This window comes from Alicyclobacillus tolerans (assembly GCF_900142255.1).
Taxonomy (GTDB): Bacteria; Bacillota; Bacilli; order Alicyclobacillales; family Alicyclobacillaceae; genus Alicyclobacillus_I; species Alicyclobacillus_I tolerans.
Genome location: NZ_FRAF01000015.1, coordinates 1 through 57,671, shown reverse-complemented (window position 1 = coordinate 57,671; position 57,671 = coordinate 1). Strand labels below are relative to the sequence as shown.

Here is a 57,671-nt window from a genome sequence, read left to right as displayed (position 1 = left end):
GCAAGCAAAATCGTAGATGGAAATCGATTCATTCATCAGCAGATTTAGAGGCAGTTTATGAACAAACTGTTTTAGCTGTTCATAAAACAGAAGAAGAAATGAAAAAATTACAAAAACAAATGGAATTTATTGAAGAAGGGCTCCATAAAAAAATCTCTACGCCAAGAATGGTGCGTTATAATGCGTTTGGCGATCTCGGCAATGATTTAAGCTACTCAGTTGCATTTTTAGATGATGAGCAAAACGGTGTCGTGATATCTTCTATTTATGGTCGAGAAGAATCTCATACGTATGGAAAACCTATTCAAGAGGGAGAATCTCAATATACTTTGACGCAAGAAGAAAAAATGGTCATTCAGCAAGTAGCAGCAGAATTATCGAGTGATTTGAGAAAACCTGAAACCGTCTCAAGATGAGAGAGACGGTTTCAGTATTTAAAATATATTATTATTTCATTTGACTATTAGGAAGTATGTAGGGAGCTACTCATGTTTTTTCGGATTTGAAATTTCCATAGACTATTTTTTAGGGATTGCACAACGATTTCGGACATTTTCATAACGATGCCTAATCTTGTATTTTGAAGAACAAAATACTCCATAAATCCACTAACATTAACAACACCGGTTAGAGTCATATCTCCGAATTCGGGCAAATTTTTCTTAACGCCTGCACCGGGCCGCAAAGGACCAGGCTCCAAAGTGATGTGTCCAACATGGTCAAAACGTCCTAAACAAGCATCGATAGCCAATATAAATGGTGTATGTGAATATGAATTTCTTACTTCTTCAAGAGTAGAGGATAAATTTACAGCATGAACGGGATTTTCGAGTGTGCCTTTGACTTGTACATAAGGCATGGGAGCACCTTGTGTTAGTTGTGTTCCAACTATTGGTCCAAAAGCGTCACCTGTTGATCGGTCTGTTCCAACGCATATAATGAGTATGTTTTGAATGTTTGGTGCTGAAAATACTTTATCCAATGCTTGTTCTAACAGACCTACTGCCTGTTCATCATCATAAGGAATACGCCAGCTTGGCTTACTTGTTTCTATAAAACCCACGACATCATCCAGCCCCTTTGAGCCCAGTCCTTTTGCTCATGAAGTATTCACAGTATACGTACAATGGACATGTTCTATACCTTATCTCTCATACAATTTCACTGTAACAAGTTGAAATTTTATGGGGGACAATATTGTGGATATTGGGTTATCAGCGTGTTTCTTATGGGTGTATTTGATGATGAAAAGATGGTCTCCAGAGAGGATCATCAAATTTTGGGCAGGATGGATGGCATCATTTTATGTTGGCTATGCATTTTACCACCCCATAAGCCAATACATCACTCTTCGAGATCCAGGTATTTTAGTTTGGATTAGTCAACATATTGAAGACAACCAAGGTGCTATCAGTGTGTGGGCACAATTTTTTCCTCGGAACGCTATAGCAGTGTCTTTTATCACACCTTTTCATTTATGGTCTCTATATATTTTTCGATTTAGTTTATGGATGGGTGTTGTATGGATTACATTTACTTCTTTTATGATAATTTCTAAGTTAAAGCAGGCGATTTGGGATGAAGAAGACAGAATAGCTGAAGGTCCTGTAGCTAAAATTTTCTCTCAAGTACTTGCTATGGTTACGTCACTTGCTTCAGTTATTTTGGCAGCAAGTATATTGTCGATGGTTACTTGTTTTTTACCCCAACATTTTAATAGTTTCACAGATGGAGAAATAGTCAAAGCGGCTGGAGCCATTGTACATGAATGTAGTCAATATCTTTTGGGGAGAAATTTTTGACGCAATTCTTATTTCATTCTATGATTATTGGAAATTAAAAAATGCAATAGATTTGAAAATGGAGGAATAGACTTGTGCAAAATTTTTGGCATCAACTGATTCAACAATCTTTATCGGATATACCGAGTTTAACTAAGATTGCTATAGCTTTAATCAAAATCATCATTCTGTTTTTTTTAAGTCGAATTGCTATTGCTGTACTTGAACATATTAGTCATCGATTCTTTAAATCTAAAGCTGTTCGTTCGGATGAACGCCGAAAAACAACTTTACAGTCTTTGGTCGATAATGTGATTCACTATACAGTATATTTCTTGTATTTTTTAATGGTATTGCAGTCTTTTGGTTTTCATATTGAAACATTACTGGCTGGAGCAGGTATTGCTGGGCTAGCTATAGGCTTAGGTGCGCAATCTTTGATTAAAGATGTGCTCACAGGCTTCTTTATATTATTTGAAGATCAATATGGTGTGGGAGATACGGTACAAATTAACCAATTTACAGGGACTGTCGTATCCATAGGATTAAGATTGACTCGTGTGCGTGCTTGGACTGGTGAAGTGGAGATAATTCCTAATGGACAAATTACGACAGTAACAAATTATTCACGCACTAATTCCATTGCTGTGGTGGATGTTGGTATTGCTTATGAAGCGGATATAGAAGAGGCGAAAAAAATCATTTTAGAGGAAATGAATAAAATTTGTGAGGAAAATCAAGAGATTGTAGTTGGCCCTGTCAAAATGTTAGGTGTTCAATCGCTTGGAGCATCTAGTGTGAATTTGCGAATCACGGTGGAGTGTAAACCAACACAACAATATGCTATTCAAAGGTTGGCACAACAAAGAATCAAAGAAGCCTTGACTGACGCCAATATTGATATTCCATATAATCAATTGGCAGTAAGACTTATTCAATAAAGTTCATGACAGATTGGTGATGAACAATAATGCTTTCCTATTCGCTCAATAGTATTGTTGTTATGAAAAAACCTCACGCTTGTGGTACAAACCGTTGGCAGATCATCAGGTTAGGGATGGATATACGCATGAAATGTTTGCATTGTGGTCACAGTGTGCTTATACCGAGATCTCGTTTTGAAAGATTATTAAGAAAAGTTGAGACAGATCATGAAGGTGAAACGTCATGACTGAACGCACTATTATCACAGCGTGTCCTCTCGATTGTTATGATGCCTGTAGTTTTTCAGTCACTGAGGAAAATGGTCAGATAACACAATTGGAGGGGAATAAAGATCATCCAATTACCAAAGGTGTTATTTGTGGTCGAGGCAGAAGATTAAAAGAGCGTACGTATGCTTCATATCGCATTCTACATCCATTAAAAAGAGTTCAAGATAAATGGGTTCGTTTATCTTGGGAACAGGCTATTTCTGAAATTTCTAGAAATATTCGGCAAGCAATGGATTTATATGGACATCAGTCTATCTTTCATTGTTATGACTGGGGTTCTGGTGCGTTATTAAAAAGTTTGAATCAAAGATTTTTTTATGCGCTTGGTGGATGTACAGAAACTGTAGGAAGTCTTTGTTGGAATGCTGGGTTGCAAGCGCAACAGTATGACATGGGTGAAGCAAGAAGTCACGCACCAGATGATTTACTAAATAGTTCGGCTATCGTGGTCTGGGGTAGAAACGCTGCAGTTACGAATATGCATATTCTCCCCTTTTTACGGGAAGCGCAGTCATTGGGTGCGAAATTATGGATTATCAATCCGCTTCCAACAGATTTAGACGCCAGGGCAGATAAGGTAATATCGTTAAGACCAGGAACGGACGGAGTTTTAGCGCTAGCTGTATTAAAAAGATGTATACAGTTTGGGTATTTGGACTGGGAATTTATAAACCAATACAGCATAGGTTGGGAAGAGTTTGAGTCACAGCTTTCTGCTTTTGACTATGAAGATTTAGTGCGTCAAACAGGCGTATCTGCTGAAGATATTCATCAATTGGCAGAGTTATATGGCACAAAACAGCCTGTAGCTACTTTACTGGGAATAGGTTTGCAACGTTATCAAAATGGTGGGCAAAATATACGGGCTATTGATGCGTTAGTAGCAGCCACTGGACATATTGGTGTACCAGGCGGTGGCGTACAATATGCCAGTCGAGATATGGGTCAGTATTTTGATACTAAAGTACTTACAGGTGATGTACCAGAGAATATCAGAACATTTTCGAGAGGCAAAATAGCAGAATGTATGGAGACGGCTGAACCACCAATTCAGGTTATGGTGGTTACACGGACCAATCCATTAACGCAAATCCCAAATACAAAAAAACTAGAAAGTGTCTTGAAAAAAGTCCCGTGCAAAGTAGTGATAGATACATTTATGACTCGCACAGCAGAGATGGCTGATTATATTTTACCTTGTACCACAGTTTTTGAAGAGGAAGACTTCACATATACAACGATGTGGCATGCATATGGCAATTTCATTCAGCCTGTCGTATCAGCACAGGGAGAAGCAAAGGCGGACTGGGAAATATTTAAAGAATTAGCAAATTCACTGGGTTTGCATGAGTTGTATGACGGATCGCCCAAAGAATGGATAGCTAAAGCCTTACGTCCTCTAATTCAAACCGGTGTATCTTTAGATGAGGCCAAACAACGCGGATTTATCAAAGTTCCATTATCTGATATTGCTTTTGAAGACAAAAAATTTCTAACATCAAGTGGACGTTTTGAATTTGCCTCGGATAAAGCCGAAAAAGATGGTTTGCCTAGAACTGCCGTTGATGGATGGAAGGCGCTTACTCCTTTAGATGAAGGTCAATATCATCTTATTACGGCTCATCCTAGAAAAAGTGAAAACTCACAACATGCAGAGTTCCCTAAACTGCCTTCCATGCCTATTGTCCAGATTCATTTTCGAGAGGCAGAAAAAATGGGTATTGTAGCTGGGGACATCGTTCAAATCTCCACCCAAAACGGAGTATTATTAGCTGAAGTCAGATTGCTGAAAACAGGTTATCCAAAAGCTGTTTTGCTCGAGGAAGGTTGGTGGAATGGAGAGCATACCATCAATCATTTAACTGGCAATGAAATGGCTGATATGGGGGATCAAACAGCACAATACGAATGCCTTTGTACAATTTCACCTATTCAACAAGAAGGGAATGAAGACAAATGAAATGAGCCCATAAGGGCTCGTCAAAAATGTAGGTTAGGAAGCTAATTTACAATAATGGCGTTTGTTGACGGAGTGTTGGCTGTCGAGCGTTTTTACTGCCAATGCTTTGGGCGACAGTTTAGGTACCCTTAGCTTGCGCATAAGTCGCTTCAGCACATCAATCACCTCCCTGTCAATAGTCTGCCATAATTTTTGTCAAGATTCTAGCTGTATACAGCCCGGTTTTGGCTTCTTAACAGGCATATACAAAAGTTTCTGAAAATATGCTCGTAGTTTTGTACAATAAGAAGAATTTTTGTATTGTTATTTATTGTGCGAGACACAGATGATTTTTATACTAGCAGTGTTTGTTGCTGGAGATGAGGTGCGTGTATGCCATTACAAGCAGGAATTGTAGGTTTGCCGAATGTAGGGAAATCTACATTGTTTAATGCCATAACCAAGGCTGGAGCAGAAGCCGCAAACTATCCCTTTTGTACAATTGACCCTAATGTCGGTGTTGTAGAAGTTCCGGATTTACGGTTACAGCGTTTGGCGGAGATGGTCCATCCTAAAAAAATTGTTCCAACAACTTTTGAATTTGTGGATATTGCCGGGTTAGTTGCGGGGGCCAGTCGTGGAGAGGGACTGGGCAACAAGTTTTTAGGACATATCCGGGAAGTGGATGCTATTGTACATGTCGTCCGGTGTTTTCAAAATGATGATGTAACACATGTGGCAGGTTCTGTCGATCCTATTCGGGATATTGAAACCATTGAATTAGAACTCGCTTTAGCCGATTTGGAAACCGTAGAACGTCGATTGGATAAGGCAAAGAAAAATTTAAAATCTGGGGACAAGCGTTACGTAATAGAGGTTGCAGCGCTAGAAAAGTTAAAAGGTGTTTTAGAAGAAGGACAAGCGGCTCGCAGTTTGGACTTAACAGAAGAAGAGCAGGACGTATTAAAAGATTTGCATTTATTGACAATGAAACCTGTTCTATATGTGGCCAATGTGGGTGAATCAGAGATCCATGATGAATCAACCCATAATCCATATTTTAATGCTGTAAAAGAGCGTGCAGATCAAGAAGGCGCTGAAGTAATTCGTGTTTCTGCTCAAATGGAATCAGAGATAGCTGAGTTAGATGCAGAGGACAAAGTAGCTTTTCTGGCCGATCTCGGTGTTGAAGAATCCGGACTTGATCGTCTGATCAGGGCAGCTTACCATCTTTTGGGGCTCATTACTTACTTTACAGCGGGGGAGCCAGAAGTGCGGGCTTGGACCATTCGTCAAGGAACGAAGGCGCCACAAGCTGCAGGTGTTATTCACAGTGATTTTGAACGAGGATTCATTCGAGCGGAAGTTGTTTCTTATGAAGATCTTGTGAATGCTGGCAGTATGGTGGCTGCGCGAGAAGCGGGCAAATTACGTTTAGAGGGAAAAGAATATGTTGTACAAGATGGCGATATTATGCTGTTCCGATTTAATGTCTAAGAAGAAAATGTTTTATTTTGGATTTCATCGGTTCTGACGTGTTAAGGACCTGTCTGAAAATCGAGTTCTACAAGAGTGACTGGTTGCTGTTTTATCATAAATAAGATAAAATTTTATCTTGGCATGTCGCATGCCTATCCTTGCTCCAAGCATTGACTTGGGGCCATAGTCCAAAAGGAGGTGAATAGGGATGCGCCAGTACGAAACCATGTACATTCTGAAACCTGAACTGGAATCAGAACAAATTTCTTCACTGGTGGAGAAGTATCAATCCCTTGTAACCGAGCACGGAGGCCAGATTGATGAACTTCAAGAAATCGGCAAACGACGCTTGGCTTATGAGATTGATCGCCATCGTGAAGGATTTTACGTCCTGATGAAGTACTCGTCAGACACCGATGTGACCAATGAACTCGAGCGTGTGATGCGTATTGAAGATAATGTGCTTCGATACCTCACAGTACGTCTTGGGGAATAGGACGCGTCGGAGGGGATGGTACAATGTTAAACCGAATTGTGCTGATTGGCAGATTGACTCAAGATCCTGAGCTTCGCTATACCAATAGCGGAACGGCTGTAGCAACATTCAGTCTGGCGGTAGATCGTCCAAGGCTTAATCAAGCTGGAGAACGAGAGACCGATTTTATTCAGATAGTAGTCTGGCAGAAACAAGCTGAAACCGTTGCACAGTATTTGCATAAAGGACGCTTGGCAGCGGTAGACGGAAGGTTGCAAATCCGTTCTTATGAAAATAAAGACGGTCAAAAAGTTCGTGTAGCAGAAGTTGTAGCTGAAACGGTGCGATTCCTCGACCGAGGCGAAAATTCTGCACGCGATACACACAGCAACGCAGGTATGCAGAGAAACAGCTCAGGAATGAATTCAAATCGCCGCCAAGAAGTTCCCAGACCCTCATTTGATGATGATCCATTTGCGGATGATGGACCGATGATAGATATTTCTGATGATGATTTACCTTTCTGAGATTTGTCGTTGAGAGAAGAATAGGATGAAGGGGGGAAGAATGTTATGCCGCGCAAAGGTCGTGGAGGTAAGCGCCGTAAGGTGTGTCAGTTTTGTGTGGACAAGATTGACTATGCTGACTACAAAGATATTGGTCGTTTAAATAAATTTCTTACTGAACGTGGCAAAATTTTACCACGCCGAATTTCGGGAAATTGTGCAAGACATCAACGTCAAGTGACGATTGCCATAAAGCGTGCTCGTCAAATTGCTTTGATGCCATATACTACTGAATAAATGTTGTCCCGAGATGGAAACGTCTGGAGCCGCATCGCTCATGGTGCGGCTTTTCTCTTAGCAGGAAACAGAGATTAGGTTGTGGAATAGAAGCGGCAATACAGCGCGCGGATTACTCGCGATGCAATAGGTTAGAGGCGGAGCACTGGTGCGCATTGAGGGGGAAATCGAGGTGTCGCACACGGATCCTCAGATACAAATTGCCCGGCGCTTGCGTGTATTAGAATCTTTGCGCATTGGGCTCATCACAGATGTAGCGGAAACTTTTAAAAGTATACATCTCGGAGAAGAACGGGAGCTTACGCGTTCACTTGGAGCGTTGATAGCTTCCGCATATCTGTTAGGTCGCCAGATGGGTATTGCGCCGGCAGTGATTGAACAGGAAGTTCTGGAGGCTTTATCCGTATATTCATTGGATGATGAAGCTTTGCAGGAGGATTCGGCAACTGTTCGAAGATATCTAGACCATCGGGCTTAGCTCAAAAGGAGAGTTGATGGATGAAGGTTATTTTCTTGCAGGATGTGAAAGGACAAGGTAAACAAGGCGAAATTAAAGAGGTATCAGAGGGATATGCTAGAAACTTTTTATTTCCTCGGCAGTTGGCAGTAGAAGCCAATCAGGGCACCTTACATCAATTAAAGGAAAAACAAGCGAGCAAGGAACGCAGGGCAGCACAGGAATTGGCAGACGCTAAAGCGCTAGCTCAAAAAATAGAAGGCAGAGAAATTTTGCTCAAGGTGCAGGTAGGTGAAGGTAGTCGTCTGTTTGGAGCTATTACCACCAAGCATATTGCAGATGCCTTACATCAAGCTGGCTATCCTGTTGATAAAAAGAAAATTGTTTTGCATGAACCGATTAAGTCGCTTGGATATCATGAAGTGCATGTGAAATTGCATCCAGAAGTAGGGGCAAACGTCAGAGTACACGTAATTGCCGAAGGCGAATAAAACTGTTTTGAGTTTGGAGAGGAGAAGTCAGGAGTGGAAGAAGCCGTATCTCCATCTGTGCGGCAAAGAGAAGTTGAGATGAACGGGTTACGCTTGCCTCCTCAACAAATTGAGGCAGAACAAGCGGTTCTTGGTGCTATGCTCATTTCCAATGATGCAGTCGTGGAAGCTATTGAGATTCTTGAAGCAGATGATTTTTATCGTACTCCCCACCGTATCATCTATGGAGTCATGCAACGATTGTTTCAAGAAGCAGAACCGATTGACGTGATTACTGTTACCGCTTCTTTAGCTTCAGAAGAAGCTGCTTTGGAAAGCGTAGGCGGCGTTGAATACATCGCTCAATTGGCCGCCGCCTTGCCAACAGCCTTGCATACCTATCATTATGCACGAATCATTAAGGAAAAAGCTTTAATGCGCCGCATTATCCAGGTTTCTACGAAAATTGCTGAACAAGGTTACGATACAGAAAAAACAGCTGCAGAAGTCCTTGCTGATGCAGAAAGAATGATATTAGAACTCTCGCAGTATCAAAAAACTCGCGATTTTACCCATATTTCTGATGTATTGCAATCGACCTTCGATCGTATTGAGCAGTTGTACGCAAGTGAGGGCCAGTTAACAGGTATTCCAACAGGCTACAGTGAACTGGACAGAATGACCAGCGGATTTCAAAAGTCAGATTTAATTATTGTTGCAGCTCGTCCTTCTGTGGGCAAAACAGCGTTTGCACTCAATATTGCCCAAAATGTTGCTGTGCGAGCAGGTCTACCTGTTGCGATATTTTCTTTAGAAATGTCTAAAGATCAACTTGTTCAGCGTATGCTTTGCGCTGAAGCGTATATTGACGGACACAAACTTCGCAATGGTACATTAGATGACGAGGATTGGCCAAAGCTTTCTATGGGTGTCAGCACACTATCCAACTCCCCACTCTATATTGATGACAGTCCTGGTATTACAGTGCCTGAAATGCGCAGTAAACTTCGTCGTCTCAAATTAGAAAAAGGTTTAGGTTTTGTGGTGATTGACTATTTGCAATTGATTCAGGGTCGCCGTGCTTCGGGAGAAAATAGGCAGCAGGAAATTTCCGAAATATCGAGATCGCTCAAAGGGTTGGCTCGTGAACTGGAAGTTCCTGTGGTAGCACTTGCACAGTTAAGCCGTTCTGTTGAACAGCGCCAGGACAAACGTCCAATGCTTTCCGACATTCGTGAATCCGGAAGTATTGAGCAGGATGCCGATATTGTAGCGTTTCTTTATCGGGATGATTATTACGATCCAGAGTCCGAAAAGAAAAACATCATTGAGATTATTATTGCCAAGCAGAGAAATGGGCCAACCGGAAAGGTCGAGCTTGTCTTTTTAAAGAATTACAATAAATTTGTTAATCTGGAGAGGGCGCATGCTGCACCATGATAGAGTCAGGATCGCTCGAGACGCTTGGTCGCAAAGAATATCAGCGTCAGCTTAATAAGAAAAGGCAGCGTCGACGTAAACAACGTCGAGCACGTATGCGAAGAATTCGTGCTTTGCGCGCTTTGCGTTCGCTGCGATTTTGGACACGTGCGATTACATGGCTGGCGATTGGTTTGTCAGTTGCTTTTTGGTCCCGATTCGCGTTTGTTTATAATATTCCATCCTTTGCTCAAATCGGCTCCTTACAAGGTGTCGAGTCGTATGTTACTGTGAAACCGTGGTGGTTTGGTCCTCCTGTATTTGATATCGAAAGTTATGTAGAGTCTGAAAATTTGCCAGAACAGACGAATTTATCTCCCTATCCGTTGTTGCTGATGCAATTGGGGAGATACCAAGCCGTATTGACACATCCTCACTTCGTTTGGGTAGCTTTAGATCAACATTCTTGATGTTGGATTCTCCATAAAGAGAGGAAACTCTATGCCGAAAATTTTAGTAGTAGAAGATGAGGAGCCAATTCAAAAAATATTGCGATTTGCTATGGAACGAGAAGGCTATCAAGTGATTTCTGCTGAAGATGGTGTACGTGCAGTGCAATTGGCTCGCGAAGAAAAACCGGATTTAGTATTACTGGATTTAATGATACCTGAGAAAGACGGTTTTGAAGTATGTCGAGAGTTAAGAGAATTTACAGCTGTACCCATCATCATGTTGACTGCACGGGATGCGGAAGTTGACAAAATTTTAGGTCTTGAACTGGGTGCAGATGATTATGTAACCAAGCCGTTTTCTACTCGTGAATTGTTGGCTCGTGTAAAGGCAACGTTACGACGTGTTGAACTTGAGAGGGATATGCATGAAAAAGAAGACGGTCATTTACTTTATTTACATGATATTGTCATTGATTTGGCCCACTATGAGGTGCGTAAGAATGGTACTTTAATACCTCTCACACATAGAGAATTTCAGTTGTTAGCGTATCTCGCTTCAAGGCCAGGTCTGGTCTATACCCGAGAGCAATTGCTGACTGAGGTGTGGGGTATGGACTATGTGGGGGATGAGCGTACGGTTGATGTGACCATCCGGCGTTTGCGTGAAAAATTAGAAGAGGATGCAAGTGCTCCTGAATATGTGCTGACTCGGCGCGGTGTTGGCTATTATGCGCGAAGATAGGCGTTTTTGGCGAAGTATTCGTTTTAAGTTAGTGACGGTCTCTTTATTGCTCGTACTCTTTTCTTTAGAGCTCATCGGAGCTTATTTTGTGCGTACGCTTACGACATCTCTCGTTCAGAGTGAGACACAAACTGTAGAAAATCAGGCTCATCTTATGTCCATATTGGTAGCTCCGCAACTGGAAATAAGTAATTCGTCACATAACAAACATCCACTTGATACATTGACTTCCATGTTATCGTCTCTGCCACAATTTATGGGTGGTTCGGTCTATATTCTTAATCGTGACGGATTTGTGGTAGATACTTCTGCAGGAACAGCATTGATTGGTCAGCAGCGCACAGATTCAGTTTCCACAGAGGCTCTTTTGCAGCACAAAACGGTAGCCGCCATTCGGTTTGATCCTCTTTCAAACCAGCATTTATTAACCGTTGCTGTACCTATTTTGTATAACAACCGATTTCTTGGCGTGGTGGAATATGTTGTCCCCATCCAGTCTGTATATAACACTGTCCATGAGGTTACAAAGATTTTTTATACCGGATCGGCCATAGGTTTAATGTTAGCAGCTCTGCTTGGTATTTTACTGGCGCGAACCATTACTCGTCCTATTCTAGATGCGACACGTCAAGCCCGTGTCTTGGCCAGTGGAGATTTCAGTCGTCGAGTGCATGTGGGTGGCGATGATGAATTTGGTGATTTGGCGACAGCGATTAATGATTTGACGACTAAATTGGAAGATGCTTTGCAAACAAACCAGCGGGAACAGGAACGTTTGCGAGCCATTATTACTTCGATGGGTGACGGCGTGGTTGCTTTTAATCCAGAATGGCAACCGCTTTTCTTAAACGAAGCGGCACGGCGTATGTTGCAATTGCGCACAAACGATAGCAATGCTGCGATACGGCTTGGCTTGACAGAAATGAAAGAAGATATACGGGAGAAGATTTGGGTTCGAGAAATTGGTCAGAGTATTCTTCATGTTCACGTGACAGCGCTTCAACAGCATCAAGAACGCCAAGGCTATGTCGCGGTGATTCGAGATGTGACAGAACAAGAGAAACTCATACAAGCGCAACGAGATTTTGTAGCCAACGTTTCGCACGAATTGCGAACACCGCTAACCTCGGTTAAGTCTTATATTGAAGCTCTTCGCGATTTAACACCAGATGAAGAAGATGTCCGACAAGATTTTCTACAAGTTGTCAGTGATGAAACAGATAGAATGGTCCGTTTGACGCGAGATCTATTGCTTTTATCCGGTTTATCCAAGGATTCGCAGCGTCCAAGGGCAGTTACATACATTACCATGGAACGTTTGTTTGCTTTTGCCGAGCAGCGGTTCCGTATACAGGCAAATGCGCGCGAGTTAACTTTTATAGTTGATCCCGCTCCACCCGCTACCTTGTTGGGTGACGAAGATATGTTGCATCGCGTCTTGGACAACCTTCTCTCTAATGCTTTTAAATATACCCCTGCAGGAGGAATTGTTTGCCTGTCAGCTCATATAGAAAATGCGGATGAAGTAGAAATTATAGTTTCTGATACAGGTATAGGCATTCCACCAGAAGACTTACCGCATGTTTTTGAACGTTTTTATCGAGTGGACAAAGGGCGTAGTCGTCGATCGGGTGGTACTGGTCTCGGGTTGGCGCTGGCCAGGGAAATTGTTGAGCGCCACGGTGGTACCATTGATATGGAAAGCGAAGTCAATCGAGGCACAAAGGTTCATTTGCGATTGCCGATGGTCAAAGATAAAGGGGTTGGCCAATATGAATAAAAATTGGCTCGCACACATTCGTACCCTTATTTTAGTTGTTTTAGTTGGGCTTTCACTGTTGTTAAGCTATTGGCTGTGGGTAGGAGATTTTCAAAACGCAACGGAAGTTGGTATTGGTGAACCTTTGCCATTGGCAGCAACCGAGTATCCCATCGCGAGCCAATTAGGTCGTCCGTATCGAATTATTCTCAGTCAACATTCGGCAGCAAGTTTAAGTGTCGCTTTACCGGAAACTCATAGTTACAATCAATGGCTTACATTATTGCAATCAGTGCGTGTGACTGCTTTGCAGGAAATCCCAGCTTTCCCCAAGAGAACCTTGGACGAGGTGGAATATGATTTTGGCGTGCCTCTGTCTGCAGCACTTTTACAACAATGGGTACCGAATATTGAACCGACAGGGTATGTGCAATACTCAGGGTTAATTTTATTGTATCAGACAAGCTCCAATGGGCCTGTATGGCTTGGATTAACCAGCGGCGGAGTAGACTACGAAGCGCAAACCAACTTATCGACTGTTTCACTTTACAATCAAATTACGGAAGCCGTCAGGGCACAACCGTGGTCCATTTGGACTACCGTACAAAGTAATAATGACTTGCCAGGCTCCTATACCCAATTGAGTACGAGCACTTGGACCACCAATGCGATTTCGCTTCTGCCTGTTGTTCATTCATTTTTTGTCAATCCTTTAGTCGTAACGCGAATTCAGGAAGATAATAACACTACCCTTTGGACGGATGGCAGTCGAGCCGTGCAATGGACGAAGCATCCAGATGAAATTACTTATCAAGATCCAAATGCAAGCGGCAAACGAATTGAAAATCTGGATACCTTGGAACTAGCCGCACGTTTTGTGCGCGATCACGGTGGAGGACCTAATAATCTGATTGCGACACAGGTGCAGTCCAATGCTTCAGGAGAAACCATCACTCTAGTGCCTTATGTTGATGGTTTGCCCATTTTAAACGGATCGAACGACTATCAAGTAGTCATTCGAGCGGGCAGAGTCGTGTCCTTCAGTCGTCCTTTGTACAATTTGGCCAGTGAAATAGATTCAACCCGAGGAAATGCTTTAAATGGTTGGCAGTTGTTGAATGTCTTAAAAACGATTTTAAGTGTTCAACAAATCAAACAGATACAACAAATTCAACTCGGCCTTGATGAGCAAGATGAAGGTTCAATCGTATCTTTAATTCCAGCGTATTTTGTACAATTGCCGAAAGGGCAGCAGCTTATCATTGACGCTATAGATGGTCATGTTTTAGGAGGGGATCTGCCGTGAATTGGGAGGTCGCAAAGAATTGGCTGATTGCTGCCTTTTTGATTTTAGATCTTATTCTTGGCTGGCAATTATATGAAAGTCATATTCAAACGTATGGCTATGTCGAGTCCTACAGCGATCTTCTTGCCAATACGAAAACGGTATTGGCTGATCACGGTTTTACTCTCCAAGCGCATGTTCCAGAGTCACAACCAGAGATGGTTACTTTTAAAGCCAATTGGATTACGCCCAAGTTAGATGAATTAGCCAAAGCAGTTTTTCCAAATGGAAAAATTCTCTATACGTCTACTACACAGATTCAAGATTCCGAGGGTCAAATCAAAGTGCGAGGTGAAACTTGCCAGATTCAATTTCAGCCTCCATTGCAAGGGATACAGCCTGTGGATCTGTTGAAGACAGCTTTTCATGGACAGTTGTATACATTTGATAAATATTCATCGACGCAAAATATATCCGATTATCTGGAAAACTACAATAATTTTCCGGTTTTTGATGTCCATATTCAAATTCGAACAGGTTCACATGGTGAAATTTTAGGTTATAGTCAACAGGCCATTCACCATATCCAGCCGATTGGCCGACCCAAACCTGTCATATCAGCGATTGATGCGCTCAATAGTCTGGCAGAATCGGTAGACAAGACCTACAGTGCCACAGATAATGTGATTTTAGGTATACAATTAGGATATGCCAGAAAAGTTGGAGTAGGAAAAATTTCTAGTGGACACCTGGGACAACAACTCTGGTTTCCGGTTTGGCGCATTATTACACCCAGCCAGTCTTATGACGTCAACGCTTTAACAGGTGAAGTAGATAATGCATCGAGTGCGTCAGCTTGACGCAGGATGGAGGATTCACTCTTTGTTGTCTGTTAGTGTTTTAGCGAGTGGTAGCAGTGGAAATGCAATTTACATATCTACAGAACAGACTCGTTTGTTGCTTGATGCGGGTATTAGCGGTAAACAGATTTCCCAACGATTAGCTACCGCTTGCCAAGTGGATGGTTCGCAAATAACGGCTGTACTGGTTACCCATGAGCATGTCGATCACGTTCGCGGCTTAAAACAGATACTCAAGCTCTCTCAAGCACCACTCTATACGACGGAAGGTACATATGCGGAAATTGTGTCAGGAATAAGCGGAAATCACATTCATAAGGTTGTACGCGCAGGAGAAGTTTTTAGTATTGGCGATATTCGAATTACGCCTTTTGCTGTTTCACATGACGCAGAAGAACCGGTAGCATATCGGTTTGATGCAGGAGACGAAAGTCTGGCTGTAGTCACGGATCTCGGTTTTGTCAGTGACTCGATTAAAGATGTGATTGCTGGCTGCGACACCTATGTTTTTGAAAGCAACCATGATGTAGAGATGTTGCGAGCTGGTCCGTATCCTTGGTCTATCAAACGGCGCATCCTTGGCGATAAGGGTCATCTGTCCAATACGGATGCTGCAGAGGCATTGATTGATATTATCGGTCAACAAGAAGTAAAAGTTTATTTGGCTCATTTAAGTGAAGAGAACAATCAGCCCGATTTAGCTGATTTAACAGTTTCGAGTATTTTACAGGAAGCGCGATCGACCTATCAAGAACAGGTCTCACTGTTACGGACAAGTCGCTATGAACCGACGATACTGACTCCTGTGTCCGCTAAATGCAACGCATAGGAAGTGTCGGTCTGAGACACGCTAGAGGGAGAATTCGAAGAGGCAATCATTGCCGAATTCTCCATCTGGAGGGTGTCTATGATGAGTCAGCGCCATGTTCAAAGAATGAAAAAATGCTTCTTGGCTTTAAGCAGCGTATCTACATTTCTTTGCTTGAGCCCGGTGGTTTTTCATGCAGAAGCTAGTGCCCAATCCATAGCGATTTCTGGCGGCTACACAAACAATATCACTGACGCGGTGAAACGTGTAAAACCAGCCGTAATGGGAATTGTCAATTATGCGCAAATCTCGAACAACATTACTCAGCAGACCAAAATTGAGCCCGCTGGTGTGGGAACAGGGGTACTTTTTTACAAAGACAGCGAGTACGGTTACGCCGTAACGAACAACCATGTGGTAGAAGGTTCTGTTAAAGTGAGCGCAGTCTTAGAGTCGGGAAAACATATTCAAGCGTCTGTGGTAGGTACCGATCCATATACAGATTTGGCGGTTATTCGACTCCCAGTTACAGAAGTACGAGGAATTCAGCCTGTGACTTTCTGCAATTCAAATGATCTGATTGTGGGTGAACCTGCGATTGCTATTGGAACGCCAATGGGGTTAGATTTTGCTGATTCGGTGACAGCAGGTATTGTGAGCGCTGCCAAGCGTATTATGCCAGTTTCCGAACCTGAGACGGATCAGGTGCTCGATTATCAAGCGGTGATACAGACAGATGCTGCTATCAATCCAGGTAACAGTGGAGGGCCTTTGGTCAATATTCGCGGACAGGTCATGGGTATTAACAGCAGTAAAATTGTAGCGCCTGAGTTTGAAGGAATGGGTTTTGCCATCCCCTCCAATGAGGTTGTGACCATTGCCAATCAATTGTTAAAGACAGGCCATGCTATTCATCCCGCGCTAGGCATTGAAGGATATTCGTTGGCTACTCTGCCAGAGCAGTGGTGGCCGGATGTGCCTGTTGATTATGGAGTATGGGTGAAGGCTGCTATTTCTCCTGAAGCTCGTGCTTCCGGATTGCAGGAGAATGATGTGATTGTGGCTATGGATAATCATCCGGTAAAAACCATGGCTGATTTGCGTACGCATCTTTTTCAGGAGCATCCAGGCGATGTAGCTCAACTGCGAGTATATCGGGGTAGCCGCGAACTGAATCTTAAGTTGAAAATAGGTAAAATGGATACGAAATTGACAACAGCCAGCCCCAATTCCATCATTCCAAGTTCTTCATCGGATGATGATGTCGATCCGTTTTTGCAGGGAGCCCCCGAATATGGTCCAAATTTCTGGAGCACTCGCTGATTTTAGTTTCTTTGGTATACAGGAAACATGTTGGACTGGTTTAGGCTGCTGTCATAGAAAGAGAATTTTATGAGGTGGCCTGACATGCAAATTTGTATTCTTTCTGTGGGGAAGATCAAAGAGAAATTTTATCAGGAGGCGCTTGCAGAATATGCAAAGCGCCTTAACGCTTATGTGCAATTGGAAATATTGGAAGTCGATGATGAGCCATGTCCAGAACATTATTCTGCGGCGGATAAAGAACGGGTGCTGCAATTAGAAGCAAAGCGTTTATCTCGACATCTCCGGCAAAGAGACGGCTTAGTCTTGTTGGACATCTTAGGGAAAGAGCTGACCTCTGAGAAGTGGAGTCAACAATATCAAGAACTTTGCGGGCGTGGATTTGGGCGCCTGGTCTTTATCGTGGGGGGCTCACTAGGCGTTCATTCGGAAATACGTGCGCGGTCTGATTTTCGATGGTCTTTTGGACCATTAACTTTGCCACATGCGCTGGCCCGTGTTGTACTTCTAGAGCAGCTATATCGGGGTATTCGTATTCAACGGGGTGAACCGTATCATAAGTAACGGTATACTCACTTAAGCGTTTCATCGGTGAATTCATGTCATCCTCCACAGCTTAAATGATCGATAGCTGCCGTTTTACGCTGTCACTTCTTTGGGGCGATCGCGATCGGGCAAAATCCAATGAATAATCAGTCCTGCAATGGTGGCATAGGCAATGCCGTTATTGGGCTCTCCCACGCCTATAATAGAAATGACTGCGACGATGATTAAATTTTTGGTTCTTGTTAAATCGACTTTCTCCTCAATCATATGCCGAATACCCATGGCAGCAATCATTCCATAAAGCAAAATGCCAATTCCACCCATGACAGCAGCAGGTATGGTTTCAATTAAGCCGCCAAATTTGCCAAGCAGTCCTAATATGATGGCAATTACTGCAGCGCCTTCTATTAATCGGCTGGAGAATTGGCGAGTCATGGCAAGTACACCGAGATTCTCGGCATATGTCGTTTCGGCGGGGCCTCCAATGAGCGCTGAGACAAGAGTGGCGACACCGTTTCCCAAGAGAATAGATGAAAAGCCTGGATCTTTCGTCACATCGCGTCCAATAATTTCATTTAATACAAACATATGACCAATATCTTCAATCATGGTTACTAGTGCGATGGGAGCCATGGAAAGTACCACAGTCCAAGTAAAATCTGGCATGTGAAAAGTTGGTGTTTGTATCCAGGGAGAAGCGTGGAGTTTTTGAAATGATACATATCCTCGCAATACGGCATAAAGGTAACCAACGACAATTCCTACTAATATAGGTAAAAGGCGTAATTGTCGAGTTCCTACAATTGCCGACAAGATGGCGGCTACAAGACTGACAATGGCCACATCCCAATGTGTATTGGCTTCGCTTGTAATCGCAGTTTGCGCTAAAGAGAGACCAATTATTGCAACTACTGGACCTACAACGACTGGTGGAATCGCTTTGCGGATTTTGTCAAAACCAATCGTAGCTACCAGAATCGTAAAAATAAAATAAACAATGGAGACACTGATAAGTCCGGCTGCTGCTTGATTAGGAGCATGATGTTGACTGACAAATAGCGCCAATGGAGCAATAAAAGCGAATGAAGAGCCTAGATAAGCTGGCACTTTGCCCCTTGTAATCAGATGAAATAACAGAGTTCCTACGCCACTTGCAACAAGAGTCGCTCCAGGATTTAAACCGGTAAGCAAGGGGACTAGGACTGTTGCGCCAAACATTGCAAAGACATGTTGGAATGAGAGCGGTAAGCCGCGGAAAAACGATCGCATCCTAATTACCTCCAAAGTACACAAATTGCCACAAGTATACGGTTTGGACAAGTATTCTGCAAGATGAATTAGAAAATCTTTTGTAAACCGTCCTTTGGTAAAAAACTACTGTATGCTTGTTCGTATCTTTTCGCATGATATTTCTGCTCTTCTGAATTGATTTTAGTCAGAGAGAATGATAGTATAAAAAATGCGTAGCAAACAAAAAATAAGTAGTGGAGGTAAATGAAGTATGAATACACAAACTCAGCAACCATTTGATTTCTATACGGCACTTCGTAACCGTCGTTCCATCTATGCCTTAAGCAAAAATTCTCCTGTTTCTGATGCTCGGATTCAGGAAATCATAGAAGAAGCCATTAAACATACACCTTCCGCCTTTAATTCACAAAGTACTCGCATAGTACTTTTGCTGGGTAAACAGCATGACGAATTGTGGGATTTGACGACGGACGTATTGCGTGGAGTTGTTCCTGCTGATCAATTTGCTTCTACTCAGCAAAAAATGGATAGTTTTAAATCAGCATATGGAACTGTGCTCTATTTTGAAGATTGGTCAGTAATCGAAAGTTTGCAAAAACAATTTCCCTTATATCAAGATAATTTTCCTGTCTGGGCTCAGCATACGAGCGCAATGCATCAGCTTGTGATTTGGATGGCGCTTGAGGCAGAAGGATTGGGAGCAAGTTTACAGCATTACAATCCTCTTATTGATGAGAAAGTAAAAGCAGAATGGAAGTTGCCAGAGTCTTGGCGATTGATTGCACAGATGCCATTCGGTAAGCCAGAGCAACCTGCTGGTGAAAAACAGTTCAATCCTATTTCTGAGCGAGTAAAAGTTTTTAAGTAAGTTTTATATTCAACACTGTTATGTTTTTATTGAGGATGTCACGATTGTTTCAAAGTTTGTTCTGAATTTTAATTGGAGAACAGCCTCCTTTTCACTCTTAGAGTTTCAGAGTTGATGAGGAGGCCCTTTTATCGATAATTTTTGATTGGATGTATTAGCTTGGAGTTTTTTAGATCATCCTATATGAACCAACTCAATGAATGGGTAATTCTTAATCGTGTAGAGTGCGTGAGCCCTTGGCAGTGTCTTCTTGTTCGAGATTTTGTGTTTGGTGGGGTTCAGGTTTGCGTTTTTGAACTCGAGAACTATGTCCGGCTTGAGAACTGGTACTGACGGAATTTGCTTTTGGATAATTATACGTTTTACTGTTACCCATTTATATCGTCTCCTTTGTTGATTGATCGTTGGCACACTTTCACTTTGTCTCCGTACAAGTTTTTCTATACAGACTAAACAGACTTGTTTCTACCAGTGTTGGATGGTTTCCATTCGTCTCTCATAATCGATACCAGTCATGTAATTTTGATACAATGTTGATAAGCAATCGTTTTGTTTTGAAAGCAGATGGATTTGCTTGAATAGGATTGGAGTCATTTTTGGCAATATGTTTTTTGAAGTTTGGGTCATGCGTGACCATGAGAGGGCTGCATAGGCATGATGCTCATTCATCTTCTTTATATTGTAACATTTTCCATTGATTTGGTGACTGCGGGGGTCATTATATTCCTTGAACGACGAGATGCTGCAGTAACTTGGGCATGGTTAATGGTTCTTTTGTTTGTTCCTATTGGTGGTTTTTTGTTGTACTTATTACTTGGAAAGAAATTAAATGGAGTAAAAATGTATCGGATTCGTCGTATGCAGAGAGAGTTTGTAAATGCGATTGTTGAAGCTCAAAAGACGAATCTCCGTGAAGGAAATATTGAATTTTACGATCCGTTTGTTCAGCGATACCAAGACCTTATTTATATGAATTTAGTCAGTAGTTATGCTGTTTTTACCCAAGATAATCGGGTGGAAGTGTTTTACGATGGACAGAGTAAATTTATTTCTTTATTAGATACTATTCGACAAGCGAAACATCATATTCATTTAGAATACTATATTTTTCGCCCTGATCGACTAGGTAGGCAACTTGTGTCCGCCTTGATTCAAAAAGCGAATGAGGGTGTTGAAGTCAGAGTTTTATATGATGCTGTTGGTAGTAAAGGATTGCATATGGATTTTTTTGGCGATTTGATTCAAGCAGGAGGATATGTTGCCCGCTTTTTTCCTTCTATTTTTCCTTTTTTCAATCCGCGTATGAATCATCGAAATCATCGTAAATTGGCGATTATTGATGGCAGAGTGGGTTATATTGGGGGATTTAATATTGGTGATGAATATCTTGGCCGTGATGTACGATTTGGAGCTTGGCGTGATACACATTTGAAAATTGAAGGGACGTCTGTGTTGGAAATGCAGGCTCTCTTTTTGATGGACTGGAATTTTGCCTCAAAAAAACGTCTTCGTGTAACGGATGACTATTTTCCTCTTCAACCTGATACAGGTGACGTAGGAGTTCAAATTGTTTCTAGTGGACCAAACAGTCGTTCAGAAACGATTCGAAATGCTTATGTAAAAATGATTTATTTAGCCAAACGGCAAATTTTAATTCAAAGTCCTTATTTTATTCCTGACGAAAGTTTGTTGACTGCACTAAAGACAGCGGCTCTTTCTGGTGTTGATGTAAGAATTATGCTACCTGATAAACCTGATCATTACTTGGTCTATTTTGCTTCGCGCTTTTATTTGGCGGAGCTTTTGGAGGTAGGCGTAAAGTTTTATTTGTATAAAAACGGTTTTTTACATGCCAAAACGGTTGTTATCGATAGTGAATTAGCATCCGTTGGCACTGCAAATCTTGATATTCGCAGTTTTAAATTAAACTTTGAAGTTAACGCTGTTTTGTATGACAGTCGAATCGCATGCCGGTTGGCGGAACTGTTTTATACGGATATTGAAAAAAGCTCTGAGTTGACTCGTGAGTTATATCAAAAACGTCCACATGCAGTTCGAATTGCTGAATCATGTGCCCGCTTGCTATCCCCCATTCTTTAATATGCCTTAACTAATGATTTGTACGGGTGTTCCATAATGGATGATGGAATAGACTGTCTTTGCGTTAATAATGGGTAGCTCTACGCAACCGAGACTTTGTGGGAAGCCGTAGGATGCGCGAATGAATCCATGGACAGCGTCACTATGATAGAAGTAATTGATAAAGGGTACTCCCGGATCGTCATAAGGAGTTCCGTTGGGATTGGTCCCACGCATGGTTTGTTCTTTTAATCGTAGATAGACTGGCCAGATACCGTTGGGCGTTGGACTTGCTGCTATTCCCGTATTAGCTAAACTTTTAAAAATGGGTTGACCGCTCTCCCACACTTGTAAGGTTTCAGGCTTTGTTTTTTGTACTTCAATATAAGTGTATGGTTGGCTGTTCTGTTGATGATGTAACAATGCTTGGTAGAGTGCTTGATTCACTTCTGGTCCGGCTATTCCATCCACAGCAAGTTGGTGTTGGTGTTCAAAACTCATGATTGCCCCTTGTGTAATGGCTGTCGCTTTGTAAGGATTCCAATCGTTTTGTAGGGCTTCGGGATAGTTCCCTTTCCAAGACCACTGCACTGATAGTATGGGTTCTAACTGATGATGGACGAGTTGCGTTGCAAACTGACTTTCGATCATTTCATCATTTTCTGTATCGTTTGTTGGTGTTGTGTATGTGGCCGCTGTTGTGCTTTGAAGGTCGGAAGTTTGTGGGTCGTTCCATGTCACAGGTAAATAACCTAATAAGGCTAACGCTTCGTTATACCATAGTGCTTCATTGCCAGTCATTCCTCTCGTCAGGAGGGGAATCGTTTTTGGTTTTATAACGTCTACCTTGACTTTAACATGGGTATCGATGGGTTGGGTTTTTGCGTTGCCAGATATATCGGTTGTTGTGTGTGCAGATTTTAACGTTTCCCATGTGGAGCATCCGCTTACTGCACATATCGTAAGTGTTGTCAGAAGTAATGTAATGATTTGCGCCAATTTTATTTTCATACAAGGCACCATCCTAATTTCGATGTAAATATATGTATGATGACAATGTGGAAAGTGTAACAAAGACAGGACGTCAAATACTGTCGAAATTAAGTTTGCGTAGTGTAAAATTATGCAGAATGCTTGTCTGTCTTTCTTATTTCTTTCTGTCTAGGGTTGAGGTTTATAGAGGTGGTGAATATTTGTTATTGCGTGAAAGAGATTCTCGCTGCAGATTAAGAGTGATTTGTAAAGACCAACCAGGCATTATCAAATCTATTTCTGAATTCCTGTTCCTGCATGACGCTAATATTGTGGAATCTAATCAGTACACGAGTGAAGATGACAACTTGTTTTTTATGAGGATTGAATTTGAGATACCTTCAGTTGGAAGTTTAATTTATTGTTTACGTTCTGAGTTTGCTGAGATTGCGGATAGATTTGTTATGGATTATCACTTTGAACTCTCCAATCGTCGCAAACAACTTGTTATTTTTGTTTCTCGAGAGGAACATTGTTTACGAGAATTATTATGGCAATGGGAAATAGGTCACTTGCATGCGGATATTCGCATGGTGATCAGCAATCATGATGATGCTCGTTTTTTGGTTGAATCTTTAGGGATACCTTTTCATTATTTGCCTGTTCGTCCAGACACGAAAGCAATGATTGAAGAAAAACAACTTAACCTCATTGGAAAGCAAGTTGATTTTATTGTCTTGGCTAGATATATGCAGATTCTTTCCCCACATTTTTAGCGGCTTTTCCTAACCGTATCATTAATATTCATCATTCTTTTTTGCCGGCATTTGTAGGTTGTAATCCGTATGAACAGGCTTATCATCGTGGTGTAAAGTTAATTGGTGCGACTGCCCATTATGTGACTGAAGAATTGGATGATGGACCTATTATTGAACAACAGGTTTTGCGGGTTAGCCATAGAGATTCAGTAAATGATCTGAAACGAATTGGTCAAAATGTGGAACGTTCCACATTATTTCAAGCTGTGAAGTGGCATGTGGAGGATCGGATTCTTGTGCATCGTAATAAAACTATTGTACTAGTATGATGATGATGCAGTATGTTCTTAAAAAGGGGTGTATAAAATGTCGTCTTTGCAGGATATGGTTGGTGTTTCTTCGCAACCTGTAAAAAATGAGGTTGAAAAGGGAGCTATTCGAAAATTCGCTGAAGCGATAGGAGATGACGATCCCGTTTACCGGGATGAGGAAGCGGCAAAAAAAGCAGGTTTTCCTGCCATTCCGGTTCCTCCTACTTTTTCTCGTACATTTGATTACGGAGAGATACCTGGTCTTGAGATGCCTAAAGCTGGGTTAATACATGGTGAGCAGAGATTTACATACCACAAACCTATCTATGCTGGAGATGTAGTTTTTTGCAGTCGTAAATTGTTAAAAGTGCGCGAGAGCTCAGGTCGACTAGGTAGCATGACATTTTACATGTTTGAAGCTGAAGTTAGGAACAGTGCTGGAGAACTCTTGTTGGTTGAAAATTCAACAGTTATTCGTACGGGAGGTGCTAAGTGATGAATCCTTTATTCACGATTGGGCAGGAGTTACCTCGTTTGATCAAGCCGCCCATAACGAAAACACAACTGGTTATGTATTCTGGTGCATCAGGTGATTTTAATCCCATTCATACGGTGGACGAGTTTGCAATTGAAGCGGGCCTTGGTGGAGTTATCGCGCATGGTATGCTGACCATGGCTTTTGTGGGACAAATGATTAAGGATACGGTTAAGCCTTATCAAGGCCGAATTTTACAGTTTGGGGTTCGATTTCAGGAAATGGTTCGGCCTGGGGATGTTGTTACTTGTAGTGGTAAAGTAACAAAAATAGAAGAGCAAGGTACGGAATATTACGTTGAGTGTGATATTGAAGCTCATACTCAGAATGGAGCTCGTGTTGTAGCAGGTTCGGCTACTTTTATGGTTCCTCAGCAGTAATAATTTTCTTTTTTCTAACCTTAATGAATGTTCTTCATTCATTAAGGTTTTTTATTTTGATTTCACTTTTTTTCGATAACGGGTTTAGGGGTTAATTAATATATGAATTTAGTAGTTAACTAGTATATTCATTTATTTATTAACCCATAAATTCATAAATGCATTGATGTTTGACGATAATCTAGCACAATCTCTATAATGAGTGGTAGGTAGGATAGTGATTACAGAATGACAGTTTTGCTGGACAGAGGAAAGAATGATTAAAAGGAGAGCAGCCCATGGCCAAGGAATCCAATATGAAAGAAACACAACTCGTTATCGCTGTCGACAATGGCAATAGTTTTGTTAAGGCAGCATATGAAAATATTGATCAAACTTTCATGTTTCCCAATGTAATTTTCCAATCGGATATCAAACGAAAAGTGATTCTAAACCAAGGCTCTCCCATAGAAAATTTAGATGTCGAAATTGTCTCCCCAGCGATTCCGGAAGGGGCAGGAAGAAATTATCACGTGGGTGTCTTAGCATCTCGAAATGCTCGCGCCCAATCCATTGTTGGTTATCGGGCAGCCCAGATGAAATCGCAACGAGTAGAGACGCTCATTACAACGTTAACCGCCATCGCTTATGCAGCTGCGCAAAAACATGCGCAAGATATCCAGAACGGAGTTAAAAAATTACGAGTCGATGTACAGCTTGGTATCGGATTACCTATAGCAGAAGTGGGAGAAGCAGCACTATTTGAAGAAAAACTGACAGCCGGAATTCATACCGTACAATTTAAATCAACACCCGAGTATGCTGGAGTTGTAGTTGAACTGGATATTGCGCTGCCTGATGGAGTAAATGTTGATAACGTGGCTGGTATTATTGATATTGCCAGTGAAAAAGGGAATTCACTCGCCAACAAAGCTTTTGGAGTGGCTGATCTCGGTGGAATTGACCTGGATATTGCATTTTTTCGACCAGGTTTGCAACTTGACGACTATACTTCCACAGGATTTCGAATTAATTTAAACGACATTGTCACTAAAATTCGCAAAGATTTTAATACTGCTATGGGACAAGAGTATTTAAGCAGTGATGTCAATGTAGTAGAAAGATTGGTTCATAAAGATTATGAAGTACGATGGCAGGGTTTGGTTAAAGGAAGTATTGCTGATATTGCAAATTTGCACTTAAGCGAGTTGGCCCGAGAAGTACTGGATAGAGTACTTGATGCGTGGGCAGCTGCACCAGAAGCGGAAGAATTTTTATTTATCGGTGGCGGATCGGCCATACTCAGCCCCTATATAAAAGAGTTAGACCGACAAGGACATCCACTTCGTTTTGATACACCAGAATTAGCACAAATGCGTAATTTGCGTGGAACTTTCCGCTCTTTAGCGACCGCTTTGTCGCCAGCTCAAATGGAAATAGCTTCAGCAGAGGCTGATAAAGCGTGAATGAGCGGCGAGAGCGGCGTCGCAGGGAAAAGACAGTTCGTCATGGAGATTTGATTCATATTTATATTGCGTCTGACACGCCGCAAGAAGTTGTAAATTTTATTAATCAACTAAAGAGCGAAGGCGATTTTAGCTACGAGATATTGAGAATTGTGGAGCAACATCTAAAACAATCGAGAATCATGACAAGTGATACAACGGTAGACAAAGTGAAAGAAAACATAGCCATGGAGGCTTTAGAATCGATACCCGTTAGAACAGATGAAAAGCAAACAAATGTAACTCAACCATCAGTGGAGAATAAAACGCTAAATCAAGTCACAGGGGGAGAATCCATTACAGCTTCGACAGATGAACAATCAGTTAGCCAATCGCACACGGCAGAAACTCCTGCAAGTTTACCCATGAAGGCAATAGAAGCGCTTCGTCGCCAGCGTATGGCACTCGTTCAACAGGCACCACGTCAACAAGAAAATTAATTCAGTCATCATCCCTGAGTTTCAGTATACTTTGAATAGAAGAAGAGGAAACGAGGGGAGATGACGATTGATATGAGATTTACAGAAATGTTGTATGAGAAACCGGATATACAGGAGATGGCGGGAAAGTTTTCCCTATTAATAGAAAAGTTTGAGGGTAGTACATCTGCGGAAAAACAAGATGAAGTTTTGGAAGAAATACAACGATTGAGAATGGACTACAATTCTCGGCAGTCGTTGGTCTACATAAGGCATAGTATGAACACCGAAGATGAATTTTACAAAGAACAGCAGGCATATTTTGATCAGAATGGCCCCATTATGGAGGGGATGATTAATAAATATTATCAGAAACTCATCAATACACCATTTCGTCGTGAACTAGAGCTCAAATGGGGAAAACAGCTTTTCCGAATCGCAGAAAATAGTGTAAAAACATTTGATGAATCCATCATCCCGTATTTACAAAAAGAAAATCAGCTTATAACAAGTTATCAACAATTGATGGCAGCAGCCAATATAGAGTTTCAAGGCCAAATACTCAATCTCTCGCAGCTAGGTCCCTACGTTCAGTCAACGAATCGCGAAACAAGGAAAGACGCACAAGAAAGCTTGTGGAATTATTTTTTAGAAAGAGAAGAAGATTTAGATAATATTTATGACGAATTAGTCCATGTTCGACATGAAATGGCCAGAAAACTTGGCTATCCAAGTTTTGTGGAACTCGCCTATGCAAGACTGAATCGAACAGATTATGATGCCGCAATGGTAGCCCGCTTTAGGCGTCAGGTTAAACAGGAAATAGTACCCATAGCAAGCAGACTCCGTGAGGAGCAAAGAAACAGACTGCAACTGGAGAACCTTCGATACTATGATGAGTCGTTGACTTTTGCTAATGGAAATCCCCATCCACACGGAAACGCAGATTGGATTATAGCTCAAGCAGCTCAAATGTATGAAGAACTTTCTCCTGAAACGGGGCAGTTTTTCCGCAATATGCAGGAGAACGAATTAATGGATTTGCTGGCTCAGAAGGGAAAAGCGGTAGGTGGGTACTGCACGGTAATTCCTAAATACGAAGCCCCCTTTATTTTTGCTAATTTTAATGGCACTTATCATGATGTGACTGTACTGACTCATGAAGCTGGGCATGCTTTTCAGAGTTATATGAGCCGAAAATTGCCGGTACCTGAATATTTATTTCCAACTTTAGAAGCATGTGAAATCCATTCTATGAGTATGGAATTTATCACATGGCCCTGGATGGATAACTTCTTTGCAGAAGATGCGGATAAATTTCGCTATAAACATCTATCAGAAGCGCTAACTTTTATTCCATATGGCGTGGCAGTAGATGAATTTCAACATCAAATCTATAGCGAACCCAATCTATCACCAAGGGAACGCAAAGAAATATGGTTGAACATAGAGAAAGAATATTTACCGCATCGAGATTATGAAAATAATCCATTTCTTGAGGCGGGTGGATATTGGCAGCACCAAACGCACATCTACACAAGTCCTTTTTTTTATATTTATTACACCTTGGCTCAAGTGTGTGCGTTTCAATTTTGGAAAAAAAGGCAAGAAAATCCCGAAGAAGCCTGGAAAGATTATTTGCGCATATGCAGGGTAGGGGGAAGTCGTTCCTTTCTCGATATTGTTCGAGAAGGAAGGCTGATGTCACCTTTTCAAGAAGGGGCAGTAGCATCCGTCACAGCACCTATAACTCGTTGGTTAGATAGTGTGGACGCTAGTCGATTTTAGATTGACTAAGGTTTGACAATCTGCGCGTTGGAACAAGAATACTCCTGATGTTATCCATGTTGAATAGGACTGCCCCATGGAAGAACGAGTGGGACAGTCCTATGCTGATGATAAAAGTCGTATTCGTCTTTACAGGTTTATTGGCGATGTTTTCCTACAAGCTGTTCGATTTCAGAAACCGTTTTGGGAATAGCTTGTGACAAGACTTCGTGTCCGTTTTCAGTTACCCAAATATCATCTTCAATTCTTATACCAATCTTCTCCTTGGCAATATACAATCCAGGTTCTATGGTAATCACCATACCAGGCGCCAGGGGAACATCGCGATCGCCCACATCATGTGTATCCAATCCCAACGGGTGACCGACGCTATGGTAATAATATTCGTCAATCTCATCCTTCGATTTTGCGATTCCCAAACGAACAAGAGATTCGGCTAAAGAATCTTTAGCCACTTGATTCAGCACAGACCAAGTGACGCCGGGACGCACAGCGGCAATCACTTTTTCCTCCGCTTCAAGAACCGCTTCATATATAGCCTTTTGGCGTTCAAAAAATTTACCGTTGACCGGAAAAGTCCGCGAAATATCAGCCGCATAGTATCCGCTTGAGGCTCCTAGATCGAGCAAAACGAGTTCGCCATCTTCGGCAGTTAAGTCGTTACTGACATAATGAAGGATGGTAGCGCGCTCACCAGAAGCAACAATGGGCGGGAAAGCGTGTTCTGAAACGCCGTGGCTACGAAGTGTAAAATCAAAGTAAGCCTCCAGTTGATATTCTTTCATTCCAGGTTGGCTGTGCGCCCAAAGATTTTGAATAGCCTCGTTAGTAACAGCAATGGCTTTACGAATTTCTTCAATTTCAGCAGATGATTTAATCAAGCGCATTTGACTCAATGTATAGTGTAAATTGCGAATCGTCAGTCCAGGATAGTTACGTTGTATGGTGTTTGCAAAGCGGTGTGAAAGGCTGATGGGCTCCTGTTGTAATTGGTTTTGATCAAAATCCAGGTAGCAATATTGGAGATTTTGCCAACTCAACATACGTCCGAGGATATTTTCGAATGATTCCCTAGGCTGGACATCATCGATATGACTGAGTGATTTCACGGTTTCAGGAGTCATATAGAAACCGACCCATTTTTCTAAATCAGGATTAGTTTTAGGTGTAAACAGGGTCTCAGAGATTTTTCCATTTCTTTTGCTGATCAGCAAAATCTGATTTTCTCTGTTGCAGCCCGTCAAATAATAGAAGTTGCGATTGACACTAAAAGGATAATCATGATCTTCCGATTGAGGAATACGGGTTCCAGAAAATAGCAAAGCAAAAGAATTGTCCTCCATTGCAGCAGCTACTGCTGCACGGCGTATTTTTCTGTCTTCCAAATGACCCACGAAGTTTGCCTCCTTAGTATATTCTAGAAATCAAAACGGTAGGGAAAATCGGTTCAGGTAAAGTTGGGTGGAGAGAATAAAGGCTTGTTAGAAGAACCGAGCAAATTTTGAGCAGCAGCTCGAATGAGAGCTTCTGCAGTTGCCAAGTTGGTTGCCACAGGAACATTATGTACATCACAAATGCGCAAAAGTGCAGAAATATCAGGCTCATGCGGTTGAGCAGTTAACGGATCGCGCAAAAAAATGACCATATCCATTTGATCTGTAGCAATCAATGCACCAATTTGTTGATCGCCACCAATTGGGCCGGACTGCAGTCGTTCGACCTGCAGGGATGTAGCTTCCATGATTCGTAAACCTGTTGTGCCTGTAGCGAAAAGTTGATGTTGAAGGAGAAAAGGTTCATAGGCAACTGCAAAGTTGACCATCCAGTCTTTTAGATTATCATGGGCAATCAATGCAATTTTCATCATGGCATCACCGTCCTTTTTGGTAGAATGAAAGTAACCAACTTGTCTCTTTATATGAATTCCACATGTGAGTCATTCAAACCTTTCAAACAAATCTAACGTACAGCTACTCGGGAGATTTCATCGTCTTGCCATATCTTATTGGCATTTTCAATGAGTTGTATAACCGCTTTCTCTCCAAACCGTTCTTCAATGCCTTGGTATGCAGCGACCAGTGCAGGAGGGCGGGCGTTGGTGTTATGGCTGTCAGACGCAATGACGCTGGCATATCCGGTCTCCAGCAAAGTCCATGCCAGACGATTCACAGGTCGATCCGCTTTGGCGGAAGGTATAAAACAGCTGGCAGTTAATTGGAAACTAGCGCCAGTAGCTAACAGTTGATCGACTAAGTCAAATGACTTTTGCAATTCAACAAGTCTTTCAGGATGGGCAATAATGGGGTGCAATCCTGCGGATGTAACACGTTTCACAAATTGCAGAGTAGTTTGAGCGAGTCCAAGGTTGGGAAGTTCCAGAAGAATGTAATGCGTGTCTCCGAGGCGGGGCCAATCACTATCTTTTAGCCGTTCCAATTGTTGCAGATGGACGCGCATTTCAGCACCCAGTTGAAGTGCGGGCCATGCTGATTTTTGAGGAGTGGACTGCAGAAGATCATAGGCTGAAGTCATTTGCTGAAGAGAGACTTCAAAAGAGGGAGAAAGATAGTGGGATGTGCAGAAAATTCGATCGACCCCTACTGCATGCATGGCTGTCAGTAGATGTTCGGTTTCTTCCATATTTTCTGGACCATCGTCAAGATTCGGTAAAACGTGTGTATGAATATCTGTTATCGTATAATGCTTGTACATAATTTAATTTCGTTCCTTTCTATGGATGATCTGTCCAGCAGAACGGTTCCAATCGGGGATATGTCTTTTCGACAGACCTCGACATATTTCTTGGGAAATGATTAAATTCTATCTACGCTCGTGAAACGAGGAGATAAACATGGACCAACCGATCCAACCTATTGTGGACGCACTGAGTCGGCCATTGAAAGATTTGCGGATTTCAGTCACTGACAGGTGTAATTTTCGCTGTACCTATTGTATGCCAAAAGAGATTTTCGGATCGAATTATTCTTTTCTTCCCCACGAGAAAATCTTGACATTTGAAGAAATTGAGCGGTTGGTAAGGATTTTTTCGCAGCTTGGTGTAGAAAAAATTCGCATTACCGGGGGAGAGCCCTTATTACGTAAAGATCTTGAAGAGTTAATCCATAAAATTGCGCTTGTAGATACCATTCGCGATATTGCCTTAACTACCAATGCGTCCATGCTTACGCTTCAACGCGCACAACGTTTGCGAGAAGCAGGTTTAAAACGTTTGACAGTTTCGCTGGACTCTTTGCAAGATAACATTTTTGGCAGCATGAACGGAGTAAGGTTTCCGGTTCAGCGTGTGCTACAGGGCATTCAAGCAGCAAAAGAAGCCGGTTTTACGTCAGTTAAAGTAAATATGGTTGTTCAAAAAGGGAAAAATGACAACGCAATCATAGAGATGGCTGAATATTTCCGGGGTACGGGCCATGTTTTGCGCCTTATTGAGTACATGGATGTAGGTACCACCAATGGCTGGAGTCTGCAAGATGTGGTTTCCGCAAATGAGATACTGTTGAAAATTTCTAGTCGTTGGCCACTTGAACCGATACCAGCGAGATCGCCTAATGATGTAGCCAAACGTTACCGTTATCTGGATGGGGAAGGTGAAATCGGCCTGATTACCTCAGTCACTAACCCCTTCTGTCATGGTTGTTCGCGAGCGCGACTTTCTTCAGATGGAAAAGTTTACACTTGTTTGTTTGCGGCTGATGGATTAGATATCAAAACACCCATGCGCGAAGGTGCTAGTGACAAGGAAATTAAAGAAATATTGTGTTCGCTGTGGCAACACAGGCGAGATCGATACTCAGAGATCCGTACGGACGCTACTGTCGCTTTGCCCAAGGTCGAGATGTCCCGTATCGGGGGATAATTGTTGTTCTAGCTCTTGCATCCGCGCAGTACGTTCTGACAATTCATTTTCCAGTTGGCTACATTTGCGACGCAGACGCAGTTGTGAAACGAGTCCAAAACTGCCTACAATTATGCCGCCTGCAGCAGCGGAACCGAGAATAATCAGAACAAGTGGAACATAAGCAGTAGCAAAGAGAAAGTTAATAGGTTCTTGATGGACATTGATCACCGCAAAAATAGCTACAATGACAGCAAAAAGTAGAGCTAATATCAATCGACCTTGAATTTTCATGATAGAATCACCAGCCTTTCTTCTAATTTTTTCAGAAGGAAGTCATATTTAACTTAGATGAGATATGAACTATTGTACCGAAAAGAGGCACAGACATGTGCTGAAGTTGAAAAAATATTGGCACGTCTGGAGCGGTTTTCTGCATACGGTATGGAGAGTCATACCTCAGCATGAAACGTTCAGAGGAGGAAAATCACGTGCCAAACCGAGCAGGTCGCAGTGTATCCGGGAAGAAAAACCGCACGGTGACTGCCAGAAAAAAGGGGCGGGTGCAAGAACAACCAATCCAATCCATAGAACAGCCCGCTGTTGAAGCACAAACCAGTTCCAACCGTGCCGACGGAACGCCCCTCAATACATTGAAAAATAATTTGAGTGGCAAGCGTAAGGCTATTTTTGAAATCCTTGACGATGTCAAGAAGGTTAAACCAGAACAATGGAAAGATCCTCAACAAGTTGAAAATTTAGCTAAATCTTTTGCCAACAAATTAGGATTACCTGTTCCTGAACAGCGTATTAAACAGTTCATGAATGCTTATACAGACGCTACCAAAAATGGACCAAATGCCAATGTGGATGAATTGGTGAAAAAATACGGAAAAAATGTGGATGATAAAACTTTAAAAGAGATTAAAAAATTTGTACCCAAAACAAAAGATTGAAAGCCATGTTTGATAGGAGGTGTCCTGCCAGCTGTATAACGGCTGACAGGACACCTTTTTTCCTTCAGCATATATGGGAATTTAAAATGGCCTGCCTTTCTATAGGAGAGGCAGGCCCTATGTCAAGAAAATCTATTTTACATCATTCCTGGCGGGGGAAGAGTAGGATTTCGTGCTGCCGGTTGTTGACCAGAGCCGTTTTGTCCAGATGAATTTTGATTGGTTGCAGCAGATGCGGTCGGTTCAGGTGTTGCAGGAGTTTCTTCCGAACTCGTTTCGCCACCACCTAAACCTTGGAGCATCCGTCCGCCTAAGGGTGTGTTAAGAATGGTAGCAAAGATGGTTGTAAAATCTTCTGTGGTCAGTTTGCCTTTCTTTTTGGAAGTTAGCTTCTCAAGGATCCCCGCCTCTTTTAAAGAAGTCGTTGTTCCATAGATGCTATCCAGCCAAACATCTGCCTGTTGGAGATAGGAAAGCCAATTTTTGACCGTCGAGCGCAGATTGTCTACTGCTTTAAAAGAATTCTGTATATTTTTGGGTGTCAACAGTTGAGATAATGTTTGCGACTGCTTTTTTTTGTTTGTTGACGAACCGTTACTTTGGTTTGGATTTGGAAGTGAAGTGGTAGACTTTGGTGTTGCGGCCTTTCCAGCCGTCTTACGTCTTTTGGTTGCGCTTGGCAATGCTTTTTTTGGAACAGGAGTTTTTGTAGCCACGCTTGTCACCTCCTCGCTTCATGGGCGCAAATACGACAAGCAACCTAGATTTGCGCCCATTGTTTGGCGAGACCGAACGGTCTTTGAGGGACCGAACTATTTTCGCATTCCACTCCTATCGTATTGAATTTGGCCATGGAGTGTGCACATTGCGAGGAGATGAAATAAGTTAGCAATTTAATTCAGCATGTTATGAAAAGCAGCTATACGTCTGACAGCTTCCTCCACGTCTTGCATTGAGACCGCATAAGAAAGGCGGATATTATTCGGGGCTCCAAAGGCTTCCCCTGGAACAGCTGCAACCAACTGTTTTTCCAGCAACAGTTCAGCATAGTCAACCGCTGTTTCAATGATCCGGTTTTCATACCGTTTGCCAAAAACTGCAGAGACGTTTGGGAAAACGTAAAATGCACCCTCCGGATTAAGGCAACTGAGTCCAGAGATCTGATTGAGCCCCTTTACTAAACAGTCACGGCGAGCATGGAACGCTTGAATCATAGTTGTGTCTAAGGATTGAAGTGCAGCGACTCCAGCCGCCTGAGACATGGTGGAGGGCGATCCAGTTCCATGGCTTTGCAGTGATGCAACAGCTTTAGCGAGATCGGGCGGGGCAGCTAAATATCCCAGCCTCCATCCAGTCATAGCGAAAGCTTTGGAAAAACCATTGACAAGCAGGGTACGATCGATGAGTTGTGGACAAGCTTCGGCAAAAGAAGTGAAAGCTACGTTGTAAACTAATTTTTCGTAAATTTCGTCTGAAACTATCCATGCAGTGTGGTTCTCCAAAATTTCTCCAAGCAACGCTAATTCATTGCGGCTGTATACAGATCCAGTTGGATTGCAGGGAGAATTTAGCAAAACAGCTTTTGTTTTTTCGTTAAGCGCTGCCTGCAATTGCTGGGGTGTCATCTTAAAACCGCTCGATTCGTCTGTTTTTACAAAGACTGGGATACCACCAGCTAAGCGAATTTGCTCAGGATAAGAAACCCAGTAGGGAGTCGGAACTATCACTTCATCACCAGGATTGAGAATGGCCAAGAAGATGTTAAATAACGTATGTTTGGCGCCATTGGAAACAACAATTTGTTCGGGCGTATAGGTGAGATGGTTTTCTGTCTGTAATTTTTTGGCGATTGCTTGGCGTAATTCCGGCGTTCCAGCAGCAGCCGTATAGCGTGTTTTGCCATTAGCAATGGCACGAATGCCAGCTAAGGAAGCCGCGGTGGGTGTGTCAAAATCAGGTTCACCGACGCTCATATTGATAACAGGTTGGCCGGCTTGCAGCAAAGATTTTGTTTTAGCGTCGACACTCATGGTGGCGGATGGGGTTAATTGGCTAACGCGAAGGGATAGTCTATTCACCTCGGGCGGACTCCTCTCTATGAATTAGCGACATTTTAGCATAGAGAGGCGTCCTCGGGGTGAAAAGTGGTGGCTTGTATCTGAAAAGTAGAGAAAGTTCAGCCGCCGAACCAATGGCGCAGCCAGGGCAGCAGTCCTCTGGTTAGTTTTTGCACAGGTGTTTGCGGATGAGGATGCAATGGGCAAGATTCAACAGGCTCTGTGCCAGGCTGGAAATAATCCGTTTCTGTGCGACCACATTTATCCGTAGCTAATTTCCCCGAGAGGGGATCAATTTGGCGTGTAATAAGACCACTCGGCGGTGAGTACCAGGAGTAGGGCATATGCAATTGAGCCGTACTCATAAACTTGGCCCAGATCGGCGAGGCCAAGTGCGATTCCATCAGATTGAGCGGACGGTTGTCGTCGTATCCTACCCATACAGCACAGACTAAATTGGGGGTAAAGCCGACCATCCATGCGTCAGTGTCGGTTGTTCCTGTTTTTGCAGCAACTGGACCATTCAGATAATGGCTTACACTATAGCCAGTGCCGCCAGGCTGCATGACACTTCGCATCAAATCCGCCATTTGAAAAGCGACCTGTGGCGAGATGACTTGTTTGGCTGTCGGATTGGCGTGAATGTCTTCATTTTGCGTGGCTGAACGCACTTCTTCCACTGCGTAAGGTTCCACCCGTTTACCCCCGTTGGCAAGTGTAGCGTATGCAGTCGCCATTTGTAACGGACTGGTAGGGTATACACCGAGTGCAAGTGATGGCACGGAGCCCAAATGAGTGGTTATGCCCATACGGTGCGCTGTAGCCACAACTTGGCTGGGATTTACGGCAAGGTTGGTGCTGACAGCATAGATATTATCGCTTCGCGCTAAAGCCTCACGCAAAGTTAACGGCCGTCCAGCGTAAAAATCACCATAATCATGCACAGTATACAGGGCGTTTGCGCCTATCCCAGCAACAAAGGTAGTCAGTTCACTGTTGATTTGCCGGGCAGGTGACCAGTGCTGTTCAAGAGCCGTTGTGTAAAGCAATGGTTTAAAGGTCGATCCCGGTTGACGTTCGGCAAATACACGATTATACGGACTTGTCATGTACGATCTTCCACCAACCATGGCTCGAATCGCGCCAGTTTGCGGATCGAGAGCGACCAATGCGGCTTGTAAAGAGCTGTTTGCCGGCAAAGTGCTGCGAATGGCACGTTCAGCCGCCTGTTGCAGCAACGGATCGAGCGTCGTCATGACTTTGGTGCCGCCACGGTAGAGTTCATCGCTGGACAGGTGGTAGCGATGCGCCAACTCCTCCATGACGGTTGTTGTGAAGTAGGGAGCCTGATGCAGCGGTATATGGTGGGTGGCATAGTGCAATGGCTGGTTAAAAGCAGCGTTTGCTTGTTGCCAAGTGATGTAGTGACAGGCCACCATCCGGTCGAGTACAATTCGCTGCCGTTCCTTGGCTGCTGCAGGATGTTCGATGGGAGAGAAGATGGCAGGTCCTCTTGGCAATCCTGCAATCATAGCAGATTCGGCAAGATTCAATTCTTCTACAGGTTTACCAAAATAGGTTTCAGCAGCTGCATCTACTCCGTAAGCCCCGTGACCGTAGTAAATGACGTTGAGATATTGGTTGAGGATGGTATCTTTCGATTCATGCATTTCTAGCTGAATTGCATACAACGCCTCACGAATTTTTCTGGAAAGGGTTCGCTGTTGTGATAAAAAAAGATTTTTAGCCAATTGCTGGGTTATGGTCGATCCGCCCTCAACGACATGTCCACTTTTAATATCAACAAGCAGGGCTCGTCCCAAGGAGGGCAAACTGAAGGCTCGGTGATGATAGAAATGAGCATCTTCTACGGCAAGTGTGGCTTCCTGAAGTGCTTTAGGTATTTCTGAAAGCGGCACATGTCTTTCAGTATTGGCAGTCCAACTCCAACTAGCGATGCGGGTACCGTCTGCCGCTTCAATTTCTGTCGGATCGGACAAACTGTCTTCTGGCAGGGGTGTGGCACGCAGTCCAAACAACAACAATGCGGTACCTGTAAAACCAGCCAGTAGTGGCCAAGCGACCATGAGAATTAGAGTTTTACGGTTTGGTTTACGCATTTTCGGCAGGCTGAATGAGTGCAACAACATGGATTGAGAAGCTCCTCTCTTCAAAAGCTGCAGTCAGCCGCAATGAATGGCGTGTAAGATTTACTAAATCTTCAACGGTATTATTTCCGCTTCAGGAAAAACTATGTAAGTTCTCTCGAGTGCCTCGGCAGGCGTATAGACAGCGCAGATGTTGGGTATCTTAAGAATCGTTCCCCCAAACTATCGAAGCGGGGTGGAGCAGTTGGCAGCTCGTCGGGCTCATAACCCGAAGGTCGCAGGTTCGAGTCCTGCCTCCGCAACCAAAGGGGTAAGAAAGCAAAAAACCGTCGACATTTGCTTAGAGTCGCAAAGTGTCGGCGGTTTTTTTGTGCGAAAATAGTCGCTTTTTCGCATAGGACATGCGGTTGATGAATACCGTCCAAATGTCGAATGGTGTAACATATCGTCATGTGGCTTCGTCTATATGGCAGCGACTGGTGAATGAGGAGAGATGTACAGTGCCACAACCCATAGAAGGAAAAAACCGCTATATGCCAGGACTGGATGGCCTGCGCGCCATATCGGTTCTCGCTGTTATGGCCTATCATTTGGGGATAGGTTTTGTTCCGGGCGGATTGTTGGGAGTAGGCGTTTTTTTTGTGCTCTCCGGCTATCTCATTACTGACTTGCTAATTGCAGAATGGGCCAGAAATGGGAAAATTGTCATGCGCCAGTTTTGGCTGCGGCGTGCCAAACGACTTTTACCTGCGCTTTTTACCCTGCTGGCTGCAGTATGGTTGTGGGAAATTTTTGTTACCCCTTCACAATTGTCATCTTTAGGTCAGGACACACTGGCCGCTCTCTTTTATGTCAGTAACTGGTGGTATATTTTTCACCATGTATCCTATTTTGCTAAATTTGGATCTCCTTCTCCTCTCACTCATCTATGGTCATTGGCTGTTGAAGAACAGTTTTATCTGATTTGGCCACTTTTGTTAGTGTTTGGATTGCGCAAAAAAAACCGGCGCAGTTGGCTCGTCTGGCTGACTGTGGTTTTGGCTACCGCTTCCGCGTTAGCTATGGCTCTTCTCTATCAACCAGGTTCTGATCCAAACCGGGTCTACTATGGAACGGATACCCGTGCTTTCTCTTTATTGATTGGAGCGTTGCTGGCTGTTATCTGGCCAAGTCGCAAACTCTCTTCAAAACTACCAAGTGCTTCCCGTTGGTTGCTGGATATTATAGGAGTTCTGGGATTAGCCGTGGTCATTTGGATGATGGTTGGCACGAATGAATATGAAACTTTTCTTTATCGCGGGGGTATGGTGCTTCTTTCGGTAGCTGCTGCTCTCGCTATTGCCGCCTTGGCTCATCCAGCGACGTTGCTCCATCGCCTGTTGGGAAGCAAACCATTGCGTTGGCTTGGCGTCCGTTCCTATGCTATCTACCTTTGGCATTATCCGATTATTGTCTTGACCACACCGAGTGTACAGACAGGCGGTTTTTATTATTTGCGAGCGGCTTTTCAGGTTACAGCGAGCATCCTATTAGCGGCGCTCTCATGGCGGTTTATTGAAGATCCGATTCGCCATGGGGCACTTGAACGAATGTGGAAGTCGTTCTTTGGCAAAGGAGGAGTCCATCGACGTGCTCATCCACATCCCCTGCGTCGCATTCTGACCGTGAGTAGCGTGGCACTCTTGTTGCTTGTCGGTGGCGTGTTTACTTCCTATCGACTGCGTGTGCATGCTGCTACTGCTCAGACAGAACTTCGCGATAGTCGACCCGTTCCAGTCAAAGTGACATCAAACCAAACCAAAGTGAAATCAAATCTCACAACCGCCGACGCGAATACTCAGAAGAAGAGTCTATCAGCAACCGACCGAACGAATTCAAAGACAGCTACCACAGCGTCCACAACATACAATCAAGGCGGTTCGTGGGTCATCGGATCGGGCGCTGGCGTCATTGCCGTTGGTGACTCGGTTATGGTAGACGCAAAACCTTATTTGGAAAAAATGTTGCCAGGCATTGTGGTTAACGGCAAAGTGGGTCGCCAGTTAATTGAAGCTGGACCTGTTGTGGATAAAATGCGAGCTGCAGGTGAAATTCAGAAAGCAGCTATTATTGAACTTGGTACCAATGGGCCATTCACCATGGGTCAGCTACAGGCCCTTTTGGCCGATCTCGGTCCTGTGTCCCACATTTTACTGGTCAACACTCGTGTACCTCGTCCCTGGCAGAACGTTGTCAATCAGATGCTGGCCTCGGAAGCTGCTGCCAATCCACGTGTCACACTGGTAAACTGGTATGCTGCAAGCCGTGGTGAAAACCAGTGGTTTTATCCGGATGGCGTGCACCTCAATCCGGTTGGAGCGTCCCATTATGCTGCTTTGATTGCCCACACTTTGCTCCATGTTGAACAGAGCGGCCATTGAAAGGTGTCCACTTCTCTTGCTTTTGGTATAATACGAGCGCATGAGAGGAGTGGGCATTATTGGCCAATTCAATGGAGCTTTGGTTTACAGAACTGCAAAACAGCAATCTGTCAATTGGTTTGCGTGTAAATCGGACTTTGCATAGCGAGCAGACAGAATTTCAGAGTCTCGACGTAGTAGAAACGGTACAGTACGGACGTATGTTGGTACTTGACGGTTGTGTCATGACAACTGACAAAGATGAGTTTGTCTATCATGAAATGCTTGCTCATGTCGGCCTGCATACGCATCCTGAGCCGAAAAATGTGCTAGTAGTGGGGGGAGGAGACGGTGGCGTCATTCGTGAAATCGTCAAGCATCCGGCTGTCGAACGAGCAGTGCTTGCAGAAATCGATGGACGAGTGATTGACATCTCTCGCGAGTACTTTCCACAGATTGCCCAAGGTTTAAACGATCCGCGTGTAGACGTTCAAGTTTGTGATGGCATCAAACATGTTCAAGAACACAAAGGAGAATATGATGTCATTTATGTGGACTCAACCGATCCCATTGGACCGGCTGTGGGTCTTTTTGCCAAGGATTTCTACCAGGCTGTCTATGACGCTCTTAAACCTGATGGATTGTTTGTAGCACAGACCGAATCACCTTTTGCCAATCAGGATCTCATTCGTCATGTTCACCGTGACGTACGAGATATTTTTCCCCACACCTATTTGTATCTAGCTCATATACCCACATATCCAACCGGAATGTGGAGTTTTACCATGGGCAGTAAGCAGTACAATCCGCTTGAGCCAGTGGCTTCGCGAGTGCGTGATACGAAATATTACACAACGGAAGTTCACAAAGCTGCGTTTGCCTTGCCGCCGTTTGTTCAGGAGTTGGTGCAAAAATGAGTGAATGGAATGTGCGTCAACCTTTGGATGCCGCGTACAGCGGCAATGTTTTTATCCAATCGTCTCCAGATTACAAAGCGGCTAAAGCAGTTCTCTATGGCATGCCTATGGATTGGACCGTATCATTTCGCGGCGGTACTCGCTTAGGGCCTGCTCGTATTCGTGAAGTTTCTGTGGGTCTTGAGGAATACAGTCCTTATCTCGATCGCGATTTGCGCGACATTACTTACTACGATGCGGGAGATTTGCCGTTACCCTTTGGCAATCCGCAGATGAGTGTGGAAATGATTTATGAGTACGTCTCGCGTCTATACGAGGATGGCAAATTTCCGCTTGGTCTTGGCGGGGAGCACTTAGTTTCTTGGGGTGCGATGCGTGCTGCCTGGGAAAAATATCCCGATTTGCGCGTCATCCATCTCGATGCCCATACGGATTTAAGAGATACTTATGAAGGCCAACCCTATTCGCATGCCACGGTGATTAAAAAAGTATGCGACGCGATTGGTCCAGAACGTGTGTATCAGTTTGGCATTCGCTCTGGCACGCGTGAAGAATTTCAGTATGCACGGCAACATACGCGTTTCTTTCCCTTTGAAGTAGCTGATCCGTTAGAATCTGTTTTGTCGGAGCTGATGGGTCATCCGGTCTATGTGACTTGGGATATTGACGTTTTTGATCCGGCTCATGCTCCCGGTACGGGAACTGCAGAGCATGGTGGTATTCATCCGCGCGAAGCATTTCGTATATTTCCTATGCTTTCTCAGTTGCGTGTCGTTGGCTTTGATTTGGTGGAGGTTTCTCCGGTCCTGGATACGAGTGAACAGACGCAAATTTTAGCTGCCAAATTGGTTCGTGAGGCTCTCTTGGCCTGTGTTTCACCATGAGCAGTTTTTATCTCGGCAGTCCATTAAAGAATGTTGTCCCATTGGTTTGGAGTCGCGGCGATGGCCAAAATTTAGAATCCTCTCCCGTACTGTCCGCTACTTGGGATTTTCGTTCCAATGCGCATTATTTGCGTTACTTTGAAGAAGCTCAAACGGAAGAGAGGAGCACTTTCGTGATACGTCAAGACGCCGTGACGGTGATTCGTCGCGGCGCTTATCTATGGAATTGCACTTTTGTGTCCGGACAAAAACAGTCTTCTACACTTTATCTCGGTGGCGAACCGTATTCGGTCGAAGTCAGGACTCGTCAATTGCTGGTAGATGTGAATGCTACTGGCGGGCAAGTTCAACTGTACTATTCCTGGGGTTTTTTGGGAGAGGACAGCGAGATTTATCTACAGATATGTTTTGGGTCATGTGTGGTAAGGAGGAAGCAGCATGGATCAACATCGTGATCAGCAAGAATGGTTTAACGCAGTTCTTGATACGATGGATGAAGGCATCCATGTAGTGGACGCGCGAGGAGTGACGGTGGTATACAATCGGGCGGCCAGTCAATTAGATGGAGTGTCTGTAGGAGACGTGCTTGGTCGACATGTGCTCGATTCCTTTCCTTCTCTTGGTGAGGAAGGAAGTACGCTTTTACAGGTATTGAAAACGGGTCAAGCTCTGTTTCATCGAGCACAGACGTTTACAAATATTCGCGGTGTTCAAGTACATACGGTCAATACCACATTGCCGATCCGAAGAGAAGGTAAAATTGTAGGCGCCTTAGAAATCAGTAAAGATTTTACTTATGTTAAACATTTGACAGACCAACTTTCTGCTTTACAAGAGAAGATGATTGGACGAAAACCTAAAAAACAGCAAACGGTAGGAGCACAATATCGTTTTTCAGATATAGTCACGACGGATGGACAAATGTTGCAAACGATTCGCCGGGCAGAACGGGCAGCGCGTAGCCAGTCCCCAATTCTTGTGTATGGTGAGACGGGCACGGGTAAAGAATTGTTGGTTCAATCCATTCATAATGCCAGCCGCCAAACAGGGGCGTTTTTAGCCGTCAATTGTGCAGCTTTGCCGCCATCCTTGTTAGAGTCTTTGCTTTTTGGAACGATACGAGGTTCGTTTACAGGTGCCGAAAATCGGGCAGGGTGGTTTGAACTGGCAGATAACGGTACTCTGTTTCTTGATGAGGTGCAATCATTGCCGCTTGATGTACAGGCAAAACTGTTGCGTGTTTTACAATCAGGAGAGTTCTCTAGGGTAGGAGATGCGCGACTTTTGCATACCAACGCACGAATTGTCGCTGCTATGAATGAATCGCCGGAAGGAGAGTTGGCAAAAGGTTCGCTGCGCAAAGATCTGTATTATCGATTGAATGTAGTGCGGCTTGATTTGCCTCCCTTACGCGAACGCGGTGAGGATATTCTGTTACTGGCTAGGCATTTTCTTGAAAAATGGAATCAACAGTTAGGGACCCGGGTGAAACGTTTATCAGAAGATACACTTGCTTTCTTTCAAACCTATCCATGGCCTGGCAATGTTCGCGAGCTTGAACACGTCATAGAGGCTGCGTTGAATTTGATGGATGGTGAAGTGCTGACACTCGCCGATTTGCCGCTTCAAATGCAGGAATCAGCTAGACAGTATGGATTTAGCATTCGAAAGGCCGAACGTCAGAAAGAAGAGTTAGCTGAATTTTCTTCTGCCGAAAAATCAGCAATAGACAAAGGAAGGCGTCTTTCGTCGTTTTCTTTTGCCGAAAAATCGGCAAGCCATGTAGAGCCGAGAACGACAGGGATAGAAAATGTATGGTCGCAATCAGGGTTTGAACAACTGTGGACTGCTTTGAACGAATCGGTGGTATTAGATGACGCACCTTCTCCTGCACTTCCAGAAGTTTTGCAATCGATTGAAAAAATCGTCCTCGAACGCGCGCTAGCCAGTTGCAACGGCAACGTTTTATCCACGGCTAAAAAACTTGGCCTTCCACGACAAACGCTTCAATATAAATTGCAAAAATTAGGGCTTTCACACTGAGCGTAAACAGTTTTCAAGACTTTATCCCTATGTGATGTTAATGTTGGCACAGAAATTGCTTAATCATTCTATTGAGAAATTCGATAGCGCTTTCATATCTTGTCCATTCTGAAGGTTTAAGGAAGCGTGACGCGGGACCGTCTCCAGCGAGATGGTATAGGCCCGCAAGAGGAGGTGTTTGCCGTGGCTGATTCTCATCCCTTTGGATTGCATCGAGTGCTTGAGCCACAAGGAGTTATGCCTCAAGCAGCTTGGAAACTGGATAATCGAATGGAATGTGGGGTCAATGAGTTGCTGATTGATGTAGAGCGACTCAATATTGATTCCGCATCTTTCCGACAAATCTATGAGGAAGTTGGAAAAAATGAGCAAGCGATAGCTGCCAAGATGAAAGAAATTGTGGCCGAACGCGGCAAGCATCACAATCCCGTAACCGGATCGGGCGGAATGTTGATTGGCAGGGTGCGGGAAATAGGTTCCATGCATCCAGCGCGTCAGGAGCTTTCAGTAGGTGACAGGATTGCGACTTTGGTGTCATTGACATTAACCCCGCTTGCGCTGGAGGAAATTCTACAAATTGATGTGGCGAATGCTCAGGTCACCATTCGCGGTCAAGCGATTCTGTTTGCGACAGGTCTCTACGCCAAAATGCCGGACGATATTGAAGAACAGTTGGCCCTGGCACTTTTTGACGTTTGCGGGGCGCCAGCCCAAACAGCTCGCCTTGTACAGCCTGGTCAGACGGTTGTTGTTCTGGGAGCTGGCGGAAAATCTGGATTAACTGTCCTTGCGGCGGCCCGGCGAAGTGTACGAGACGGTATCGTTGTGGCAATGGATTATGGTCAACTCGCTTGCGAGCGAATACAGTCTCTTGGTAAAGCAGATATCGTGTTGGATGTGAGTGCGCAGGATGCGGTAGCTTGTTTAGCCAGTTTGGAGCAGGCCTGGAATCAGCGATTTGGGCAAGCATTTAGCGGAGCTGATGTGGTTATCAACTGTGTCAATGTTCCTGGCACAGAAATGGCCTCTATTCTACCCTGCAAGGATGGCGGAACAGTCTACTTTTTCTCCATGGCCACGTCCTTTACAGCCGCTGCACTAGGTGCAGAGGGAATAGGCAAAGACATTCAGATGATGATTGGCAATGGGTATTGCAAAAATCATGCTGATTACGCTTTGAATTTGCTGCGTGCTGAACCTGTATTGCAACAAATTTTTCGTCAGAAGTTTGCGGTACACAGTCATTAATCGTTTCTCTCAACAAAAGTTCCAGTCGGATTGACTGCAAAATTTAAAATAGGGAGTGTTTTGAATGAGTGTTCTCGAACCCGTCAGTGCATATCGATATGGCAAGAAACAGCGTCATTATAAAGAGATTGAATTGTGGAAAGATGTGACGGAAGAACAATGGAATGATTGGAAGTGGCAATTGACACATACGGTCAATACCATGGAAGACCTGGCGAAAGTGATTCATTTGACCGAAGAAGAGATGGAGGGCGTGCGCCATGTCAAAGAGACAATCCCTCTGCGCATTACGCCGTACTATGCAATGATGATGGATCCGGATGATCCTAATTGTCCCATTCGTCTTCAAGCTGTGCCGCTTTCCAACGAAATGCAGCGTTCTCCATGGGATATGGAAGATCCCCTCGATGAGGATACGGACGCACCTGTGCTTGGATTGACGCATCGTTATCCCGATCGCGTTCTGTTCCTCATTACCAATCAGTGCTCGATGTATTGCCGTCATTGTACGCGTCGTCGTTTTTCAGGCGCTGTGGGTCATGCAGTGCCCAAACCACAATTGGATGCAGCCATCAATTATATTCGTAACCATCCGGAAGTGCGCGATGTTCTGCTCTCCGGCGGCGATGGCCTGCTTGTGAATGACCGTATCCTGGAATACATTATCTCCAGCTTGCGCGATATTCCGCATGTGGAAATTATCCGAATTGGCACGCGGGCTCCAGTTGTATTCCCGCAACGGATTACAGACAACCTTTGTAATATTCTAAAAAAATACCACCCAGTGTGGTTGAATACACATTTCAACCACCCGGACGAAATTACACCAGAGGCGGCCGAAGCCTGTAAAAAGCTAGCCGATGCAGGAGTGCCAGTAGGTAATCAGACAGTCCTCATGCGCGGAGTTAATGATTGTGTGCACATTATGAAAAAGTTGCTCCACGATTTGGTAAAAATTCGCGTTCGTCCCTATTATCTCTATCAATGTGATTTGTCAGAGGGCATTTCGCATTTTCGCACTACCGTTTCTAAAGGCATTGAAATTATGGAACAGTTGCGCGGACACACTTCTGGTTACGCGATTCCTACTTATGTGGTAGATGCTCCGGGAGGCGGCGGTAAGATACCTGTTCAACCGCAGTACATTATTTCACAAGGACATGGAAAAGTGATTCTGCGCAATTTTGAAGGAGTCATTACCACTTATCACGAACCGGTTTATGAAGATCAAGGCTGTCCGCCTACTTGTACGCACGATCACGCTAAAGACAATGATGAGTTGATTGGTGTGGCTCGCTTGCTCAATGATGTGCAACTCGCACTTGAACCTAAAGGACTCAAACGAGCGGAACGAAATCAGCACGGACATTGAGGGATGGCCAGTGGAAATCTACGACCGTGCTGTAGCTCACGGCTGGAATCGGATTGCTTTCATGGGAGCCAGTAAACATGCTGGTAAGACGACTGCCTTCAATGCTTTTTTGCAACAGGCAGCAGTCGCTGGCCGGGTTGTCGGACTTTGTAGTATCGGTGTGGATGGAGAACGCCAGGATGCGCTGATGGGTATAGATAAACCGCCTATTTTTGCCCCGCAGGGGGCGCTCCTGGCTACTGCTGAACGCGCACTTTTTGAAACTCAGTCGCTCGAATGGTTGGAGTCTACGGGCATTCGTTCTCCGCTGGGTGAGGTCGTCATAGTTCGAGCAGCAGAGACCACACAGGTGCTTTTGGCGGGAGTCCGTTCCCGGCAGCATATCAGCCGTGTGCTAGAGGGGTTTGCACGCTACCAGGTTGACATGGTACTGGTGGATGGTGCGCTGAATCGAATAGCGGCAGCATCGCCAGAACTGGTGGATGCTGTGGTATTAGCAGTCAGTCCCGTATCGGGATCGACACCTGATGCAGTTGCACAGGTGGCACTTGAACTTTCACACCGGTTTTTCTTGCCAGAAGTGCCTTTGGCATGGCGCAACGTATTGGATTCCGCTCATCAGCGAAGACAAGTGGCGCTCTATTTTACCACGGGAGAGTATCGAGAGTTTTCCGCAGATGCTGCAACTTTACACCCGGAACAGCTTTTGGCTGATGCGAGGCTGGTTGCGCCTCTTCAGGCGCTTTATGTGCCTGGCGCTGTGCAGGATAAATTAATGGAAACCATTTTGCTTCAAAGACAAGAACCGATGACACTAATTGCTGCTCATCCTGCGCAGGTTTGGGTAAGTCGGCAAGTCTTATTGCCGTTTTATCGGGCAGGTCATCAACTCATGGTGATGCGAAAGCTGCCTCTTTTAGGCGTAGCCGTGAATCCTCACCATGTTTCCGGAGCAGACCTGCCGTTGGATGAGATGTTGCAGGCTGTATCTGCTGCATTGCCGGAAGTGCCTGTGTATCATGCCGCCTTGTCCATGGAGAGGAATGCGTGATGAATGAAAATATAACCTGGCGTTCTGTATCTCGTTCCTTTTTGGACGAGAAAACAGCTGAGAAAATCGGTTGGAAAGAAGTGTTTGCGGCGTGGCAGCCAGTGACAGCTGGCGGGGTGCGGTTTAAAGAAAATTTGCGGCCTTATTTACCGGGGAATGAAGTTGATCTACTCCATGTTCATGAGCTTTTGGCACTGGATTTGCAACGCATTTCGCCAGAAGAGTTGAGACGATGGAGAGAATGGCTCCGCCAGTTGCCCGATATTCAGCCACTGCTTGCTTCGCTTGCCTTAGATACGCTCGAATTGACGCCGAAAACGGCGCTTTGGTTGAAGCAAACTGTACAGTCAACGCTTCACCTGTTAAAAGAGTCGCAAATTCCGCCAGGATTGGACTATCTGACCATAAGCGACATGGAATCCTTGCTCAAACCATTTGGTCACCCGGAATTAAGTCATTTTGCTGTACAGCACTTGGCGGACTCCTTTTATCTGGAAGCGCAACACGAAGAGCGAGAGATTAAAAAAAAGTTGACCCAGTATCAAACGGAATGGTTGAAAACTCTTCAAAAACAAGGCTGGCCACTCTACCAACGACCGGATAGCACGCTGATGCTCAGCTTGCCAGTTCATCGTGATCTGCTCGAACTCGTCAAATCTACTCCAAACTTGCGTGTATTGCGTGAAACACCGTTTGAAATCATCTTGCAAAGAGTGCCTGATGACGTGGAGTCAGAGTTGCTTGTCGCTTGGGAGAATGCTTTCGCCAAGCTTCAACAAGAGACTGATCGACTGTTGGCCCAACTGACCGAACAGGTACAGAGGCAACTGCAAAGCTGGAACAGGTTAGCAGATGCCCTTCAGGAGATGGATATTCGTCTATCAAAAGTTGCTTTGGCTCGAGTATGGCAGGGAGTCGTACCTAGTGTCAGCGAAAGATGGTCGCTTCGGGAAGCTCGCCATCCTCTTCTGGCTGAGCAACTTCAACAACAGGGACGTTCTTTTGTAGCTATTGATTTACCGAATGTTGGAACTCTTAATGTGATAACGGGATCGAATATGGGCGGTAAGTCAGTAACGCTATGTGTCATTGCACTGATGCAGTGTCTGTTGCAGTATGGATTGCCAGTTCCGGCCGTATCCTTCACAGCTCCTCTACTGACGGGTGTGCGTTTGCTCTTTGCGGCTGGAACGCAGATGGAGCATGGCCTTTCAGCGTTTGGGCAGGAAGTTGTAGGATGGGGAAGTGTACTGGAAGAAGCGGAACATCAAGCGCTTTTGTTACTTTTTGACGAGCCCGGGTGTACCACAAATCCCCAGGAGGGGGAAGCGCTGGTGCACGGGTTACTTCATAAACTTTCCGGACTGCAGGACAGCATCGTTTTTCTGGCTTCACACTACGCTTCCGTGGCAGCTTATCAAGGAGCTGCGCATTGGCGTGTACGGGGGTTATCCTCGGTGCTGCACCAAGATATGCAAAATGCTACCTTAGCAGAGCGATTGCGATTTCTTGCCGCCGCAATGGATTACCGTTTGGAGCGGCGCCAGCCTGGCCAAGGCGTACAGGAAGCGCTGGAAGTGGCTAAATGGCTGGGGTTGCCTGATTCTCTGTTACAGGTGGCCCGGCGATATCAAGAAACTGAAGGACGGATGAACATATGACAGGAAAACTTCATTTGAATGAAGCCGTAATTCAAAGGGCCCGGCAGGCAGCCAGTCAAATAGCTGATGATGTTACCGCTCAAGTCATGGAGCGTACCACGGTTGCTATTGAAAGAACAGTTCTGCGGCTGTTTGGTGTAGATGGAGTGGACGCCGAAGGCGTACCACTTGCCAATGTAGTGGTCGATCACGCTCTATCCCGAGATCTCCTGGCGGGGGGTATTGCCTACCCGTTTGTCGGTGCAATGATGGTGCATGGGATGACGGCGCAAGAACTTGCTGAAGCGATAGGCGCAGGAATGGTTCAATTAGGAACGGAAGATTTGCCCAATCGAGTTGATATTCAGGTCAAAGCAAGAGAGATGGCGCAATACGCATTGGATGGTATTGCTGCTAACCGTGAGAAACGCAATCAGTATCTTGGCCGTTTGGGAGAAGGGAAACAGCCATACATCTATGTCATTGTTGCTACAGGAAATATTTATGAGGATGTAGTTCAAGCCAAGTCTGCTGCCCGTCAGGGAGCGGACATCATTGCTGTCATTCGCAGTACAGGGCAGAGTCTGATTGACTATGTACCGTATGGGCCGACAACGGAAGGTTTTGGGGGAACTTATGCCACGCAGGCTAACTTTCGCATCATGCGGCAGGCACTTGATGAAGTGAGTGAGGAAGTAGGCCGTTATATACGGCTGTGTAACTATTGTTCAGGACTTTGTATGCCTGAAATAGCCGCTATGGGTGCTTTGGAACGCTTGGATGTTATGCTGAATGACGCTTTGTACGGAATTCTTTTTCGAGATATTAACATGCAACGAACGTTGTGTGATCAGGCTTTTTCTCGAATGATTAATGCTTATGCTGGAGTGATTATTAATACAGGCGAAGACAATTATCTGACCACTGCAGATGCAGTAGAGTCAGCTCATACTGTACTTGCTTCGCAATTTATCAATGAACAGTTAGCTCTACGGAGTGGCCTTCCCGAAGCGCAGATGGGGCTTGGGCATGCTTTTGAGATGAATCCCATGTTAGAGGACGGATTTTTGTACGAATTGGCACAGGCGCAGATGGCTAGAGAAATTTTCCCTAATGCCCCGCTCAAATACATGCCGCCTACCAAACATATGACAGGAAACATCTTTCGTGGTCATGTCCAAGACGCTCTTTTCAATATGGTTGGTATTATGACACAGCAAGGAATTCAATTGTTGGGCATGATGACGGAACAGATTCATACTCCGCTTATCTACGATCGGCATCTGGCGATTGAGAGTGCAAAATATATTTTTAATAATGCAAGACATTTAGGAGAAGAAATCAATTTTAAAGAAGATGGAATCATTGTCCGGCGGGCTCATCAGGTTTTAGCAGAAGCGGTACAGCTACTGGAAAACATTGTGGATGTGGGACTTTATCAAGCATTGGCTTCGGGCATGTTTGCTGATGTCAAACGGACTGCCACTGGTGGTAAAGGATTATCCGGCGTACTGATGAAATCTGCAGACTATTTCAATCCATTTGCTGATGAATTGCGCGTGCGCTTAGGGATTACTGGGACTGTACAGCAAGAGGAGGTTCGGCGCGGATGATGGAGCAACTCGACTATCGAACGCAGATTGCGAAGCCAGACTATACGGCAATTCGTCCTTACGGGGACACAATGAATGACGGCAAAGTCCAGTTGAGTTTCTCTTTGCCCGTTCCGGACGGTCCTGAAGCTGTTGAAGCAGCCCGCCTGCTTGCTCTTAAAATGGGAATTGTCAATCCGAGTGTGGTTCATCACGAAGATATCGGAGAGAACTTTACTTTTATCGTTCTATATGGGAACTGTGTACACAGTGTCGACTATGCCCACATACAAGTTCCCAAAGTCGAGACGGAAGTGATGAATTTTTATGAAATTAATGAGTTTATCCGAACAAAAATTGGTCGTAAAATCACCATACTTGGAGCGTGTACAGGAACAGACGCACATACAGTGGGAATAGACGCGATTATGAATATGAAAGGTTACAACGGTGAGTACGGGCTCGAACGCTATCCGGAAATCCAAGCTTACAATCTTGGCAGTCAAGTAGAAAATGAGGAACTGGTTCGTAAAGCGATTGAACTGAAAGCAGATGCGCTGCTTGTTTCGCAAGTTGTCACGCAGAAGGATGTGCATCTTCACAATTTGAGCGCTTTAGTTGACCTTCTTGAAGCTGAAGGATTACGAGATAAACTGATTTTGGTTGCCGGTGGTCCGCGAATTACTCATGAATTGGCACTTGAATTGGGCTATGATGCTGGATTTGGTCCTGGTACTTTAGCGCCTGATGTGGCTTCTTTTGTAGTTCAGGAAATGGTTGCTCGTCATTTGCAGTAAAGTTTTTGTTCAGTCATGCATGCTGGGGTGGGAAATCGCTCATACTTTGAGTGCTGTTGAGTTGTTGGTCAGGCCAACACGCCGTCCGATTCAGTAGAGGGAAGAAGGCTATGTTATAGCGTTCAATTCTCAAAACTTGCAGAGGCGTCATCAAGAAGAGAGGTTCCTGAGTTGACCCATTCCCAGCTGATCTTATGGACCATGTTTATTTCCTCATGGTTGACAGTTTTGCTTTTTATGGATCGCGCGTCTTTAAAACGCTATATGCCAGTGACTCTATTCACCTGCTTTGTGATGAGCAATATTTTCATTATTGCTTTTCATTATCATTGGTGGAGTATACAACAATCGATTGTCCCCTGGGGATATGTTATCAATGTCAGTTTTGCTTATGGATTATTCCCGGTGACGGTCTTGTGGATTTATTATTTTACTTCGCACCGATTTTGGCAATATGTCGGTGTCAACCTAGTGATAGATTGGATTTATGTATATCTTATTTTTGATCGCGTTTTACCGTGGTTAAAAATTGCTAAATTTCGCTTGATGCAACCTTGGCAGTATTATCTCATTGTATTTGGATTATCGCTTCTCATTTATCTCTATGACGCATGGCAAAAACAAATTATGTTGTCTCCTCATCAAACGGTTTCCAAAGATTCTCGGATGCACAAGCCTGTTTTCCCCATTTTCATAGGGTTCAAGAGCAAATCACCTATAGAATAATGTTTTTAAGACAGCGTATCAAAAAAGTATTGTGATCGACAAAATTAGATATTGAAGCCGCTTTCATTAATTGATAGGATAAATATTAAGAAATTGTGCAATCGTTTGCATAAACATTGAGCATATTCTGCAAACGTTGCACTTAAACATGATGAACCATTTGTGGTTAGGGCGAGGGTAAAATGAGGATGAGGGAGAGAGAGTCACATTGAAATGGAAAAATTCCATGAGTTTGGCAGCTACGGTTGTCATGACGGCTGCTTTACCGCTCGTTGCTTCTGCCGGTACAGTCTATGCTAGTACAAGTAGCAATTCTGCGAGTGGCGGAGGTCAAACAACGCAATCCTCTAGCAGTGGAACTAGCTATGCCAGTAATCTTTCGAATAGTGGCACAAGTACACAGGCTACTACGTATGGAAGTACATACAGTACGAGTGCAACGGTACAAATTGTGTCAGGAAACGATTTTACTGCTGGTAAGGCAGCCACTGTCCAGCTTGATGTCTCTGGTATAGACTTGAGTGCTTCGAATGTTCAGGTCACACTCGAGAATAGTGTCAATGGTACAATCAACGTGACGAATGACGCTACCGTAACTGGCCCCAATAGCATACTTTTACAACTTCCTGAAGGAGACGCAGGTGTAGGTGCGGGAACTTACACGATTACTGTGCAAAGCGGCAGTAGTGTTGCAAGCACAACTCCAGGAAATGGTTTGCAAGTGTTGCCATATACGGATGCAAGTACTGTACAGTGGGACGGTATCTATACATCCGACAGTTCTACTTATGTATCTAATCCCAATCCTGCTGCGGGTCAGTCGGTGACCATCAGTATGCGAGCATATAGTGGAAACCTCAGCAAAGTGGTTCTCAATTGCTGGGACACAGCCGCCAACAAAGGTTTTCAAGTGGATATGACACCTGGAAAAACGTTTGGACCCTATCAACTGTGGTCTGCCACCATTCCTGCTTCCAATGGTGGAACCATCTACTATCGATTCGATATTTATGACGGAAGCAGTTTTGCCTGCCTTTCAGGTGACGGATTGCACACCTATGACGATACGAATCAAAACTTTCCTCTGCCGGTTGGTTCAGTTTCACTGTCTGAAATGGATGCCAACCCTGGAGACACATTGACAGCGAACGATCCGGTAGGCGATTTTTCAGGGAGTTCCAGTCAACCGAATCAAACGATGGTCAGTTTTATCAATGCAGATGGTCAGACAGTTGCAACCAGTCAAGGTTTTAATGCCGGATGGAGCAGTGTGCAATTTACTGTCCCGCAGAATTTACCAGATGGATTATATACGGTAGATTTAGATACAGTAGCGCAAGATGCGGATAGAGTTGTGAATGTTTCCTTAAACCGTTCAGCTACACTGCTTGTGGGACCACTTCCAGCTTGGATGAAGGCGTATTACCATGATTCGTTTAACACGTTTTATCGGTCGCCATTCGGTGCTGTTGCGGCTGGTACACCGATTACGCTTCGATTGCGCGGACCTGTCGATTTAAAAAGTGCTACACTCCGCCTTTGGGGTGCGACGGGCCAATCGGGTGAATTAGATCTGCCTATGCAACCTTTGCAAATGCCTGCTAGTCAAATTGAGCAGGAAGCTGGAGTCAGCCAAGCTACAGATTATAGCTGGTGGACGGTGACCATCCCTGCTTCCGACGTTCAAACACCAGGAACCATGTGGTATCAATTTGTTACTCAAACATCTAGTGGACAGACCCTATATTATGATGATAACGGATCGCAATTAGAGGGGCCCGGTGCGGTTGGTTTTTCATCGAATGGTCCAAGTTACCAAATTAGCGTGTTTGAAAAGGGATTTGAAACACCTGATTGGTTGAAGCACGCAGTCATTTATGAAATCATGCCTGATCGGTTCTATAACGGAAATATTGCTACAGATGAAAATCCCAAGACTCAAAAAGGGATTTATGTGAATGCAAATGGACAGGAGTCTTTAGGACCCATTGAGTTTCATCAACATTGGAGCAGTCCTCCTGATGATCCCAATATTCCGCCCTCCTCTAATCCAAGTATTGAGAAATTACGTGGTAACGGGCAGTGGAATATTGACTTCTTTGGCGGAGATCTTCAAGGTATTCAAGATAAGCTGGATTACCTGAAGAGCCTCGGTGTCAATACGCTCTATTTGATGCCTGTTTTTGAGGCTGAATCCAACCATAAATATGATACGGCAGATTTTATGAAGATTGATCCCGGTTTTGGTACACAGCAGGATTGGCTGAATTTGGTCAAAGCCGCTCATGCGAAAGGTTTTCATATCATTTTGGATGGCGTCTTTGAAGACACAGGTAGCGACAGCATTTATTTCAATAAATTTGGCAATTTTAAAACAACAGGAGCATGGCAGGCGTATCAAAGCAACCAACCCTCGTCGTCTCCCTACTATTCTTGGTATGAATGGACAGGTAATCCACAAAATCCGTACAACGGATGGTTTAATATTGATACGTTGCCAGAAACGAATACTTCTAACCCTGCATATCAGAAATTTATATACAGCGGGAAGAATTCAGTGGCAAAATACTGGATTGAGCAAGGTGCTAGTGGTTGGAGATTAGATTCAGCGGACAACAGTAACTTCAACACAGCTTGGTGGAGCGGTTTTCGCGATGCCGTCAAGTCTATCGATCCTAATGCTGCTATTATAGGTGAGATTTGGAATAACGCGACCAATGATAATGGCACAGACTGGCTGACCGGATCGACCTTTGACAGTGTCATGAATTATCAGTTCCGAAATGCAGTGATAGACTTTTTCCGCGGTAATTACAACGATGGCAATGAACAGCATCATGCAGTTGACGCAGCAGGGTTTAATCAACGTCTGATGCGCCTGTATAGCGAATATCCCAAGCAATCTTTCTATGCCATGATGAATCTGGTGGATTCGCAAGATACGATGCGTATTTTGACGATTCTTGAAAATGCACCACAACCAAGCGATATTTCCGCTTTGCAACAGGATTTGTATCAACCATCCGCTGCAGATGAACAAATCGGCATAGAGAAGCTAAAACTGGTTTCCGATCTTCAATTTGGTTTCCCAGGTGATCCGACCATCTGGTATGGAGATGAGGCTGGCCTGACTGGATACAAAGATCCACTTAGCCGTCGAACCTATCCGTGGAATCATCAAAACCTCACTCTTCTCAACCACTATCGCAAATTAGGTGCGATTCGCAAGGCAAACCCTGTGTTGCAGACAGGTGACTTCCAGCCACTCTATACGCAGGGCATGGTCTATGCTTTTGCGCGTACCATACGTGATGGACATGATGTGTTTGGCGATCCGGCTAATGACGCTTCTGCCATTGTAGCGCTAAATAATCAAAATCAATCTACCACAGTCAGCCTTCCTACCAAAGGTACGGTCGCTGATGGTACTCGCTTGCTCGACGAGCTGAATAACCAGTGGTATACAGTGGAGAATGGTCAAGTCACGTTGACCTTACAACCTTATCAGGGAGCTATTTTAGTAACACCTACACGTGTTCCGGTCGCTTATTTACAAGAGTCAGGTAATCAGAATCAAATTGCCTGGACACCTGTAGAAGGTGCAACAGGCTATCGGGTCTTTCGTAAAAATAGAGCGGGTCAGTGGCAACCCGTTGGTGGGCCGTTGTCTGCTAGCACACTCTATTTACCTGTAGAACGAGGGGCATATGCTCAAACATTCGCTGTAGAAGCGTTGTTTGGCCCTGGCCCTGTTCTTGGCCCTGGCCCATTAGTGGGACCACCAGTAGCACCGCCGGCTGGACCCAATGTTTCGGCAAGCATGCTTTCGTCTACAGTTGATTTGCCAGCTTTGCGCTTAACTGCGCCAGTAGTAAAGGGTACCCTGTTACGAGGGCAAGCGATTCTGAACATCAACTCGGTTCCCGGAGCTACTCAGTATGTGGTTTATGAAGAACAAGCAGATGGCTCATATATTCCTGTGCAAACTGTATCTGTGCCGGGGATTTCTCAGCAGCCGGGTCAACCGCCAATTCATCCGGGTGGTCCCTTGCAACCGGTTCAACCATCTATGAGTCCGGGTAATCCTATCTATCCGCCTGGCATTATGCCCAATCAACCACCCATCCGAGTGAATTTGGAAGTTCCTTCTGGGACTACTTCGGTCACTTATCGTGTGGCAGCTCAAAACGAAGATGGCCAGGCAGTAACGCAGCCATTTACCTTGACAAACCAATGATTTGGCAGATGCCTTGATGGATATTCCTTACGTGGCGCGGATTGATAGGCTTTCATCCATAGTTTGAGGGATTGAAAAGTCACGAATCTCTCCTTTACCAAAAGATATTACTTGGCAGTCAAAAGTCGATTTTATTCTTCCACGGCCTCTCGTTGCATCGTGTCGGTCACATGTGCATACGCATCTGCAGTCATCATGATGGAGGCGTGGCCCAGGTGTTCAGATACAACTTTCAGGGGCACCTTTTCCATCAGCAAAAGCATTGCATAGGTGTGACGGAGGCCGTGGAAGGCAACAGGTGGTAAATTCCTCTTCAGCGCCGTTATATCATGTGTCCATCGTTGCTTGCAAACATGAGATTTGCGCGATTGTGGTGAACCGGTGGGCAAGCCTCCTCTACAAGAATGGTGGGTTTTTGACTGGGAAAACAGGAACCGGATCGACGAATATCATGACTGAAGAATATCCACTGGAGTCATTTCACCGAGTGCTAAAGGATAACAGACTATCCACATAGGAGTTTGCGACATACGCAAAGGCGTGCAAGACTGTGGACACGTACATGACAAAAGAGATAATCCAAATTCCCTCATAAAAAATCTTTAAGGTTTATTATTGTTTTGACAAAGAAGATACCTCACCGGACATAAAATTTACAACCTCATCTACTTTTTGAATCGGAGAAATAAAAAGAAGCACTTCGTCATCTTTTTGAAACACTGTTTTTCCATGAGGTACAAGCAGATTATTTTGTCGTTTAATTGAAACGATGACGGCTTCAGAAGGAAATCGCACATCTGCTAAGGATAGCCCAATCACTGGACTATTTTCTTTTAATCTGAGATTTGTGAATTGGCCTGAATTTTGATGAAGATCTTGAAGTTGTCTAATTTTCGCGTTCGATTCGGTTGAATAAATGGTATAAGCGTTATAAGCACGCACCACATCGCGTTCTGTGAGTATGCCAATGACTGAATGGTTGGTTTCGTCCATAACAGGTAAGAGTGGGAGATCGTAAAGTGAGAATAACCTCATAGCCTCTTCAAGACTTTGATGTTTTTGAATTGTGGGAGTTTGGTGGGTACTTAAATCATGTAAGGTAGCATTGGGTTTGTGTTGCTCAATGAGCGG

The 57,671-nt window shown here is 44.2% G+C and carries 55 protein-coding genes, 1 tRNA gene and 1 pseudogene (1 of these 57 running past the window's edge); 44 read left to right on the top strand and 13 right to left on the bottom strand.

The window, feature by feature from the left end:
* A protein-coding gene (locus tag BUA75_RS09625; RefSeq protein WP_072874394.1) for a DUF4446 family protein crosses the window boundary here: on the top strand, nt 1-416 show its 3' portion. 115 nt of this gene lie to the left of the window's left edge; 416 of the gene's 531 nt are visible here — the last part of the coding sequence; its start codon lies beyond the left edge, outside the window; its stop codon occupies nt 414-416.
* A 47-nt stretch (nt 417-463) separates the two neighbouring features.
* Here the strand turns inward: BUA75_RS09625 and yyaC are convergent, their stop codons facing one another.
* On the bottom strand, nt 464-1,063 hold the full coding sequence (yyaC, locus tag BUA75_RS09620) for a spore protease YyaC (protein ID WP_129583592.1): 600 nt from the start codon (nt 1,061-1,063) through the stop codon (nt 464-466).
* Between the two features lie 136 nt (nt 1,064-1,199).
* Between yyaC and BUA75_RS09615 the strand changes: the two genes are divergently transcribed.
* The 4 genes from BUA75_RS09615 (at nt 1,200) to BUA75_RS09600 (ending at nt 4,955) form a co-directional block, all read left to right on the top strand.
* The gene (locus BUA75_RS09615) at nt 1,200-1,802 is read left to right on the top strand and encodes a hypothetical protein (protein WP_072874392.1); all 603 of its coding nucleotides are present in this window, start codon (nt 1,200-1,202) and stop codon (nt 1,800-1,802) included.
* Between the two features lie 74 nt (nt 1,803-1,876).
* The gene (locus tag BUA75_RS09610; protein WP_072874391.1) at nt 1,877-2,722 is read left to right on the top strand and encodes a mechanosensitive ion channel family protein; all 846 of its coding nucleotides are present in this window, start codon (nt 1,877-1,879) and stop codon (nt 2,720-2,722) included.
* A gap of 29 nt (nt 2,723-2,751) precedes the next feature.
* Nucleotides 2,752-2,952, top strand: coding sequence for a DUF951 domain-containing protein (locus BUA75_RS09605; RefSeq protein ID WP_072874390.1), 201 nt, complete (start codon nt 2,752-2,754; stop codon nt 2,950-2,952).
* Entirely contained in the window at nt 2,949-4,955 is a 2,007-nt protein-coding gene (locus BUA75_RS09600; RefSeq protein WP_072874389.1) for a molybdopterin-dependent oxidoreductase, read from the top strand. Before BUA75_RS09605 ends, BUA75_RS09600 begins: the two co-directional genes overlap by 4 nt.
* A gap of 33 nt (nt 4,956-4,988) precedes the next feature.
* Here BUA75_RS09600 and BUA75_RS16395 read toward each other — a convergent pair whose 3' ends face one another.
* A complete protein-coding gene (locus BUA75_RS16395) occupies nt 4,989-5,111 on the bottom strand; it encodes a hypothetical protein (protein WP_255567376.1) in 123 nt (40 codons plus the stop codon).
* A 216-nt stretch (nt 5,112-5,327) separates the two neighbouring features.
* Here BUA75_RS16395 and ychF point away from each other — a divergent pair, with 216 nt between their 5' ends.
* The 15 genes from ychF (at nt 5,328) to rlmH (ending at nt 17,830) form a co-directional block, all read left to right on the top strand.
* The gene (gene ychF, locus BUA75_RS09595) at nt 5,328-6,431 is read left to right on the top strand and encodes a redox-regulated ATPase YchF (RefSeq protein WP_072874388.1); all 1,104 of its coding nucleotides are present in this window, start codon (nt 5,328-5,330) and stop codon (nt 6,429-6,431) included.
* A gap of 190 nt (nt 6,432-6,621) precedes the next feature.
* Nucleotides 6,622-6,909 (top strand): 30S ribosomal protein S6, encoded by a 288-nt coding sequence (rpsF, locus tag BUA75_RS09590; RefSeq protein ID WP_072874387.1) that lies wholly within the window; start codon nt 6,622-6,624, stop codon nt 6,907-6,909.
* A gap of 23 nt (nt 6,910-6,932) precedes the next feature.
* On the top strand, nt 6,933-7,415 hold the full coding sequence (gene ssb / locus BUA75_RS09585; RefSeq protein WP_072874386.1) for a single-stranded DNA-binding protein: 483 nt from the start codon (nt 6,933-6,935) through the stop codon (nt 7,413-7,415).
* 45 nt (nt 7,416-7,460) lie between these two features.
* The gene (gene rpsR / locus BUA75_RS09580) at nt 7,461-7,691 is read left to right on the top strand and encodes a 30S ribosomal protein S18 (RefSeq protein ID WP_072874385.1); all 231 of its coding nucleotides are present in this window, start codon (nt 7,461-7,463) and stop codon (nt 7,689-7,691) included.
* Between the two features lie 172 nt (nt 7,692-7,863).
* Entirely contained in the window at nt 7,864-8,169 is a 306-nt protein-coding gene (locus BUA75_RS09575; RefSeq protein ID WP_072874384.1) for a MazG-like family protein, read from the top strand.
* Nucleotides 8,170-8,189: 20 nt separating this feature from the next.
* Nucleotides 8,190-8,639, top strand: coding sequence for a 50S ribosomal protein L9 (gene rplI / locus BUA75_RS09570; protein ID WP_072874383.1), 450 nt, complete (start codon nt 8,190-8,192; stop codon nt 8,637-8,639).
* A gap of 78 nt (nt 8,640-8,717) precedes the next feature.
* Entirely contained in the window at nt 8,718-10,058 is a 1,341-nt protein-coding gene (gene dnaB, locus BUA75_RS09565) for a replicative DNA helicase (protein ID WP_072874417.1), read from the top strand.
* Nucleotides 10,055-10,507 carry a hypothetical protein gene (locus BUA75_RS09560; protein WP_072874382.1) on the top strand — a complete coding sequence of 151 codons (453 nt, stop codon included), beginning with the start codon at nt 10,055-10,057 and terminating at the stop codon, nt 10,505-10,507. Before dnaB ends, BUA75_RS09560 begins: the two co-directional genes overlap by 4 nt.
* Nucleotides 10,508-10,538: 31 nt before the next feature.
* Entirely contained in the window at nt 10,539-11,231 is a 693-nt protein-coding gene (locus BUA75_RS09555; protein WP_072874381.1) for a response regulator, read from the top strand.
* On the top strand, nt 11,218-13,011 hold the full coding sequence (locus BUA75_RS09550; RefSeq protein WP_072874416.1) for an ATP-binding protein: 1,794 nt from the start codon (nt 11,218-11,220) through the stop codon (nt 13,009-13,011). Before BUA75_RS09555 ends, BUA75_RS09550 begins: the two co-directional genes overlap by 14 nt.
* Nucleotides 13,004-14,296 carry a two-component system activity regulator YycH gene (locus tag BUA75_RS09545; RefSeq protein WP_072874380.1) on the top strand — a complete coding sequence of 431 codons (1,293 nt, stop codon included), beginning with the start codon at nt 13,004-13,006 and terminating at the stop codon, nt 14,294-14,296. The genes BUA75_RS09550 and BUA75_RS09545 overlap by 8 nt, the downstream gene beginning before the upstream one ends.
* Nucleotides 14,293-15,135 (top strand): two-component system regulatory protein YycI, encoded by an 843-nt coding sequence (gene yycI, locus BUA75_RS09540; protein ID WP_072874379.1) that lies wholly within the window; start codon nt 14,293-14,295, stop codon nt 15,133-15,135. Before BUA75_RS09545 ends, yycI begins: the two co-directional genes overlap by 4 nt.
* A complete protein-coding gene (locus tag BUA75_RS09535) occupies nt 15,113-15,964 on the top strand; it encodes an MBL fold metallo-hydrolase (protein ID WP_072874378.1) in 852 nt (283 codons plus the stop codon). Before yycI ends, BUA75_RS09535 begins: the two co-directional genes overlap by 23 nt.
* An 81-nt stretch (nt 15,965-16,045) precedes the next feature.
* Nucleotides 16,046-17,266, top strand: a complete 1,221-nt coding sequence (locus BUA75_RS09530; protein ID WP_242650290.1) for a S1C family serine protease — start codon at nt 16,046-16,048, stop codon at nt 17,264-17,266.
* 84 nt (nt 17,267-17,350) lie between these two features.
* The gene (gene rlmH, locus BUA75_RS09525; RefSeq protein ID WP_072874376.1) at nt 17,351-17,830 is read left to right on the top strand and encodes a 23S rRNA (pseudouridine(1915)-N(3))-methyltransferase RlmH; all 480 of its coding nucleotides are present in this window, start codon (nt 17,351-17,353) and stop codon (nt 17,828-17,830) included.
* Between the two features lie 75 nt (nt 17,831-17,905).
* Here the strand turns inward: rlmH and BUA75_RS09520 are convergent, their stop codons facing one another.
* On the bottom strand, nt 17,906-19,081 hold the full coding sequence (locus tag BUA75_RS09520) for a solute carrier family 23 protein (RefSeq protein WP_072874375.1): 1,176 nt from the start codon (nt 19,079-19,081) through the stop codon (nt 17,906-17,908).
* Between the two features lie 232 nt (nt 19,082-19,313).
* On the opposite strand from BUA75_RS09520, the gene BUA75_RS09515 reads away from it, so the two are divergent.
* Nucleotides 19,314-19,931, top strand: a complete 618-nt coding sequence (locus tag BUA75_RS09515; RefSeq protein WP_072874374.1) for a nitroreductase family protein — start codon at nt 19,314-19,316, stop codon at nt 19,929-19,931.
* Nucleotides 19,932-20,585: 654 nt separating this feature from the next.
* Nucleotides 20,586-22,031 (top strand): cardiolipin synthase, encoded by a 1,446-nt coding sequence (gene cls, locus BUA75_RS09510; RefSeq protein ID WP_072874373.1) that lies wholly within the window; start codon nt 20,586-20,588, stop codon nt 22,029-22,031.
* 6 nt (nt 22,032-22,037) lie between these two features.
* Here cls and BUA75_RS09505 read toward each other — a convergent pair whose 3' ends face one another.
* Nucleotides 22,038-23,021, bottom strand: coding sequence for a L,D-transpeptidase (locus tag BUA75_RS09505; protein WP_072874372.1), 984 nt, complete (start codon nt 23,019-23,021; stop codon nt 22,038-22,040).
* A 119-nt stretch (nt 23,022-23,140) separates the two neighbouring features.
* On the opposite strand from BUA75_RS09505, the pseudogene purU reads away from it, so the two are divergent.
* The 6 genes and pseudogenes from purU to BUA75_RS09475 all read left to right on the top strand — a co-directional run bounded on the left by purU (nt 23,141) and on the right by BUA75_RS09475 (nt 28,657).
* Nucleotides 23,141-24,069: pseudogene (gene purU, locus BUA75_RS09500) on the top strand (formyltetrahydrofolate deformylase).
* Between the two features lie 37 nt (nt 24,070-24,106).
* Nucleotides 24,107-24,547, top strand: coding sequence for a MaoC family dehydratase N-terminal domain-containing protein (locus BUA75_RS09495; protein ID WP_072874371.1), 441 nt, complete (start codon nt 24,107-24,109; stop codon nt 24,545-24,547).
* Nucleotides 24,547-24,966 (top strand): MaoC/PaaZ C-terminal domain-containing protein, encoded by a 420-nt coding sequence (locus BUA75_RS09490; RefSeq protein WP_072874370.1) that lies wholly within the window; start codon nt 24,547-24,549, stop codon nt 24,964-24,966. Before BUA75_RS09495 ends, BUA75_RS09490 begins: the two co-directional genes overlap by 1 nt.
* 278 nt (nt 24,967-25,244) lie before the next feature.
* A complete protein-coding gene (locus BUA75_RS09485) occupies nt 25,245-26,411 on the top strand; it encodes a ParM/StbA family protein (protein WP_072874369.1) in 1,167 nt (388 codons plus the stop codon).
* Entirely contained in the window at nt 26,408-26,890 is a 483-nt protein-coding gene (locus tag BUA75_RS09480) for a hypothetical protein (protein WP_072874368.1), read from the top strand. The genes BUA75_RS09485 and BUA75_RS09480 overlap by 4 nt, the downstream gene beginning before the upstream one ends.
* Before the next feature lie 72 nt (nt 26,891-26,962).
* Nucleotides 26,963-28,657 (top strand): M3 family oligoendopeptidase, encoded by a 1,695-nt coding sequence (locus tag BUA75_RS09475; protein WP_072874415.1) that lies wholly within the window; start codon nt 26,963-26,965, stop codon nt 28,655-28,657.
* Between the two features lie 137 nt (nt 28,658-28,794).
* On the opposite strand, the gene BUA75_RS09470 is transcribed toward BUA75_RS09475, so the two are convergent.
* The 3 genes from BUA75_RS09470 to BUA75_RS09460 form a co-directional block, all read right to left on the bottom strand.
* A complete protein-coding gene (locus BUA75_RS09470) occupies nt 28,795-30,051 on the bottom strand; it encodes an aminopeptidase P family protein (RefSeq protein ID WP_242650289.1) in 1,257 nt (418 codons plus the stop codon).
* 53 nt (nt 30,052-30,104) lie between these two features.
* Complete coding sequence (mgsA, locus tag BUA75_RS09465) at nt 30,105-30,521, bottom strand: methylglyoxal synthase (protein WP_072874367.1); 417 nt, start codon at nt 30,519-30,521, stop codon at nt 30,105-30,107.
* 95 nt (nt 30,522-30,616) lie between these two features.
* A complete protein-coding gene (locus BUA75_RS09460) occupies nt 30,617-31,369 on the bottom strand; it encodes a tyrosine-protein phosphatase (protein ID WP_072874366.1) in 753 nt (250 codons plus the stop codon).
* Nucleotides 31,370-31,508: 139 nt separating this feature from the next.
* Between BUA75_RS09460 and moaA the strand changes: the two genes are divergently transcribed.
* The gene (gene moaA, locus BUA75_RS09455) at nt 31,509-32,534 is read left to right on the top strand and encodes a GTP 3',8-cyclase MoaA (protein WP_072874365.1); all 1,026 of its coding nucleotides are present in this window, start codon (nt 31,509-31,511) and stop codon (nt 32,532-32,534) included.
* On the opposite strand, the gene BUA75_RS09450 is transcribed toward moaA, so the two are convergent.
* Nucleotides 32,469-32,807 carry a LapA family protein gene (locus BUA75_RS09450; protein ID WP_072874364.1) on the bottom strand — a complete coding sequence of 113 codons (339 nt, stop codon included), beginning with the start codon at nt 32,805-32,807 and terminating at the stop codon, nt 32,469-32,471. The genes moaA and BUA75_RS09450 overlap by 66 nt on opposite strands.
* A 269-nt stretch (nt 32,808-33,076) precedes the next feature.
* On the opposite strand from BUA75_RS09450, the gene BUA75_RS09445 reads away from it, so the two are divergent.
* On the top strand, nt 33,077-33,469 hold the full coding sequence (locus tag BUA75_RS09445; RefSeq protein WP_242650288.1) for a hypothetical protein: 393 nt from the start codon (nt 33,077-33,079) through the stop codon (nt 33,467-33,469).
* 137 nt (nt 33,470-33,606) lie between these two features.
* Here BUA75_RS09445 and BUA75_RS09440 read toward each other — a convergent pair whose 3' ends face one another.
* From BUA75_RS09440 to BUA75_RS09430, 3 genes are all read right to left on the bottom strand, one after another.
* Nucleotides 33,607-34,185, bottom strand: coding sequence for a hypothetical protein (locus BUA75_RS09440; RefSeq protein ID WP_072874362.1), 579 nt, complete (start codon nt 34,183-34,185; stop codon nt 33,607-33,609).
* 177 nt (nt 34,186-34,362) lie between these two features.
* Nucleotides 34,363-35,499 carry a pyridoxal phosphate-dependent aminotransferase gene (locus BUA75_RS09435; RefSeq protein WP_072874413.1) on the bottom strand — a complete coding sequence of 379 codons (1,137 nt, stop codon included), beginning with the start codon at nt 35,497-35,499 and terminating at the stop codon, nt 34,363-34,365.
* 146 nt (nt 35,500-35,645) lie between these two features.
* Complete coding sequence (locus tag BUA75_RS09430) at nt 35,646-37,676, bottom strand: transglycosylase domain-containing protein (RefSeq protein ID WP_242650287.1); 2,031 nt, start codon at nt 37,674-37,676, stop codon at nt 35,646-35,648.
* A 187-nt stretch (nt 37,677-37,863) separates the two neighbouring features.
* Here BUA75_RS09430 and BUA75_RS09425 point away from each other — a divergent pair.
* The 14 genes from BUA75_RS09425 (at nt 37,864) to BUA75_RS09360 (ending at nt 56,540) form a co-directional block, all read left to right on the top strand.
* Nucleotides 37,864-37,939: transfer RNA gene (locus BUA75_RS09425), tRNA-Met, on the top strand.
* A gap of 195 nt (nt 37,940-38,134) precedes the next feature.
* Nucleotides 38,135-40,054 carry an acyltransferase family protein gene (locus BUA75_RS09420; RefSeq protein WP_072874361.1) on the top strand — a complete coding sequence of 640 codons (1,920 nt, stop codon included), beginning with the start codon at nt 38,135-38,137 and terminating at the stop codon, nt 40,052-40,054.
* Nucleotides 40,055-40,125: 71 nt separating this feature from the next.
* Complete coding sequence (speE, locus tag BUA75_RS09415; protein ID WP_072874411.1) at nt 40,126-40,950, top strand: polyamine aminopropyltransferase; 825 nt, start codon at nt 40,126-40,128, stop codon at nt 40,948-40,950.
* The gene (speB, locus tag BUA75_RS09410; protein ID WP_072874360.1) at nt 40,947-41,834 is read left to right on the top strand and encodes an agmatinase; all 888 of its coding nucleotides are present in this window, start codon (nt 40,947-40,949) and stop codon (nt 41,832-41,834) included. The genes speE and speB overlap by 4 nt, the downstream gene beginning before the upstream one ends.
* Entirely contained in the window at nt 41,831-42,289 is a 459-nt protein-coding gene (locus BUA75_RS09405; RefSeq protein ID WP_072874359.1) for a YwiB family protein, read from the top strand. The genes speB and BUA75_RS09405 overlap by 4 nt, the downstream gene beginning before the upstream one ends.
* Complete coding sequence (locus tag BUA75_RS09400) at nt 42,273-43,877, top strand: sigma-54 interaction domain-containing protein (protein WP_072874358.1); 1,605 nt, start codon at nt 42,273-42,275, stop codon at nt 43,875-43,877. The genes BUA75_RS09405 and BUA75_RS09400 overlap by 17 nt, the downstream gene beginning before the upstream one ends.
* Nucleotides 43,878-44,060: 183 nt before the next feature.
* Entirely contained in the window at nt 44,061-45,125 is a 1,065-nt protein-coding gene (kdd, locus tag BUA75_RS09395; protein WP_242650286.1) for an L-erythro-3,5-diaminohexanoate dehydrogenase, read from the top strand.
* 64 nt (nt 45,126-45,189) lie between these two features.
* On the top strand, nt 45,190-46,497 hold the full coding sequence (kamA, locus tag BUA75_RS09390) for a lysine 2,3-aminomutase (RefSeq protein WP_072874357.1): 1,308 nt from the start codon (nt 45,190-45,192) through the stop codon (nt 46,495-46,497).
* A 10-nt stretch (nt 46,498-46,507) separates the two neighbouring features.
* On the top strand, nt 46,508-47,548 hold the full coding sequence (gene kamB, locus BUA75_RS09385) for a lysine 5,6-aminomutase reactivase subunit KamB (protein WP_072874356.1): 1,041 nt from the start codon (nt 46,508-46,510) through the stop codon (nt 47,546-47,548).
* Nucleotides 47,548-49,209: a MutS-related protein gene (locus tag BUA75_RS09380; RefSeq protein WP_072874355.1), complete on the top strand. Its 1,662-nt coding sequence runs from the start codon at nt 47,548-47,550 to the stop codon at nt 49,207-49,209. The genes kamB and BUA75_RS09380 overlap by 1 nt, the downstream gene beginning before the upstream one ends.
* Nucleotides 49,206-50,801, top strand: coding sequence for a lysine 5,6-aminomutase subunit alpha (gene kamD / locus BUA75_RS09375; RefSeq protein ID WP_072874354.1), 1,596 nt, complete (start codon nt 49,206-49,208; stop codon nt 50,799-50,801). Before BUA75_RS09380 ends, kamD begins: the two co-directional genes overlap by 4 nt.
* Entirely contained in the window at nt 50,798-51,577 is a 780-nt protein-coding gene (gene kamE, locus BUA75_RS09370) for a lysine 5,6-aminomutase subunit beta (protein WP_072874353.1), read from the top strand. Before kamD ends, kamE begins: the two co-directional genes overlap by 4 nt.
* Before the next feature lie 219 nt (nt 51,578-51,796).
* Entirely contained in the window at nt 51,797-52,303 is a 507-nt protein-coding gene (locus tag BUA75_RS09365) for a hypothetical protein (RefSeq protein ID WP_207549741.1), read from the top strand.
* Between the two features lie 208 nt (nt 52,304-52,511).
* Entirely contained in the window at nt 52,512-56,540 is a 4,029-nt protein-coding gene (locus tag BUA75_RS09360) for an alpha-amylase family glycosyl hydrolase (RefSeq protein ID WP_072874351.1), read from the top strand.
* A 131-nt stretch (nt 56,541-56,671) separates the two neighbouring features.
* On the opposite strand, the gene BUA75_RS09355 is transcribed toward BUA75_RS09360, so the two are convergent.
* Both BUA75_RS09355 and BUA75_RS09350 read right to left on the bottom strand, forming a co-directional pair.
* The gene (locus tag BUA75_RS09355) at nt 56,672-56,929 is read right to left on the bottom strand and encodes a tyrosine-type recombinase/integrase (RefSeq protein ID WP_072874350.1); all 258 of its coding nucleotides are present in this window, start codon (nt 56,927-56,929) and stop codon (nt 56,672-56,674) included.
* A gap of 223 nt (nt 56,930-57,152) precedes the next feature.
* On the bottom strand, nt 57,153-57,671 hold a 519-nt coding region (locus BUA75_RS09350), incomplete at its 5' end, for a CBS domain-containing protein (RefSeq protein WP_129583590.1).

Excerpts from the sequence above, each read along its gene's own strand:
- BUA75_RS09605 (WP_072874390.1), top strand. The coding sequence starts at position 2,752 with ATGCTTTCCTATTCGCTCAATAGTATTGTTGTTATGAAAAAACCTCAC.
- BUA75_RS09600 (WP_072874389.1), top strand. The coding sequence starts at position 2,949 with ATGACTGAACGCACTATTATCACAGCGTGTCCTCTCGATTGTTATGAT.
- ychF (WP_072874388.1), top strand. The coding sequence starts at position 5,328 with ATGCCATTACAAGCAGGAATTGTAGGTTTGCCGAATGTAGGGAAATCT.
- rpsF (WP_072874387.1), top strand. The coding sequence starts at position 6,622 with ATGCGCCAGTACGAAACCATGTACATTCTGAAACCTGAACTGGAATCA.
- ssb (WP_072874386.1), top strand. The coding sequence starts at position 6,933 with ATGTTAAACCGAATTGTGCTGATTGGCAGATTGACTCAAGATCCTGAG.
- rpsR (WP_072874385.1), top strand. The coding sequence starts at position 7,461 with ATGCCGCGCAAAGGTCGTGGAGGTAAGCGCCGTAAGGTGTGTCAGTTT.
- rplI (WP_072874383.1), top strand. The coding sequence starts at position 8,190 with ATGAAGGTTATTTTCTTGCAGGATGTGAAAGGACAAGGTAAACAAGGC.
- dnaB (WP_072874417.1), top strand. The coding sequence starts at position 8,718 with ATGAACGGGTTACGCTTGCCTCCTCAACAAATTGAGGCAGAACAAGCG.
- BUA75_RS09560 (WP_072874382.1), top strand. The coding sequence starts at position 10,055 with ATGATAGAGTCAGGATCGCTCGAGACGCTTGGTCGCAAAGAATATCAG.
- BUA75_RS09555 (WP_072874381.1), top strand. The coding sequence starts at position 10,539 with ATGCCGAAAATTTTAGTAGTAGAAGATGAGGAGCCAATTCAAAAAATA.
- BUA75_RS09550 (WP_072874416.1), top strand. The coding sequence starts at position 11,218 with ATGCGCGAAGATAGGCGTTTTTGGCGAAGTATTCGTTTTAAGTTAGTG.
- BUA75_RS09545 (WP_072874380.1), top strand. The coding sequence starts at position 13,004 with ATGAATAAAAATTGGCTCGCACACATTCGTACCCTTATTTTAGTTGTT.
- BUA75_RS09535 (WP_072874378.1), top strand. The coding sequence starts at position 15,113 with ATGCATCGAGTGCGTCAGCTTGACGCAGGATGGAGGATTCACTCTTTG.
- BUA75_RS09530 (WP_242650290.1), top strand. The coding sequence starts at position 16,046 with ATGAGTCAGCGCCATGTTCAAAGAATGAAAAAATGCTTCTTGGCTTTA.
- rlmH (WP_072874376.1), top strand. The coding sequence starts at position 17,351 with ATGCAAATTTGTATTCTTTCTGTGGGGAAGATCAAAGAGAAATTTTAT.
- BUA75_RS09520 (WP_072874375.1), bottom strand. The coding sequence starts at position 19,081 with ATGCGATCGTTTTTCCGCGGCTTACCGCTCTCATTCCAACATGTCTTT.
- BUA75_RS09515 (WP_072874374.1), top strand. The coding sequence starts at position 19,314 with ATGAATACACAAACTCAGCAACCATTTGATTTCTATACGGCACTTCGT.
- cls (WP_072874373.1), top strand. The coding sequence starts at position 20,586 with ATGATGCTCATTCATCTTCTTTATATTGTAACATTTTCCATTGATTTG.
- BUA75_RS09505 (WP_072874372.1), bottom strand. The coding sequence starts at position 23,021 with ATGAAAATAAAATTGGCGCAAATCATTACATTACTTCTGACAACACTT.
- BUA75_RS09495 (WP_072874371.1), top strand. The coding sequence starts at position 24,107 with ATGTCGTCTTTGCAGGATATGGTTGGTGTTTCTTCGCAACCTGTAAAA.
- BUA75_RS09490 (WP_072874370.1), top strand. The coding sequence starts at position 24,547 with ATGAATCCTTTATTCACGATTGGGCAGGAGTTACCTCGTTTGATCAAG.
- BUA75_RS09485 (WP_072874369.1), top strand. The coding sequence starts at position 25,245 with ATGGCCAAGGAATCCAATATGAAAGAAACACAACTCGTTATCGCTGTC.
- BUA75_RS09475 (WP_072874415.1), top strand. The coding sequence starts at position 26,963 with ATGAGATTTACAGAAATGTTGTATGAGAAACCGGATATACAGGAGATG.
- mgsA (WP_072874367.1), bottom strand. The coding sequence starts at position 30,521 with ATGAAAATTGCATTGATTGCCCATGATAATCTAAAAGACTGGATGGTC.
- BUA75_RS09460 (WP_072874366.1), bottom strand. The coding sequence starts at position 31,369 with ATGTACAAGCATTATACGATAACAGATATTCATACACACGTTTTACCG.
- moaA (WP_072874365.1), top strand. The coding sequence starts at position 31,509 with ATGGACCAACCGATCCAACCTATTGTGGACGCACTGAGTCGGCCATTG.
- BUA75_RS09450 (WP_072874364.1), bottom strand. The coding sequence starts at position 32,807 with ATGAAAATTCAAGGTCGATTGATATTAGCTCTACTTTTTGCTGTCATT.
- BUA75_RS09435 (WP_072874413.1), bottom strand. The coding sequence starts at position 35,499 with ATGAGTGTCGACGCTAAAACAAAATCTTTGCTGCAAGCCGGCCAACCT.
- BUA75_RS09430 (WP_242650287.1), bottom strand. The coding sequence starts at position 37,676 with ATGTTGTTGCACTCATTCAGCCTGCCGAAAATGCGTAAACCAAACCGT.
- speE (WP_072874411.1), top strand. The coding sequence starts at position 40,126 with ATGGAGCTTTGGTTTACAGAACTGCAAAACAGCAATCTGTCAATTGGT.
- speB (WP_072874360.1), top strand. The coding sequence starts at position 40,947 with ATGAGTGAATGGAATGTGCGTCAACCTTTGGATGCCGCGTACAGCGGC.
- BUA75_RS09405 (WP_072874359.1), top strand. The coding sequence starts at position 41,831 with ATGAGCAGTTTTTATCTCGGCAGTCCATTAAAGAATGTTGTCCCATTG.
- BUA75_RS09400 (WP_072874358.1), top strand. The coding sequence starts at position 42,273 with ATGGATCAACATCGTGATCAGCAAGAATGGTTTAACGCAGTTCTTGAT.
- kamA (WP_072874357.1), top strand. The coding sequence starts at position 45,190 with ATGAGTGTTCTCGAACCCGTCAGTGCATATCGATATGGCAAGAAACAG.
- BUA75_RS09380 (WP_072874355.1), top strand. The coding sequence starts at position 47,548 with ATGAATGAAAATATAACCTGGCGTTCTGTATCTCGTTCCTTTTTGGAC.
- kamD (WP_072874354.1), top strand. The coding sequence starts at position 49,206 with ATGACAGGAAAACTTCATTTGAATGAAGCCGTAATTCAAAGGGCCCGG.
- kamE (WP_072874353.1), top strand. The coding sequence starts at position 50,798 with ATGATGGAGCAACTCGACTATCGAACGCAGATTGCGAAGCCAGACTAT.